General features: G+C 61.9%; 58 protein-coding genes (1 of these 58 only partly in view). 40 read left to right on the top strand and 18 right to left on the bottom strand.

The annotated features are described in order from the left end of the window. Nucleotides 1–474 carry the 3' portion of a cell cycle histidine kinase CckA gene (cckA, locus tag AC1D08_RS23920; protein WP_477424224.1) on the top strand. 2,100 nt of this gene lie to the left of the window's left edge, so the window shows 474 of its 2,574 coding nt (coding positions 2,101–2,574); its start codon lies off the left edge, out of view; it ends in the stop codon at nt 472–474. 88 nt (nt 475–562) lie between these two features. Beyond that, nucleotides 563–1,273, top strand: coding sequence for a purine-nucleoside phosphorylase (locus AC1D08_RS23915; RefSeq protein ID WP_457150759.1), 711 nt, complete (start codon nt 563–565; stop codon nt 1,271–1,273). Here AC1D08_RS23915 and AC1D08_RS23910 read toward each other — a convergent pair. Continuing rightward, nucleotides 1,270–1,575, bottom strand: a complete 306-nt coding sequence (locus tag AC1D08_RS23910) for a ribbon-helix-helix domain-containing protein (protein WP_457150773.1) — start codon at nt 1,573–1,575, stop codon at nt 1,270–1,272. The two genes, AC1D08_RS23915 and AC1D08_RS23910, sit on opposite strands and share 4 nt — an antisense overlap. A 230-nt stretch (nt 1,576–1,805) precedes the next feature. On the opposite strand from AC1D08_RS23910, the gene AC1D08_RS23905 reads away from it, so the two are divergent. The 3 genes from AC1D08_RS23905 (at nt 1,806) to AC1D08_RS23895 (ending at nt 4,518) form a co-directional block, all read left to right on the top strand. After that, nucleotides 1,806–2,201, top strand: coding sequence for a VOC family protein (locus AC1D08_RS23905; protein ID WP_095085077.1), 396 nt, complete (start codon nt 1,806–1,808; stop codon nt 2,199–2,201). A gap of 169 nt (nt 2,202–2,370) precedes the next feature. Beyond that, nucleotides 2,371–2,901, top strand: coding sequence for a Twin-arginine translocation pathway signal (locus AC1D08_RS23900; RefSeq protein WP_095085076.1), 531 nt, complete (start codon nt 2,371–2,373; stop codon nt 2,899–2,901). 45 nt (nt 2,902–2,946) lie between these two features. Beyond that, the gene (locus tag AC1D08_RS23895; RefSeq protein ID WP_457150758.1) at nt 2,947–4,518 is read left to right on the top strand and encodes a GMC family oxidoreductase; all 1,572 of its coding nucleotides are present in this window, start codon (nt 2,947–2,949) and stop codon (nt 4,516–4,518) included. 109 nt (nt 4,519–4,627) lie between these two features. On the opposite strand, the gene AC1D08_RS23890 is transcribed toward AC1D08_RS23895, so the two are convergent. Beyond that, complete coding sequence (locus AC1D08_RS23890) at nt 4,628–6,538, bottom strand: PhoX family protein (RefSeq protein WP_477424222.1); 1,911 nt, start codon at nt 6,536–6,538, stop codon at nt 4,628–4,630. Between the two features lie 121 nt (nt 6,539–6,659). Then, nucleotides 6,660–7,067, bottom strand: coding sequence for a hypothetical protein (locus AC1D08_RS23885; RefSeq protein ID WP_095085151.1), 408 nt, complete (start codon nt 7,065–7,067; stop codon nt 6,660–6,662). 300 nt (nt 7,068–7,367) lie between these two features. On the opposite strand from AC1D08_RS23885, the gene urtA reads away from it, so the two are divergent. The 6 genes from urtA (at nt 7,368) to AC1D08_RS23855 (ending at nt 13,712) form a co-directional block, all read left to right on the top strand. Further along, entirely contained in the window at nt 7,368–8,678 is a 1,311-nt protein-coding gene (urtA, locus tag AC1D08_RS23880) for an urea ABC transporter substrate-binding protein (RefSeq protein ID WP_184874024.1), read from the top strand. Between the two features lie 117 nt (nt 8,679–8,795). Further along, nucleotides 8,796–10,412: an urea ABC transporter permease subunit UrtB gene (gene urtB, locus AC1D08_RS23875; RefSeq protein WP_457154076.1), complete on the top strand. Its 1,617-nt coding sequence runs from the start codon at nt 8,796–8,798 to the stop codon at nt 10,410–10,412. Continuing rightward, nucleotides 10,409–11,641 carry an urea ABC transporter permease subunit UrtC gene (gene urtC / locus AC1D08_RS23870; RefSeq protein WP_457154077.1) on the top strand — a complete coding sequence of 411 codons (1,233 nt, stop codon included), beginning with the start codon at nt 10,409–10,411 and terminating at the stop codon, nt 11,639–11,641. The genes urtB and urtC overlap by 4 nt, the downstream gene beginning before the upstream one ends. 6 nt (nt 11,642–11,647) lie before the next feature. Continuing rightward, nucleotides 11,648–12,394 carry an urea ABC transporter ATP-binding protein UrtD gene (gene urtD / locus AC1D08_RS23865; protein ID WP_457154078.1) on the top strand — a complete coding sequence of 249 codons (747 nt, stop codon included), beginning with the start codon at nt 11,648–11,650 and terminating at the stop codon, nt 12,392–12,394. A 69-nt stretch (nt 12,395–12,463) separates the two neighbouring features. Next, a complete protein-coding gene (urtE, locus tag AC1D08_RS23860; protein ID WP_095085070.1) occupies nt 12,464–13,159 on the top strand; it encodes an urea ABC transporter ATP-binding subunit UrtE in 696 nt (231 codons plus the stop codon). Nucleotides 13,160–13,535: 376 nt separating this feature from the next. Further along, nucleotides 13,536–13,712 carry a hypothetical protein gene (locus AC1D08_RS23855; RefSeq protein WP_111546440.1) on the top strand — a complete coding sequence of 59 codons (177 nt, stop codon included), beginning with the start codon at nt 13,536–13,538 and terminating at the stop codon, nt 13,710–13,712. 78 nt (nt 13,713–13,790) lie between these two features. On the opposite strand, the gene AC1D08_RS23850 is transcribed toward AC1D08_RS23855, so the two are convergent. The 8 genes from AC1D08_RS23850 to AC1D08_RS23815 all read right to left on the bottom strand — a co-directional run bounded on the left by AC1D08_RS23850 (nt 13,791) and on the right by AC1D08_RS23815 (nt 21,941). After that, a complete protein-coding gene (locus AC1D08_RS23850) occupies nt 13,791–14,939 on the bottom strand; it encodes a GGDEF domain-containing protein (RefSeq protein ID WP_457153916.1) in 1,149 nt (382 codons plus the stop codon). A gap of 176 nt (nt 14,940–15,115) precedes the next feature. Beyond that, nucleotides 15,116–15,922: a DUF72 domain-containing protein gene (locus tag AC1D08_RS23845; RefSeq protein ID WP_477424220.1), complete on the bottom strand. Its 807-nt coding sequence runs from the start codon at nt 15,920–15,922 to the stop codon at nt 15,116–15,118. Nucleotides 15,923–15,947: 25 nt separating this feature from the next. Then, complete coding sequence (locus AC1D08_RS23840) at nt 15,948–16,418, bottom strand: GNAT family N-acetyltransferase (protein WP_457153914.1); 471 nt, start codon at nt 16,416–16,418, stop codon at nt 15,948–15,950. Between the two features lie 33 nt (nt 16,419–16,451). Further along, nucleotides 16,452–19,373: an excinuclease ABC subunit UvrA gene (gene uvrA, locus AC1D08_RS23835; protein WP_477424218.1), complete on the bottom strand. Its 2,922-nt coding sequence runs from the start codon at nt 19,371–19,373 to the stop codon at nt 16,452–16,454. A 723-nt stretch (nt 19,374–20,096) separates the two neighbouring features. Then, nucleotides 20,097–20,399: a hypothetical protein gene (locus tag AC1D08_RS23830; RefSeq protein ID WP_457154747.1), complete on the bottom strand. Its 303-nt coding sequence runs from the start codon at nt 20,397–20,399 to the stop codon at nt 20,097–20,099. Between the two features lie 80 nt (nt 20,400–20,479). After that, nucleotides 20,480–21,085: an ATP-dependent Clp protease proteolytic subunit gene (locus AC1D08_RS23825; RefSeq protein WP_457154744.1), complete on the bottom strand. Its 606-nt coding sequence runs from the start codon at nt 21,083–21,085 to the stop codon at nt 20,480–20,482. A 26-nt stretch (nt 21,086–21,111) separates the two neighbouring features. Further along, complete coding sequence (locus AC1D08_RS23820) at nt 21,112–21,612, bottom strand: SRPBCC family protein (protein WP_457154745.1); 501 nt, start codon at nt 21,610–21,612, stop codon at nt 21,112–21,114. 14 nt (nt 21,613–21,626) lie between these two features. Beyond that, a complete protein-coding gene (locus AC1D08_RS23815) occupies nt 21,627–21,941 on the bottom strand; it encodes an ArsR/SmtB family transcription factor (RefSeq protein ID WP_457154746.1) in 315 nt (104 codons plus the stop codon). 645 nt (nt 21,942–22,586) lie between these two features. Here AC1D08_RS23815 and AC1D08_RS23810 point away from each other — a divergent pair. The 3 genes from AC1D08_RS23810 to AC1D08_RS23800 are packed head-to-tail and all read left to right on the top strand — an operon-like array spanning nt 22,587 to nt 24,020. Next, nucleotides 22,587–23,105: a single-stranded DNA-binding protein gene (locus AC1D08_RS23810; protein ID WP_095085060.1), complete on the top strand. Its 519-nt coding sequence runs from the start codon at nt 22,587–22,589 to the stop codon at nt 23,103–23,105. Between the two features lie 27 nt (nt 23,106–23,132). Beyond that, a complete protein-coding gene (locus AC1D08_RS23805) occupies nt 23,133–23,546 on the top strand; it encodes a DUF2306 domain-containing protein (protein WP_477227307.1) in 414 nt (137 codons plus the stop codon). Between the two features lie 48 nt (nt 23,547–23,594). Further along, a complete protein-coding gene (locus AC1D08_RS23800; protein WP_457152553.1) occupies nt 23,595–24,020 on the top strand; it encodes an OsmC family protein in 426 nt (141 codons plus the stop codon). A gap of 26 nt (nt 24,021–24,046) precedes the next feature. Here the strand turns inward: AC1D08_RS23800 and AC1D08_RS23795 are convergent, their stop codons facing one another. The 3 genes from AC1D08_RS23795 to AC1D08_RS23785 all read right to left on the bottom strand — a co-directional run bounded on the left by AC1D08_RS23795 (nt 24,047) and on the right by AC1D08_RS23785 (nt 25,786). After that, nucleotides 24,047–24,676, bottom strand: a complete 630-nt coding sequence (locus AC1D08_RS23795) for a MarC family protein (protein ID WP_023736559.1) — start codon at nt 24,674–24,676, stop codon at nt 24,047–24,049. Between the two features lie 163 nt (nt 24,677–24,839). Further along, entirely contained in the window at nt 24,840–25,217 is a 378-nt protein-coding gene (locus tag AC1D08_RS23790) for a VOC family protein (protein ID WP_457152552.1), read from the bottom strand. A gap of 32 nt (nt 25,218–25,249) precedes the next feature. Next, complete coding sequence (locus tag AC1D08_RS23785) at nt 25,250–25,786, bottom strand: hypothetical protein (protein WP_457152551.1); 537 nt, start codon at nt 25,784–25,786, stop codon at nt 25,250–25,252. Between the two features lie 85 nt (nt 25,787–25,871). Between AC1D08_RS23785 and AC1D08_RS23780 the strand changes: the two genes are divergently transcribed. After that, nucleotides 25,872–26,771 carry a helix-turn-helix transcriptional regulator gene (locus AC1D08_RS23780; protein WP_477424216.1) on the top strand — a complete coding sequence of 300 codons (900 nt, stop codon included), beginning with the start codon at nt 25,872–25,874 and terminating at the stop codon, nt 26,769–26,771. Here AC1D08_RS23780 and AC1D08_RS23775 read toward each other — a convergent pair. Together AC1D08_RS23775 and AC1D08_RS23770 are read right to left on the bottom strand one after the other, a co-directional pair. Further along, nucleotides 26,735–27,355 carry a ParB-like protein gene (locus AC1D08_RS23775; RefSeq protein ID WP_457152549.1) on the bottom strand — a complete coding sequence of 207 codons (621 nt, stop codon included), beginning with the start codon at nt 27,353–27,355 and terminating at the stop codon, nt 26,735–26,737. The two genes, AC1D08_RS23780 and AC1D08_RS23775, sit on opposite strands and share 37 nt — an antisense overlap. Then, nucleotides 27,352–29,052, bottom strand: coding sequence for a SulP family inorganic anion transporter (locus AC1D08_RS23770; RefSeq protein WP_477227304.1), 1,701 nt, complete (start codon nt 29,050–29,052; stop codon nt 27,352–27,354). Before AC1D08_RS23770 ends, AC1D08_RS23775 begins: the two co-directional genes overlap by 4 nt. 210 nt (nt 29,053–29,262) lie before the next feature. Between AC1D08_RS23770 and gyrA the strand changes: the two genes are divergently transcribed. Next, the gene (gene gyrA, locus AC1D08_RS23765) at nt 29,263–32,061 is read left to right on the top strand and encodes a DNA gyrase subunit A (protein ID WP_095085055.1); all 2,799 of its coding nucleotides are present in this window, start codon (nt 29,263–29,265) and stop codon (nt 32,059–32,061) included. Nucleotides 32,062–32,130: 69 nt separating this feature from the next. Here the strand turns inward: gyrA and AC1D08_RS23760 are convergent, their stop codons facing one another. Beyond that, nucleotides 32,131–32,283 (bottom strand): hypothetical protein, encoded by a 153-nt coding sequence (locus AC1D08_RS23760; protein ID WP_095085054.1) that lies wholly within the window; start codon nt 32,281–32,283, stop codon nt 32,131–32,133. Nucleotides 32,284–32,477: 194 nt separating this feature from the next. Here AC1D08_RS23760 and coaD point away from each other — a divergent pair, with 194 nt between their 5' ends. From coaD to AC1D08_RS23720, 8 genes are all read left to right on the top strand, one after another. Then, nucleotides 32,478–32,978 (top strand): pantetheine-phosphate adenylyltransferase, encoded by a 501-nt coding sequence (coaD, locus tag AC1D08_RS23755; protein ID WP_457152547.1) that lies wholly within the window; start codon nt 32,478–32,480, stop codon nt 32,976–32,978. A gap of 16 nt (nt 32,979–32,994) precedes the next feature. Beyond that, nucleotides 32,995–33,582: a peptidylprolyl isomerase gene (locus tag AC1D08_RS23750; RefSeq protein ID WP_095085052.1), complete on the top strand. Its 588-nt coding sequence runs from the start codon at nt 32,995–32,997 to the stop codon at nt 33,580–33,582. A 40-nt stretch (nt 33,583–33,622) separates the two neighbouring features. Further along, on the top strand, nt 33,623–34,135 hold the full coding sequence (locus AC1D08_RS23745; RefSeq protein WP_095085051.1) for a peptidylprolyl isomerase: 513 nt from the start codon (nt 33,623–33,625) through the stop codon (nt 34,133–34,135). A gap of 12 nt (nt 34,136–34,147) precedes the next feature. Beyond that, nucleotides 34,148–34,597 carry a DMT family transporter gene (locus tag AC1D08_RS23740; RefSeq protein WP_457154553.1) on the top strand — a complete coding sequence of 150 codons (450 nt, stop codon included), beginning with the start codon at nt 34,148–34,150 and terminating at the stop codon, nt 34,595–34,597. Then, nucleotides 34,597–35,685, top strand: a complete 1,089-nt coding sequence (gene queA / locus AC1D08_RS23735) for a tRNA preQ1(34) S-adenosylmethionine ribosyltransferase-isomerase QueA (protein ID WP_457154552.1) — start codon at nt 34,597–34,599, stop codon at nt 35,683–35,685. Before AC1D08_RS23740 ends, queA begins: the two co-directional genes overlap by 1 nt. Beyond that, complete coding sequence (locus AC1D08_RS23730; RefSeq protein WP_457154551.1) at nt 35,675–35,944, top strand: hypothetical protein; 270 nt, start codon at nt 35,675–35,677, stop codon at nt 35,942–35,944. The genes queA and AC1D08_RS23730 overlap by 11 nt, the downstream gene beginning before the upstream one ends. Continuing rightward, complete coding sequence (tgt, locus tag AC1D08_RS23725; RefSeq protein WP_477424214.1) at nt 35,937–37,067, top strand: tRNA guanosine(34) transglycosylase Tgt; 1,131 nt, start codon at nt 35,937–35,939, stop codon at nt 37,065–37,067. Before AC1D08_RS23730 ends, tgt begins: the two co-directional genes overlap by 8 nt. Nucleotides 37,068–37,132: 65 nt before the next feature. Beyond that, nucleotides 37,133–37,858: an SDR family NAD(P)-dependent oxidoreductase gene (locus tag AC1D08_RS23720; RefSeq protein WP_477424212.1), complete on the top strand. Its 726-nt coding sequence runs from the start codon at nt 37,133–37,135 to the stop codon at nt 37,856–37,858. A gap of 11 nt (nt 37,859–37,869) precedes the next feature. On the opposite strand, the gene AC1D08_RS23715 is transcribed toward AC1D08_RS23720, so the two are convergent. Beyond that, a complete protein-coding gene (locus AC1D08_RS23715) occupies nt 37,870–38,289 on the bottom strand; it encodes a DUF4864 domain-containing protein (protein WP_457155045.1) in 420 nt (139 codons plus the stop codon). 242 nt (nt 38,290–38,531) lie between these two features. Here AC1D08_RS23715 and AC1D08_RS23710 point away from each other — a divergent pair, with 242 nt between their 5' ends. The 16 genes from AC1D08_RS23710 to AC1D08_RS23635 all read left to right on the top strand — a co-directional run bounded on the left by AC1D08_RS23710 (nt 38,532) and on the right by AC1D08_RS23635 (nt 55,386). Then, complete coding sequence (locus tag AC1D08_RS23710; RefSeq protein ID WP_095085044.1) at nt 38,532–38,768, top strand: Lrp/AsnC family transcriptional regulator; 237 nt, start codon at nt 38,532–38,534, stop codon at nt 38,766–38,768. A gap of 272 nt (nt 38,769–39,040) precedes the next feature. Beyond that, the gene (locus tag AC1D08_RS23705; RefSeq protein ID WP_167392123.1) at nt 39,041–40,453 is read left to right on the top strand and encodes a circularly permuted type 2 ATP-grasp protein; all 1,413 of its coding nucleotides are present in this window, start codon (nt 39,041–39,043) and stop codon (nt 40,451–40,453) included. 21 nt (nt 40,454–40,474) lie between these two features. After that, a complete protein-coding gene (locus AC1D08_RS23700; RefSeq protein ID WP_095085042.1) occupies nt 40,475–41,416 on the top strand; it encodes an alpha-E domain-containing protein in 942 nt (313 codons plus the stop codon). 52 nt (nt 41,417–41,468) lie between these two features. Beyond that, a complete protein-coding gene (locus tag AC1D08_RS23695; RefSeq protein WP_457154542.1) occupies nt 41,469–42,263 on the top strand; it encodes a transglutaminase family protein in 795 nt (264 codons plus the stop codon). 155 nt (nt 42,264–42,418) lie between these two features. Further along, nucleotides 42,419–43,150 (top strand): proteasome-type protease, encoded by a 732-nt coding sequence (locus AC1D08_RS23690; RefSeq protein WP_095085040.1) that lies wholly within the window; start codon nt 42,419–42,421, stop codon nt 43,148–43,150. A gap of 109 nt (nt 43,151–43,259) precedes the next feature. After that, complete coding sequence (locus AC1D08_RS23685) at nt 43,260–44,672, top strand: pyridoxal phosphate-dependent decarboxylase family protein (RefSeq protein ID WP_457154541.1); 1,413 nt, start codon at nt 43,260–43,262, stop codon at nt 44,670–44,672. Nucleotides 44,673–44,799: 127 nt separating this feature from the next. Beyond that, nucleotides 44,800–45,567, top strand: a complete 768-nt coding sequence (locus AC1D08_RS23680) for a DeoR/GlpR family DNA-binding transcription regulator (RefSeq protein WP_095085039.1) — start codon at nt 44,800–44,802, stop codon at nt 45,565–45,567. A 126-nt stretch (nt 45,568–45,693) separates the two neighbouring features. After that, nucleotides 45,694–47,214: a glycerol-3-phosphate dehydrogenase gene (gene glpD / locus AC1D08_RS23675; RefSeq protein WP_477424210.1), complete on the top strand. Its 1,521-nt coding sequence runs from the start codon at nt 45,694–45,696 to the stop codon at nt 47,212–47,214. Nucleotides 47,215–47,256: 42 nt separating this feature from the next. After that, nucleotides 47,257–48,336, top strand: a complete 1,080-nt coding sequence (locus tag AC1D08_RS23670; protein ID WP_095085037.1) for an ABC transporter ATP-binding protein — start codon at nt 47,257–47,259, stop codon at nt 48,334–48,336. Nucleotides 48,337–48,345: 9 nt separating this feature from the next. Further along, entirely contained in the window at nt 48,346–49,413 is a 1,068-nt protein-coding gene (locus AC1D08_RS23665) for an ABC transporter ATP-binding protein (RefSeq protein WP_457154115.1), read from the top strand. After that, a complete protein-coding gene (locus AC1D08_RS23660) occupies nt 49,414–50,280 on the top strand; it encodes a carbohydrate ABC transporter permease (protein WP_477227293.1) in 867 nt (288 codons plus the stop codon). 1 nt (nt 50,281) lies between these two features. Beyond that, nucleotides 50,282–51,196 carry a carbohydrate ABC transporter permease gene (locus tag AC1D08_RS23655; RefSeq protein ID WP_477303648.1) on the top strand — a complete coding sequence of 305 codons (915 nt, stop codon included), beginning with the start codon at nt 50,282–50,284 and terminating at the stop codon, nt 51,194–51,196. Between the two features lie 2 nt (nt 51,197–51,198). Beyond that, complete coding sequence (locus AC1D08_RS23650) at nt 51,199–51,486, top strand: DUF2160 domain-containing protein (RefSeq protein ID WP_095085033.1); 288 nt, start codon at nt 51,199–51,201, stop codon at nt 51,484–51,486. Nucleotides 51,487–51,565: 79 nt separating this feature from the next. After that, nucleotides 51,566–53,293, top strand: coding sequence for an ABC transporter substrate-binding protein (locus AC1D08_RS23645; RefSeq protein WP_095085032.1), 1,728 nt, complete (start codon nt 51,566–51,568; stop codon nt 53,291–53,293). A gap of 93 nt (nt 53,294–53,386) precedes the next feature. Continuing rightward, on the top strand, nt 53,387–54,880 hold the full coding sequence (gene glpK, locus AC1D08_RS23640) for a glycerol kinase GlpK (RefSeq protein ID WP_477303646.1): 1,494 nt from the start codon (nt 53,387–53,389) through the stop codon (nt 54,878–54,880). Between the two features lie 29 nt (nt 54,881–54,909). Further along, complete coding sequence (locus AC1D08_RS23635; RefSeq protein ID WP_457154335.1) at nt 54,910–55,386, top strand: DUF6882 domain-containing protein; 477 nt, start codon at nt 54,910–54,912, stop codon at nt 55,384–55,386. Nucleotides 55,387–55,656: the final 270 nt, after the last annotated feature.

Genomic DNA, 55,656 nt, shown 5'->3' with positions numbered 1-55,656 from the left:
CGCATTTTCCTGCCGCGTCATATAGCGGAAGCGAAAAAAGCAGGCCAGCCCGACGATCTGCCGGCGGCACCGGTGAAGGTTGCCGATGCGGCCAAGGATCTGTCCGGCTCGGCCACGGTGCTGCTCGTCGAGGACGAGGACGCCGTGCGCATGGGCGGGATGCGGGCGCTGGTGTCACGCGGCTATACCGTGCACGAGGCCTCCTCGGGCGTCGAGGCGCTGGAAGTGTTCGAGGCGCTGGGCGGCAAGGTCGACATCGTCGTTTCGGACGTGGTGATGCCTGAAATGGATGGGCCGACGTTGCTCGGTGAACTGCGCAAGCGCCAGCCGGACATCAAATTCGTCTTCGTGTCCGGCTATGCCGAGGATGCATTCGCCAGAAACCTGCCGGCGGACGCGCATTTCGGCTTCCTGCCAAAGCCGTTTTCGCTCAAGCAACTGGCGACGATCGTCAAGGATGTGCTGGAGAATTAGAATCTCCTGATGTTCTTTTCCTTGCAAGACGCCGTGACAACGCCATGATTGAGGGCTGAAACGGCAGGCGGGCTTGGGGGAGCAGCGGTTGACGCCACACAACGAAGCAGACAAGGGTGCCTACGCCGACACGGTGTTGTTGCCGGGTGACCCGCAGCGCGCCGAATGGATGGCGCAAACTTTTCTGGAAGCGCCGCGCTGCATCAATCGCCGACGCGGCGCCCTTGGCTTTACCGGACTGTTTCGCGGCAGACCCATCAGCATTCAAGCGACCGGCATCGGCGTCTCGTCGTTTCTGATCTATGTGCATGAATTACTTGACTATTATGGCGCTCGGACGTTGATCCGCACGGGCACCTGCGGCAGCCTGACGGCCAAGGCCAAGCTGCGCAGCCTGGTCATCTCGCAATCGGCACAGGCGGAAAGCGCTCAAAGCGGCCAGGTTTTCGGCCTCTACAAGGCTGTCGCCGGTCCGGATCCAGCACTTCTCAGCTGCGCGCTGACCAAGGCAGCCGAACTTGGCATCGACCATTGTGCCGGCCTGACGGTTTGCAGCGACATCTTCTATCATCCTGAAGGACGCGGCCGCTTTGCCGATGCGCAGGCAGCCGGTGCTCTGGCCGTGGATATGGAAACCAGCGCGCTTTATCGCATCGCGGCCCATTTCGGGGCTCGGGCACTGTCGATGTGCACGGTGGTCGACAACATCGAGACCGATGAACTGACCGACTACTCCGAGCGCCAGGAGCTGTTCAGCGATATGAGCCGGCTGGCTCTTGCTGTCGCGGTCGACAGCTAGGCAGCTTGCCGCTTCGGCATCGCCTGTTCATCCATGCCTGGCCGATGGCCGCGCAAATAGAGCGCGCAGGTGGTGCGCAGCATGGAGGCAAAGTTTGGAATGGCGCCGTTGATCTCGATGGCTTCGTCGTAAAGCTTGGAGATGAATTTCGGCGTCGTCAGGCCTTGGTTTTCGGCGATTTCATCGAGCAACGCCCAGAAGGTCGCCTCAAGCTGGATGCTGGTGGAGTGGCCGTCAATGCGAATCGACCGATTGATCTGGCGATAGCCTTCGGGGTCCTGGCCCGCAAATACCCTGCACATCCGACAAACCTCCCATGCTTGTTGGTCTTGGGCGGGCAGGCGTACGGTCTGATACTGCTCGACCTGTCCCCGTGCGCATTCTCTGGCAAAATTGCCGGAACGGCAATCGGACTTTCGTCCCTGTCCCCTAAAGCGCGTCGCCAGTTCACGGTTTTGGGCGTGGTAACCGGCTGCCACCACCTTTTCCCCGCTCTGCCCATAATTGGCTCCACACAAGGGCGGAGACTGATTTGGCCAAAGCAATTCATTCCATGATCCGGGTTCTCGACGAGGCCCGATCCGTCGATTTCTACAGGAATGCCTTCGGGCTCGATGTTGCCGACAGGCTGGACTTCGAGACGTTCACGCTCATTTACCTCAGCAACGCCGAAACCGGGTTCGAGCTCGAACTGACCGTGAACAAGGGTAGGGTCGAGCCCTACGTGCTCGGCGATGGTTACGGCCACCTCGCGGTCTCGATCGCCGACCTCGACAGCGAACATGATCGCCTCGGCGCGCTCGGCCTCAACCCGAAGAAGATCGTCGAGTTCAACCATGACGGTTCGCCGATCGCCCGCTTCTTTTTCATCGAGGATCCGGACGGCTACAAGATCGAGGTTCTGCAACGAGGAGGCCGCTTCCAATAGGAGACAATGCGGCCGCACCGGCGCGTGCGGCGCCAGCAACGGCGCGCTCAAGCATTTCGCCCAAAAGTGCGCAGCGGTTTTGGGACAACGAGATGCACAAACAAGGTCTTGAAGCACGTCGATTGTGGCGCGCTTCAAGGGGCGCAAATAGCAAGCAGGGAGGAATATTATGGTCACGATCTATGACGGGAAGCCTGGACTTTCACGTCGTGAGCTTCTCAAACGCGGTGGCATTGGTGCGCTGCTCGTCATTTCCGGCAGCGCGGTCATCAGCCCCGAACATGCCTGGGGGCTCGAGACATCCGCGCTCAAGCCCGAAACCATGGCGACGCTGATCCAGATGGCGCGCGACATCTATCCGCATGATCAGGTTCCCGACAAATATTACGCCATCGCCGTGAAAGGCCATGACGAGCAGGCCGGCAAGGACGCCGCCTACAAGACGATGATCGAAGACGGTATCGCCGACCTTGACAAGAAGTCTGGGGACGGAGGCTACCGGGGCCTTGGCTGGGAGGAGCAGCGCGTCGCGGTGCTGAAGCAGATCGAGGCGACGCCGTTCTTCCAGGCCATCCGTGGCGGCCTCGTCGTCAGCCTCTACAACCAGAAAGAGGTCTGGCCGATCTTCGGCTACGAGGGCGAGTCCTTTTCCAAGGGCGGCTACATCGCGCGCGGTTTCAACGACATCGAGTGGCTCTGAGCCCCGTCGTTTTGAACCCGCAAACAGAAATCATGGGAGGAAACCATGGCAACAGCATTTGACCTGAACAACGACGGCGTGGTCGTCATCATCGGCTCGGGCGCCGGCGGCGGTACGCTCGGGAACGAACTTGCCCAGAAGGGTGTCGACGTCGTCATCCTGGAGGCCGGCGCGCGCCACGAATATGAGGAGTTTGTCAACGACGAGTGGGATTCGTTCACCCAGCTCGCCTGGAAGGACAAGCGCACCACCTCCGGTGACTGGCGTGTGGCCAAGGATTTTCCGAACCTGCCGGCCTGGATCGTCAAGTCGGTCGGGGGTTCGACGACCCACTGGGCCGGAGCGTCGCTGCGTTTCCAGGAGCATGAGTTCAAGACGCTGTCGACGTATGGCAAAGTGGAAGGTGCCACCCTGCTCGACTGGCCGATCACGTTGGCCGAGATGGAGCCCTACTATGCCAAGGCCGAAGCCAAGATGGGCGTCACCGGGACCAATGACTGGCCGAGATTGCCGGGCAACAACAATTTCAAGGTGTTGAAGGCTGGCGCCGACAAGCTTGGCTATAAGGAATGCCACACCGGCAACATGGCCATCAACTCGGTCGAGCGCGACGACCGCTTGTCCTGCCAGCAAACCGGATTTTGCTTCCAGGGCTGCAAATGGGGCGCCAAATGGTCGACGCTCTACACCGAGATCCCCAAGGGCGAGGCAACAGGCCATCTCGAGGTCAGGCCGAACGCCATGGCGATCAAGATCAACCATGACGCCTCGGGCAAGGTGACCGGCGTGGTCTACGCCGACAAGGATGGCAAGCTGCAAGAGCAGAAAGCCCGTATCGTCGCAGTCGCCGGCAACTCAATCGAAAGCCCGCGGCTGCTGCTCAATTCGTCGTCGGGCAAATTCCCCGACGGCCTTGCCAACTCATCGGGGCAGGTGGGCAAGAACTACATGCGCCACACCACGGGCTCGGTCTATGCCATCTTCGACAAACCGGTGCACATGTATCGCGGCACCACCATGGCCGGCATCATCCGCGACGAGGCGCGCCATGATCCGTCACGCGGCTTCGTCGGCGGCTACGAGTTCGAGACGCTGTCGCTCGGCCTGCCGTTCATGGCGGCCTTCCTCGATCCAGGGGCCTGGGGCCGCTCGTTCACCACGGCGCTCGACCACTACGACCACATGGCCGGGCTGTGGATCGTCGGCGAGGACATGCCACGCGCGGAGAACCGCATCACGCTGCATGCCGACATGAAGGACGAGCACGGCATGCCGATCGCCGACGTGCATTTCGACGATCACCCGAACGATACCGCGATGCGCAACCATGCCTACAAGCAGGCCTCGGCGCTTTATGCCGCGGTCGGCGCCACGCGCACCTTCCCGACGCCGCCCTATCCGTCGACCCACAATCTCGGCACCAACCGGATGAGCGAGAAGGCGGCAGACGGCGTCGTCAACAAGCATGGCCAGACGCACGACATCAAGAACCTGTTCGTGTCGGACGGCAGCCAGTTCACGACGGGTGCCGCCGAAAACCCGACCTTGACGATCGTGTCGCTGGCGATCCGCCAGGCCGATTACATCGCCGCGCAGATGTCGGCCAAGACGATCTGAGCCGGCAAGACATCGCCCCGTAACCGGGGCGGTGCCAATTTCAGTGTCCTCCCGGGCCGCAAGGCGGAACGCGCAACGCGCGTTCCGCCTTTTTGTGTGACCAGACTGATTAGGCGCCGACCGGCTGCCCGTCCTTGCGGCGGATGGCGACCACGGACGGGCGGGGCAACTGGCCGTCCTTGAAGTCGGGCCACAGTGTCTGCACTTTGTCGAGCGTCTCGGCGTCCTCGGCCGGGTGCTGGACCGACAGGAACAAGGTCGTGCCGTCGGGGGTAAAGCAAGGGCCGGTCGCTTCGGCGCCATGCGGGCAAGTGAACAGCAGCTTCGGCAGGCCACGCGCCGGGCCTTCGGTGTCGACGCCGTAGACGCCGTCCGGCAGGTCGAAATCATTGGCACCGTCGGTCGCCACCCAGAGCCGGCCGGCCGGATCGAAGGTGATGTTGTCGGGGCAGACGAACCAGCCATTGTCCGATGTTTCCGGATGGAAGGTGGCGCCGACCGCGGCGTCCTTCGGGTTGCCGCACAGCACGAACAGATCCCAGGCATATTTGTCGGCGGTATGGTCGGCGTCCACGCCGCGGCCGCCTGGCGGGATCAGTTCGACGATGTGGCCCCAGAGGTTTTCCGGACGCGTGTTGGCCGGATTGACCTTCGACTGGTCGCGCTTCTTGTTCTTGGTCATCACCGCATAGACGCGGCCGGTCACAGGATTGGTCTCAATGTCCTCGGGGCGGTCCATCGGCGTGGCACCCAGCGCGTCCGCCGCCAGCCGTGTTTTCAGCAGCACTTCGGCCTGATCGGCAAAGCCGTTTTCAGCCGTAAGCTTGCCTTGGCCGTGAACCAGCGGCAGCCAGGTCATGGAGCCGTCGGCGTCGTAGCGCGCGACCGAAAGCACGCCATCGTCCAGCAGGTCGTTGCCGGAGGCCGGTTTGGCCGGATCGTAAGCCTTGTTCGAGACGAAGCGGTACATGTATTCGAAATAATCGTCGTCGCCCATGTAGACGACGACGCGGCCGTCCTTGTTGAGGACGACGGTGGACGCCTCATGCGACATGCGGCCAAGTGCCGTGCGCTTCACCGGCTTGGACTGGGGATCATAGGGATCGATCTCGACCACCCAGTCGAAACGGTTGGCCTCGTTCGGTTCGTTGTCGAGATTGAAGCGGTCGTGGAAGCGGCCACGGCCATAGATGTCGGAACCGTCGAAGCCATAACGATCGAGGATTTCCGCGCTCGGCGCCTTCTTCGGATCGCCGCCGAACAGGTCGGAAACACCTTCCTCGCAGGTCAGCACGGTGCCCCACGGAGTGAAGCCGCCGCTGCAATTGTAACTGGTGCCGAGCACCTTCTTGCCGGTAGCATCGGCCGAGGTCTGCATCAAGGCATGGCCGGCAACCGGACCGGAAACGGTCATTTCGGTGTTGGCGGTGATGCGGCGGTTGAGCGGGCTGTCCTCGACCAACGACCACTTGCCATCCTTCAACAGCACTTCGACGATCGAGTGCCCCATGGCGGCCATGCCGAGATCGACCTGTTCCTTGCTCATCGTCTTGCCGGCGTCATCCTCGGTCGTGCCGGGAAACATGACATTGGGCGAGATGTATTCGTTGTTGACGCAGAGCAGGCCGTGGTCGGAATTGACCGTGCCTTTTGGCAGCGGCAGGAAGGCGATGTAGTCACAGTTGTAACCAAAGCGCTTCTCTTGCTCGTCGGCAGCGACCTTGTTGCCGTCGAAATCCGGCAGACCCGCGACGAGCGGGTCGCCCCAGCGTGCCACGATCGTGGTCTCATAGCCCTCGGCGGCGGCGTGGGTCTTGTCGTAGACGCGCTTCAACTCGGGAAAGCCAAGTGTGGAAAGCGCCGCGGCATGTGTTTCTCCGGCAAACAACGAACCGACGAAGCTGCCGCCGGCAATCAAAGCACCAGATGCGAGGCTGCCTTTCAGGAGAGTACGGCGCGAGACGCGCTCGGCTATGACGTCGCGAATGACAGGGGAGGATGAAGACGGTGAATTGGCCATTGTGTCTGCCTCTCAAGGTGGATGGTGACGGCGCACCGCTGCCTATCCAGTTTCGGCAACATCCAGATGACATGAGAGAGAGGCAGGCCCGCCGAGGCGGCGGCCATTGCCAGGGAATAACTTACTGGCCGCTTCCTTTGGTGCAGGTCGAGGCGGTGAAGGCGCCGTCGGGCTGTCTCATGATGATGTCGAAGGAGGGCGCACTTTGACCGTCGAGCGTGGCCTGGGTCAGCGACAGCGAGTTGCCGCCAGCCGTATATCCGCCGAGCGGTCCCAGCCAGGAGATCACACCGTTTGCATCCATCTGGTAATTGTAGCCCTGCTGGGCGGTCCCGAAGGTGACTGGGCCGCTGTAGACGTTGCCCTTGATGGTGATGTCACCGAGGTCGAGGAACATGCCAAGCAGGTACACTTCGCAGTGGTAGATGCCGTCGGGCATCTTACCGTCGCTGAAGTCGGCTCGGGCAGTGCCGGTCGCTGCCGCCAGAAGCAATATGCCGATAAAAATGCGTGAAATGCCGGATGCCATGACGTCGCTCGTTTGATGGGGCGAGCTTGCCCTATTTCTGCGCCGAGCCGCAACATCCGCCGGCGAAGGCCAAAAACTAGGCACATTGCCAATTTGGGCGAAAATTAGGCAGGCGCCTTGTGCGCTGCGCAAATTTCTCTCAATCAATTTTTAACCGGTCTTCTTTGTTTTCATAAAGCTAATATACCAAGCGCCTGATAATGTTTAACTATCACCCATTATTCGGCATCTCCTGAGCGATTGGCACGGGGGTTGCATTGCATTGTTGCGGTGCAATCAACCAGCCTGGGAGTGTTAGGCATGAGGGGTAATTTCTCGACAATAACAAAAATGTTTTCGGCGAGCGTCGTTGCCGCCGGCCTGTTGATGTCCGCGCCTGCCAGGGCGGCCGACGACACGATCAAGGTCGGCATTCTCCATTCACTGTCCGGGACCATGGCGATCTCTGAGACGACGCTCAAGGACGCCATGCTGATGCTCATCGATGAGCAGAACGCCAAAGGTGGCCTGCTTGGCAAGAAGCTCGAAGCTGTGGTCGTCGATCCGGCCTCCAACTGGCCGCTGTTCGCCGAAAAGGCGCGCGAGCTGATCTCCAAGGACAAGGTCGCCGCGGTGTTCGGCTGCTGGACCTCGGTGTCGCGCAAATCAGTGCTGCCGGTGTTCAGCGAGCTCGACAACATCCTGTTCTATCCCGTCCAGTATGAGGGCGAGGAAAGCGAGCGCAACGTGTTCTACACGGGTGCGGCGCCGAACCAGCAGGCCATTCCGGCCGTCGACTATTTGATGAGCGAGGATGGCGGTTCGGTGAAGCGCTGGGTGCTTGAAGGCACCGACTACGTTTATCCGCGCACAACCAACAAGATCCTCGAGGCCTATCTGAAGGCCAAGGGCGTCGCGGCGGAAGACATCATGGTCAACTACACGCCGTTCGGCTTCTCCGACTGGCAGACCGAAGTTTCAGCAATCAAGAAGTTTGGTTCGGCCGGCAAGAAGACCGCCGTCGTCTCGACCGTCAACGGCGACGCCAATGTGCCGTTCTACAAGGAACTCGGCAACCAAGGCATCAAGGCCGAGGATATTCCGGTCATGGCCTTCTCGGTCGGCGAAGAAGAGCTTGCCGGTCTCGACACGGCGCCGTTGGTTGGCCATCTCGCCGCTTGGAATTACTTTGAAAGCGTCGATACGCCTGAGAACAAGAAGTTCATCGCCGACTGGCACAAGTTCATCAAGAACGACAAGCGCACCACCAACGACCCGATGGAAGCCCACTATATCGGCTTCAACATGTGGGTGAAGGCGGTCGAGAAGGCCGGCACCACCGATCCGGACAAGGTCATCGACGCCATGATCGGCGTTTCCGTGCCCAACCTGACCGGCGGCTATTCGACCATGATGCCGAACCACCACATCACCAAGCCGGTGCTGATCGGTGAAATCCAGGCCGACGGCCAGTTCGAGACGGTTTCGCGTACGCCGGGCCTGGTGATGGGCGATGAATGGTCCGACTACCTGCCTGACTCCAAGGACCTAATCTCCGATTGGCGCGCGCCTCTGTCCTGCGGCAACTTCAATGTCGCCACCGGCAAGTGCGGCGGCAAGGGCACAAACTGATCCTCCCGGGCTGACCAGGTCAGGACCGCAGGTCCATGACCTCAGACCGCCAGCGTCCGGACGGTTTCCTCCGCCGTCCGGACGCCCAATTCAACATTCAAGGGTCGCCTGAAGCCGATGAACCTGTTGCGCGCGATTGGCCTGACGCTTTTGTTCCTGCTGGCGACGCTGTCGTCGTCGGGTGCTGGCGAAGCCGATCTGCGTGGAATCATCGCCAAATTCGCGACGGCCAAGGGCTTTTCCGAGACAGGCACCGTCGTCCACGACCTGGCGGCCACAGGTGATCCGGCTGTCGAACGACCGCTTGCGGCACTTGCCGACGGTAACCTCTATATCCGCAAGGCGGATTCGCTGGTCTTCGTCGGCAAGGAAGCCGGCGACAGCGTTGAGCTGTTCGATCCGCTGAGCGGCGAGAAGTCGGCGGATGCCGCCAAGGACGACATCACCAAGATCAAGGTCAACAACACACTGCGCCGCGTCATCCGCGATGCGCTGGGCACGCTGACGCTCGGCGCCAAGGATCCGGCCGTGCGCATCGCCGCTGCCGACACCATGTTCAAGACACCCGATGCCGCAAACATTGGGCCGCTGGACACCGCGATCGCCAGCGAGACGGTGGCCAGCGTCAAGGCCCTGCTCGAACAGGCCCGTGCCGCATCTGTCCTGGTTTCTGACCGGCCGGATGCCGACAAGCTCGCCGCCATCGCGCTGATCGGCGCACGGGGCGACCGCGATGCGGTTTCGCTGCTCACCTCGGTCGAGGCGACCGCCTCGGGTGCGGTCAAGGAGGCGGCGACGGCCGCAATCGCCGACATCAATTCGACGCTGGCCTTCTGGGATGCCGGCCAGAACATCTGGTACGGGATTTCCCTGGGCTCGGTGCTGCTGCTGGCGGCAATCGGGCTTGCCATCACCTTCGGCGTCATGGGCGTCATCAACATGGCGCATGGCGAGATGGTCATGCTCGGCGCCTACACGACCTTTGTCGTCCAGCAGGTGATCCGCACATCCTTTCCCGGCCTGTTCGACTGGTCGCTGGTCATCGCGCTGCCGCTCGCCTTCCTCGTCGCGGCGCTTGTCGGCCTGGCCATAGAGCGTGGCGTTATCCGCTTTCTCTACGGGCGGCCGCTGGAGACATTGCTGGCGACATGGGGCGTGTCGCTGATCCTGCAGCAAGCCGTGCGCAGCATCTTCGGGCCGACCAACCAGGAAGTCGGCAATCCCTCCTGGATGTCGGGCTCGTTCAATGTCGGCCAGCTCGCGATCACCTGGAACCGCCTCTGGATCCTGGTCTTCGCGCTCTCCGTCTTTGCCGTGCTGCTCTATGTGATGAAGCGCACTCCCTGGGGGCTGCAGATGCGCGCCGTCACCGCCAACCGGCGCATGGCCGCCTCGATGGGCATCAGGACGCCATGGGTCGATGCGCTGACCTTCGCGCTGGGTTCCGGCATTGCCGGCATCGCCGGTGTTGCGCTTAGCCAGATCGACAATGTCTCGCCCAATCTCGGCCGCGGCTACATCATCGACAGCTTCATGGTCGTCGTCTTCGGCGGTGTCGGTAATCTATGGGGCACGCTGGTCGGCGCCTTCTCGCTCGGCATCGTCAACAAGTTCCTCGAGCCCTATGCCGGCGCCGTGCTCGGCAAGATCGTCGTGCTGGTGCTGATCATCCTGTTCATCCAGAAGCGCCCGCGCGGCCTGTTCGCGCTCAAGGGCAGGGCGGTGGAAGCATGATCACCGGACGCTTCTTCGCCGCGGGTGCGGACCGCCGCATCGCCATCACGATTCTCATCCTGCTGGCGGTGGCGATCATCGTGCCGCTGCTCAACCTGGCTGTGTCGCCGACCAGCGCCTTCTACGTGCCGTCCTACATCGTGGCGCTGACCGGCAAATATCTCTGCTATGCGCTGCTCGCCTTGGCGCTCGACCTTGTCTGGGGCTATTGCGGCATCCTTTCGCTCGGCCACGGCGCCTTCTTCGCGCTCGGCGGCTATGCGATGGGCATGTATCTGATGCGCCAGATCGGCGCGCGGGGCGTCTATGGCAATCCCATCCTGCCGGACTTCATGGTGTTCCTGAACTACAAGGAACTGCCCTGGTTCTGGACTGGTTTCGACCATTTCTGGTTCGCCGGCCTCATGGTGCTTGCGGTGCCCGGCCTGCTCGCTTTCGTCTTCGGCTGGTTCGCCTTCCGCAGCCGTGTCACAGGCGTCTACCTCTCCATCATCACCCAGGCGATGACCTATGCGCTGCTGCTCGCGTTCTTCCGCAACGATATGGGTTTCGGCGGCAACAACGGCCTGACCGATTTCAAGGATATTCTCGGCTTCAACGTGCAGGCCGACGAGACGCGTTCGGCACTGTTCGCCGCCAGCGCGGTGACGCTGGCGTTCGCCGTCTTCGTCACCTGGGCGATCGTCGGTTCCAAATACGGCAAGCTCCTGATGGCCGTGCGCGACGCCGAGAGCCGCACCCGCTTCCTCGGCTGGCGGGCGGAGAATGTGAAGCTGTTCGCCTTCACCGTCTCGGCGGTCATGGCCGGCATTGCCGGCGCGCTCTATGTGCCGCAAGTCGGCATCATCAATCCCGGCGAGTTCGAACCGTCCAATTCGATCGAGGTGGTGATCTGGGCGGCCGTCGGCGGGCGCGGCACCATTGTCGGGCCGATCATCGGCGCGCTGCTGGTCAATGCCGGCAAATCCTGGTTCACCGGCGTGTTGCCGGAATTCTGGCTGTTTGCGCTCGGCGGCCTGTTTGTCGCAGTCACGCTTTTGCTGCCCAAAGGCATCGTCGGCATGTGGGATTCCTGGCGCGGCAACGCCAAAGCGCTGCGGGCGGCCTCGCTGGCCGAGGAGGCCGGCATCGACCCCGTCGTCCCGCCGCCGCAGAAGATCGTTCGCAGCGCGGCGACAAGGCCTGGCGACTGGTCCTCATCCAGCCCCGAACCACAGCCGGCGGAGTGAGCGATCATGAGCAAGTCGCACACGATCCTCTATCTCGACGGCGTCTCGGTTTCCTTCGACGGCTTCCGCGCCATCAACAATTTGTCGCTGGTGCTCGACAAGGGCGAGATGCGCGCCATCATCGGCCCCAACGGGGCCGGCAAGACGACGATGATGGACATTGTCACCGGCAAGACGCGGCCCGACGAGGGAGAGGTTTTCTTCGACGGCCAGATCGACCTGACCAGGCATGATGAAGCCGAGATCGCCATGATGGGCATCGGCCGCAAGTTCCAGAAGCCGACGGTCTTCGAAAGCCACACGATCGAAGAAAATCTGATGTTGGCGTTGAAGGGGCCGCGCTCGATCTTCCCGGCGCTGTTCCATCGACGCTCGGCCGCCGAAGCGCGGCAGATCGACGACATTCTCGGCATTATCCGACTTGGTGACAAACGCGATCAATTGGCTGCAAATTTGAGCCATGGACAAAAGCAGTGGCTGGAGATCGGCATGCTGCTCGCGCAGGACCCGAAGCTGCTGCTGGTCGACGAGCCAGTCGCCGGCATGACCGATGCAGAGACCGAGGAAACCGCGCGACTGCTCAAGGAGATCGCGCGCGACCATTCGGTCATCGTCGTCGAGCACGACATGCATTTCGTGCGCGAGTTGGGCGTCAAGGTCACCTGCCTGCACGAAGGCTCGGTGCTGTCCGAGGGCACGCTCGATTTCGTGTCTGCCGACGAGCGCGTCGTCGAAGTCTATTTGGGGAGATGAGCATGGTCTGGCGGGTACAATTCCATCGCTTCGATCTGTCCTTCCTGCGGTTCTGGAGAAGGCGCTGACATGCTCGAAGTTTCCGATGCCACGCTGCACTACGGCGCCGCCCAGGCGCTGCGTGGCGTGTCGCTGAAGGCCGGCGCCGGCAAGATCACCTGCGTGCTCGGCCGCAACGGCGTCGGCAAGACCAGTTTGATGAGATCGATCGTCGGCCACCATCGGCTGACGAGCGGAAGCGTTGCCTTCGAGGGGAAGGCGCTCGACCGGAGCGCGGCGTATGACCGCGCCCGGTCGGGCATCGCATTCGTACCGCAGGGCAGGGAGATCTTTCCGCTGCTCACGGTGCGGGAAAACCTGGAATCGGGCTTTGCGCCGCTGAAGCGTGGCGACCGCAACGTGCCCGCCCATGTCTTCGAGTTGTTCCCGGTGCTGAAGCAGATGCTGGGTCGCCGTGGCGGCGACCTTTCCGGTGGCCAGCAGCAGCAGTTGGCCATCGGCAGGGCGCTGGTGATGCGGCCGAAGCTGCTGGTGCTCGACGAACCGACGGAAGGCATCCAGCCGTCGATCATCAAGGATATCGGCCGCGCCATCCGCTATCTGCGCGACCAGGCGGGCATCGCCGTGCTTTTGGTCGAACAATATCTCGATTTCTGCCGCGAGCTTGCCGACGAGGTCAACATCATGGACCGCGGCCTGATCGTCCACACCGGCCCGGCGGAAGATCTCGACAGGGCGGATGTCCGCAAATTCCTGACCGTCTAAGCGCGTCGCATCCAGACGGATTCAAACGACGCGCTTTAGATCTGTGGTTTTGTCCATGTCGTTGTCCCAAAACCGCTGCGCACTTTTAGGGGACATGCACTAGAATCGGCAATGGACTTCAGGTGACGGTCCGAAGTCTTTCGCAAGTCCAATATTTCTTCGATCCAGTCATCCGTGTCTCTGGCGCGGCGGCGGCTGCGTGCTAGTCTTTTCTTGGCTTTTGTGAGTCGGCCGTTTCCGTATCAGTCTGGTGTTATCGCAGATCGAGGGGCGCGGCGATGGCCGGGCAAGTTCCACGCAAGCATGCATTCCTAGCTTCCCTCCTGCGATCTGATTGTCGTTCAACGCGTTTGGGCACACAGGCTAAGGGACTGCCATGGAACGTTACGTCGAGGACTATCAGAAGCGGCGGCTAACCGAACGCGTCGATATCATCACCGCGATCAACATATTGAGGTCCCAGGGGTACGATCGCGATGAACTGATCGAGGAAATCACCAAGGTCTTCTATGTCGATCTCGATGCTTTCAACGAAATCGTCATGGCGGCATAGGGCTGCCTTCACTCACGATCGTCTTGCCGAAACAGGCAAGGCTGTCCCGACGATACGGTCGACATATCAGGATTGCAGTTAACCCACGCGCCGGAGTGGCGAGGCGGTGACGCGGTTGCGGCCGCCGCGCTTGGCAGCGTAGAGCGCCTTGTCGGCGGCGCTGAGCACCTTGTCGAAGCTGAGGCCCTCCTTTGTGCCGAAAGCAAATCCGGCACTGACCGTGCATGTCAGCGAACCCGTCTCGGTTTCGATGCGGCATGCGGCGAAGCCGGACCGTATGGCCTCGGCCGTGGCCTCCGCCGTTTCGGGCAAGGTCCGCTTCAGCACCAGAGCGAATTCCTCGCCGCCCATGCGCGCGGCGACGTCGGTCGGGCGAAGATTGCCGGCGAGTTCCCTGGCGAACACCCTCAGCACCTCGTCGCCAGCGGCGTGGCCGAATTCGTCGTTGATGGACTTGAAGCCGTCGAGGTCGAACACAACCACAGCGGTGAAGGCTCCGACCGGGGCACTGCCATGCAGGTCGAACAGCGCGCGCCGGTTGAGTAGGCCCGTCAGCGGGTCGGTCAGGGCGTTGTGGCGGTGATGCCTGGCCAAGCGCCCTTGATTGAGCGCCAGCGACAGGGCGCCAATGCCGGTCATGCTGGCGATGACGATGATGAGGCTCAACTCCTCGGCCCAATTGCTTGGTGCATGCCCAAGGATCAGCTTTCCGTCCCAGGCGAGAACCATGGCGCAGAGGGCGAAGGACGTGGCCGTGGCCGAATAGAGCGCCGTGATGCCGATTGTCAGGGCAGGCGCTTCGTTGCGACCCTTCCAGTATTCGAGCGCCGTTGCGAACAGAAGCAAGGCAGCAAACATGTTCTCCAGCATGAAGCCGAGACCGTCATAGCCGAGAGCCATGGCAGGCAGCACGACGGCCAGCGAAATGCTGCCAACCACCGTTCGCGGGATCGGCGAGCCGCCGGTTCGGAACTGGTAGGCCGCGCCCAGCATGGCTGAAAAACCAAGCAGGAGCAGGGCAACGGTCGCGATGCCGAGCAGGCGCCCGGGCATGTCGATATAGGCGTCATAGGCAAAAATGTCGGCGACTACCAACAGCAGGCTGACCGCCCATGTCAGCAGGAATTTCTCCGAGCGAGCAGTCAACCACATGCCAAACAGTGTCAGGCTCAGGCAGGTGGCGGAAAAACCAACAGCCAGCAGAAGTGAAGTGTAGTCGAGCGACATGCCCTCGTTCCTTGCCGGCGGCGATCCCAGCTCTGCGGCTTGGCCAGCCTGGATTCATGCAGCAAGGAGGTATCGATAAGGTTACGAATGTGCCGAAATTGCCTCGATTGGACGCCTTCCTGCCCCAAAAACGCATAGGAGAGGCGCTTGGCGTGAAAGTCCTTATGCCGATGTCCTTAGTCGGCCACCCGCTTCAACAGCGCCATGGCGCCGAACGGCGCCCGCACCTTGCCCTCGGTGATGAAGTAGACGAACACGTCGCGCGGTTTGACGGGTGCTTCGGTCGAGAGATCGGTGCGCGGCAGGTCGGCCGGCACATTGCCTTCGGCCCAGGTCCTGGCGCGCGCGGCCCATTCATCCAGGCCTGCCGGCGTGTAGCAATCGGGATTGTCGTCGCTGCCGGTCTGCAGCCGGGCATAGATGAAATCGCCGGTGACGTCGGCGATGGCCGGATATTTAGCGTGGTCGGCATAGACGATCGCCGCCTTGTATTTGCGCACCAGCGCCGCGAATTCCGGCACCATGAAACTGTCGTTGCGCACCTCGACCGCGTGGCGCAGCGCAACGCCGTCCTGCTTTTCCGGGAGCAGCTTGAGGAAGGCTTCGAAATCGTCCGGGTCGAACTTTTTCGTCGGCGCGAACTGCCACAGGATCGGTCCGAGCTTTTCACCGAGCGCCGCCACGCCCGAACCGAGGAAACGCATCATCGATTCACCGGCCTCGCCGAGCACGCGCCTGTTGGTGACGAAGCGGTTGCCCTTGAGCGAATAGACGAAACCGTCTGGCGCTTCGCTCGCCCATTTGACGAAGGTCGGTTCCTTGAAGCTGGAATAATAGGTGCCGTTGACCTCTATGCTCGAGACCTGCCGGCTGGCATATTGCAGCTGCTTGGCCTTGGAGAGCTTTTCGGGATAAAAGGACGTATCCCAGGGTTCGAACGTCCAGCCGCCCATGCCGGAGCGGATTGTTCCCGATTTGCTCATTGCCATCCTCCCGAATTCAGAAAAGTCAGCCCGTCGTGATCTTGTCGACCGGCTTCGCCATGTCGACGAGCACCCATCCTGGCCGGTATGGATGGGGCCGGCGACCCGTTTCGTGGAAACCATAGGCCAGATAGAGCGCGATGTTCCGCTCCATTTTGGCGTTGGTGTAGAGCCGCACCTCGGGCAGGCCCCACGCCAGCGTCTGGTCGTCCGCTTGTTTGAGCAGGGCAATGCCAAAGCCCTTGCCCTGAAATCCTGGCGCGACGGCGACTGAGAAGATCATCGCGTGGTCGTCGTGACGTTCCAGAGTGAGGAGACCGGCAAGTTCGCCGTCACGCTCCAGGAGCCAGACCTCGCCACGCGCGATGCGCGGTGCATAGTCCTCAGTGACGGGGATCGGTGGCGCGCCGAACAGTGCGGAATAGGGCGCGTAGGCGGCTTCCGTCAGCGAGACGACAGTTTCGAGATCACCGGGAAGCGCTCTTCGGATTGTCATTCAAATGCTCTCCAAGCGCCGACTGGTTCGCCATCACTCCGCCGCTTCGCGCTTGCCTCCGGGGCGCCGCTCCAGCAGCTCCTTGAGGAACTGGCCGGTGTAGCTGCGCTTTTCGCCCACGATCGCTTCCGGCGTGCCGGACGCCACCAGTTCGCCGCCGCCGTCGCCGCCTTCGGGGCCGAGGTCGAGCACCCAGTCGGCGGTTTTTATCACCTCGAGATTGTGCTCGATGACCACTACCGTGTTGCCCTGGTCGACCAGTTCGTGCAGCACTTCCAGCAGCTTGGCGACATCGTGGAAATGCAGACCGGTGGTCGGCTCGTCCAGAATGTAGAGTGTCTTGCCGGTTGCCTTGCGCGACAGTTCCTTGGCGAGCTTGATGCGCTGCGCCTCGCCGCCCGACAGGGTCGTCGCCTGCTGGCCGATATGGATGTAGCCGAGGCCGACCTGCTTCAGCGTGTCGAGCTTGTCGCGCACGCCTGGCACGGCGGCGAAGAAATCGACGCCTTCCTCGACCGTCATGTCGAGCACGTCGGCGATCGACTTGCCCTTGAACAGCACGTCGAGCGTCTCGCGGTTGTAGCGCTTGCCGTGGCAGACGTCGCAGGTGACGTAGACGTCGGGCAAAAAGTGCATCTCGATCTTGATGACGCCGTCGCCCTGGCAAGCCTCGCAGCGGCCGCCCTTGACGTTGAAGGAGAAGCGGCCGGGCTGGTAGCCGCGCGCCTTGGCTTCCGGCAGGCCGGCGAACCAGTCGCGGATCGGCGTGAAGGCGCCGGTATAGGTGGCGGGGTTGGAACGCGGCGTGCGCCCAATCGGCGACTGGTCGATGTCGATGACCTTGTCGAGGAATTCGAGGCCCTCGATGCGGTCGTGGTCGGCCGGATGCTCGCGCGAGCCCATGATGCGGCGCGACGCCGCCTTGAACAGCGTCTCGATCAGGAAGGTCGACTTGCCGCCGCCTGACACGCCGGTGACGGCGGTGAAGGTGCCGAGCGGGATTTCGGCGGTGACGTTCTTCAGATTGTTGCCGCGCGCGCCGACGACCTTCAGCCGCCGGTTCTTCTTCGCCTCGCGCCGCACGCCGGGCGTCGCCACTTCGAGCGCGCCCGACAAATATTTGCCGGTGATCGAATTCGGATTGGCCATCACCTGCTGCGGCGTGCCCTGGGCGATGATCTCGCCGCCATGGATGCCGGCGGCAGGGCCCATGTCGACGACATAGTCAGCATGCAGGATGGCGTCCTCGTCATGCTCGACGACAATCACCGTGTTGCCGATGTCGCGCAGGTGCTTCAGCGTGTCGAGCAGGCGTGCGTTGTCGCGCTGGTGCAGGCCGATCGACGGCTCGTCCAGAACATAGAGCACGCCGGTGAGACCGGAACCGATCTGCGAAGCCAGGCGAATACGCTGGCTCTCGCCGCCCGACAGAGTGCCGGAATTGCGCGACAGCGTCAGATAGTCGAGCCCGACATCGTTGAGGAAGCGCAGCCGCTCGCGGATCTCCTTCAAGACGCGCACGGCGATCTCGTTCTGCTTGTCGTTGAGCGAAGCTGGCAGGTCGGTGAACCACTTGTCGGCGTTACGGATCGACTGTTCGGTGACTTCGCCGATGTGCTTGCCGGCGATCTTCACGGCCAGTGACTCGGGCTTGAGCCGATAGCCCTTGCAGACCGGGCAAGGCGTCGCCGACATGAAGCGCTCGATCTCCTCGCGCATCCAGGCGGATTCGGTTTCTTTCCAGCGGCGCTCGAGATTGGGGATGACGCCTTCAAAGGTCTTGGTGGTCTTGTAGGAGCGCAGGCCGTCATCATACTGGAAGGTGATTTCGCGCTCGCCGGTGCCGCGCAGGATGGCCTCCTGGGCTTCCGCGCTCAAATCCCTGAACTTGTCGCCGAGCTTGAAATTGTAGGCCTTGCCCAGCGCTTCCAGCGTCTGCGCGTAATAGGGCGAGGTCGATTTCGCCCACGGGCTGACCGCACCGTCGCGCAGTGAGACGTTCTCGTCGGGCACGACGAGGTTGGGGTCGATGGCGCGCTGGCTGCCGAGACCGTCGCAGGTCGGGCAGGCGCCAAACGGATTGTTGAAGGAGAAAAGACGTGGCTCGATTTCCGGAATGGTGAAGCCGGAGACCGGACAGGCGAACTTTTCCGAGAACAGGATTCGCTCGTGCGTCTCGTTCTTGGACTTGTTGACCGAATCCTCGCCCGTCTGGCTGGCGTCGAGCGGCTTGTCGGCGAATTCGGCGACCGCCAGCCCATCGGCGAGCCTCAGTGCCGTCTCGATGGAATCTGCTAGCCGGGTGGCGAGATCGCCACGCACGACGATGCGGTCGACGACGACGTCGAGGTCATGCTTGTACTTCTTGTCCAGCGCCGGCACGTCGGCGATTTCATAGAAGACGCCGTCGACCTTGACGCGCTGAAAGCCCTTCTTCTGCAGTTCCAGCAATTCCTTGCGGTACTCGCCTTTGCGGCCGCGCACCATCGGCGCCAGGATGAACAGGCGGGTGCCTTCCTCGACCGCCAGCACACGGTCGACCATCTGGGACACCGTCTGGCTTTCGATCGGCAGGCCGGTGGCCGGCGAATAGGGGATGCCGACGCGCGCGAAGAGAAGCCGCATGTAGTCGTAGATTTCGGTGACGGTACCGACGGTCGAACGCGGGTTCTTCGAGGTCGTCTTCTGCTCGATCGAAATGGCCGGCGACAGGCCGTCGATCTGGTCGACGTCCGGCTTCTGCATCATTTCGAGGAATTGCCGCGCATAGGCCGACAGGCTCTCGACATAGCGGCGCTGGCCTTCGGCATAGATGGTGTCGAAGGCAAGCGACGATTTGCCGGACCCGGACAGGCCGGTCATGACGATCAGGCTGTCACGCGGCAGGTCGAGATCGACATTCTTCAAATTGTGTTCGCGCGCCCCGCGAATGGAAAGATATTTATGGTCGGCCATGGCCGGTCGCCGCCTCAGAAGCTGGAATTTCCTGGAATGGCGGGTTTTCCCGGCCATCCCCTATGTAGGTAATTTTGCCGCCACGTCGAGAGACGCCACAATTCCCGACAAAAGCGTTTAACCGTCTTTCTCGTGAACCGGCAAGCGGAAAGAACAAAGGCCGAACACGCTCCTGACAAAGCTGTGCAAAAACTGACTTGTACGTAACCTCCCGGTGATCACGTTTTTCGGTAACCGGCTATTGATGGTTGACGTCCCCGACTCAGGGGAGCAGTGTCCAGAAGTCAACTGAAGCCGGCCGTCTTTCGATGGCCTCGCCGCCAGAGGCGGCCTGCGAGACGCCGCAGGCATCTGCGATTTGTGCTTCGGGACGACACGTCGCAACGGACAAGGGAGTGGAGCCATGACGCCACCGGATCGTCCCCTAGGGTTCCAGTTGTCACTGGAGCCGCGGCAGGCATAAGTGCCAGGGTTTAGCGTTTGCGCCACCCGGCAAACCGTGACCTGCCATATCCCACAAAAATCAGAGACTGCTAGTCGGATCGACGGCTGAATGCCGCGAAGCATCCGAAATCAAACGCCGGCAGTACACTCCCGGCAAAAATTGGATTTGAGATCCAAAAAAGGCCCCGTCCGTTTGCGCAAAGCACGGCGGGGCCGTTTTCATGCGCGGCTTGTTTTGTCGACCATGGCGCGGCGCACGAGGCTGGACAGATCATGCAATCAGTGGCGCGGCAGCCCGGTGGCGCCAGCGCCTACGTCAACAGTGATGCTGCCTGAAATCCTGACATCCGTGTTGCCGATCTTGAACTGGCCGTTCCCATTGCCAGGGGATGCGTCGTCGGGTTCTGGCTGCGGAGCCGGCTTGGCGATGCGATAGTCGCTGGTCACGCCGGGCAGGGCGCCTTTGGGCGCCGCTGGCGAGCTGTCGTCGGCAAGGGCGGTGCCGCTCATGGAGCCGGCAATAGCGACCACGACAACAGCGATGACGCGATGCAACGTTCTGGACGGATGAGTGTCGGTCATCGCCCAGTTATAGTGGCGTGTCGACGAGGCGACCAGACCGGCGTCGTCAAATCTTCGACAGCCGGCGACGCGCTTCAGCCTCACGCGGCCTGTTTGCGCGTATCGAAAACATGGTCGACAAGACCCCAGGCCTGAGCCTCGCGGGCCGTCATGAAGTGGTCGCGGTCCAGCGTGCGCTCGACCTCTTCATAGGTGCGGCCGCAATGCTGCGCATAGAGTTCGGCCATATGCCGCTTTGTCTGGCCGATGCGCTCGGCATGGCGCTGGATGTCGGAGGCCTGACCCTGGAATCCACCCAGCGGCTGATGCAGCAGGATGGTGGCGTTCGGTAGCGAGATGCGACGCCCGGCCGTGCCTGCCATCAACAGGAACGAGGCCATCGACGCGGCAAAGCCCATGCACACCGTCGACACCGGGCAGCTGATGTATTGCATGGTGTCGTAGATGGCGAAGCCGCTGGTCACCACGCCGCCAGGCGAGTTGATGTAGAGCGATATCTCCTTGTCGGGATTGTCCGATTCCAGCGACAGCAGCTGCGCGCAGACCAAGGCCGAAATGTCGTCGTTGATTTCACCGTTGATGAAGATGATGCGCTCGCGCAGCAGGCGCGAGAAAATGTCGAAGGCGCGTTCGCCGCGGCTCGATTGCTCGATCACCATCGGAACCAGACTGGCAAGGCCGCTCATTGTTTTGTCTCCGTCCGTTTCGTTGTTCAGGCCGCGCGCAGCAACAGCAAAGGCGTGTTCGCTGCGGCCGGCCGTCTTGAATTGCGGAACCCCAACGAAAGCCTGCAGCCGGCGCCGGCCATGGCAACAGCGGGCATTGCCGTTCGGGCAAAACCGTCATGGACGATGCGCAGATGCGTGCCGCCGGAGACGGTGCGGGCGAGTGTGAAGGTGACAATGCTGTCGAGCGGGCTGTCGAGCCGAGCCTGCGGCCCGGCATCGCCTGGCTGCGGCCGCTCGCGCCAGGAATAGCGCAGCAGCCGTTCGGGCTCGGCGTCGATGATCTCGCATTCGATCGCCGCCTCTGGCCCGGCGAAGGCAAAACGGCTGCCGGTCTCAGGGCTGATGTCGTTCGGCATCATCCATGCGGCGAGCAGCTCGGGCACGGTCAGCGCGCGCCACACCTTTTCCGGTGGCTCCGGCAGGTCGCACTCAAACTCGATCGCGTCAGGCGCGGTGTTGGTGTCCGCGTGGCTTTGGTCTGTCATTGATCCCATGCTCTTCATTGATCCATGTCCTTCAAAACCGCCTTCAGCCTTTCGATGCGCTCCGGCCAGAAGGTCCGGTAGCGTTCGATCCAGGAGAGCAAGGGGGCAAGCCCTTGCGGATCGGCGCGGTAGTAGGCGTTGCGGCCCGCTCTCCGCTCGACCACCAAGCCAGCGCTGCGCAACACCGCCAGATGCTGGGAGACGGCGGGTTGCGACACCGTCATGCCGTTGCGCAATTCCGAGACGCTCATTTCGCCAGCGGCAAGCTGCTCAAAGACGGCGCGGCGCGTCGGGTCGGCAAGGGCGCGGAAAATCTCTGCCTCGATCATGGCAAAAGCATAAGTCGATACTTATTGATTTGGCAAGCGCTGTTTTTACGAGCTGGTCGGAAGCCAGCGCCTCACCACCCCGGCAGGTCCATCAAACGTCGCCTCGAAGATTGGCGACGCAAGCACAGCGTGGATGTGAAGCGTTCCGGTGCCGACGTTCTTGAACCCGTGTTTCCTGTTCGCGGGAACAACGAGAGACTGGCCCGAAGTCGGACGTTGTGCTCATCGTCGATCCACATCTCGGCCCTGCCGGCGATAACGGTCAGCACTTCCTCGACGGGATGCCAATGCGTTGGGGCGCCGACCGTGGGCTCGACCCATTGCTCGAATATGCAAAGTTGCGATGCACCGTTGCTGGCCGACACATGCATACGCGTTCCCACACCTGCTCGCCATTGCTCGCGCGGCTGGTCCTCATGTCTGACGGAGTTCATTTGATTGCCCCGACCCATTCCCGATTTCATGGAAATTTCGGACCGGAACACTACATCTTGCTGACAAACATTGACAGAACGCCACCGGCATCATAGAACGAAAAGGGAACAAAAACCTTGTGGGAAAAGCCAGCCATAGCAGGCGGTGATGGTCTGCAGCCTGTAAGGTGCTGCGACAAAAATTTGTTTCGGATGAGCGCGGAGAAATATCATGGCGGGTAGCGTCAACAAGGTCATTCTGGTCGGCAACCTCGGTGCAGATCCGGAAATCCGTCGCCTGAACTCGGGCGAGCCGGTCGTCAACATCCGCATTGCGACGTCGGAAAGCTGGCGCGACAAGAATTCCGGCGAGCGCAAGGAAAAGACCGAGTGGCACAACGTCGTCATCTTCAACGATCAGCTTGCCAAGGTGGCCGAGCAGTATCTGAAGAAGGGCATGAAGGTCTATGTCGAGGGCCAGTTGCAGACGCGCAAATGGCAGGACCAGACCGGCAACGACAAGTACACGACGGAAGTCGTGCTGCAGAAATTCCGCGGCGAGCTACAGATGCTCGACGCACGCGGTCAGGGTGAGGGCGGTCAGGTCGGCGGCTATGCCGGTGGCGGCAGCAGCCGTGGTTCCGATTTCGGCCAGTCCAGCCCGAGCGAAAGCTTCAATCGTGGCGGCGGCGCCAAGAGCGGCGGTGGCGGCGGTTCGTCGCGCGAACTGGACGACGAAATCCCGTTCTGAGGACAATCAGCCACCGGAGAGGCGGCAATGTCGCTGCAACCGCTGCTTGCCGCCCCTTCTCCGGTTCCCTGGCATGCCTTAGCGGCTTTCGCCGCACTGGCGATAGGGGCCACGCAGCTGGCGCTGCCGAAGGGAACGCGGCGCCATCGCATCGCGGGCTATGTCTGGGCCGCGCTGATGCTGGTCATCGCCGTCTCGAGTTTCTGGATTCATCAGATCCGCCTCGTCGGCCCTTTCAGTCCCATCCATCTCCTGTCGATCCTGGTGCTGGTCACCGTACCGCTGGCGGTGTGGCACGCGCACAATCATCGCGTCGCCAAGCATCGCAAGTCGATGATTGCGCTGTATGTCTTTGCGCTGGTCGGGGCCGGCATCTTCACGCTGTTGCCGGGTAGGGTCATGCACGATGTCGTCTTTGGCGTCGCGCAGGCCGGACCATGATCCTATTTAATCCTTGAGGCAGATGACCCCAAGTGGAAGGAATATCAGGTGAAAGCACGTGTAAAGTGGGTGGAGGAGCGCACCTTCGTCGGCGAATCCGGCAGCGGCCACAAGGTGGTGCTGGGAACCGCGCTCGGACCGGAAGGCAAGACGCCAGGACCTAGCCCGATGGAACTGGTGCTGATCGGCACCGGCGGCTGTTCGGCCTATGATGTCGTGCATATCCTCGAAAAGGGGCGCGAGGCGATCGAGGATTGCGTGGTCGAGCTCGACGCCGACCGGGCCGAAACCGAGCCCAGGGTGTTCACCCGCATCCACATGCATTTCGTCGTCAAGGGCCGGTCGCTCTCCAGCGACAAGGTTAAACGGGCGATCGATCTTTCGATCGAAAAATACTGCTCAGCCTCCGCGATGCTGGCCAAGACCGCCACGATCACCCACGATTTCGAAGTCATCGATACAACGGCGAAGTAGGGCCGGCTTCGGCGGCTCGTCGCGAGCTATCCCGCCATCAGCGCCTTGATGCCGTCGGCGACGAACTGCACGGCAAGTGCGGCCAGGATGACGCCGAGCAGCCGGGTCAGGATCGAACGCCCGGTCTGGCCGAGGATGCGGTCGATACGTTCCGACAGCACGAACACCAAATAGGTGATGGCAAGGCAGACGAAGATGATGCCGACCAGCGCAGCCTGCGCGGCGAAGCCCTGGAATGAACTGGACAAAAGCACCGTCGCCGAAATGGCGCCGGGGCCGGCGATCAGCGGGATCGCCAGCGGGAAGGCGGCGATGTTGTGGATCATGTCCTTGGTGATGGCGACGTCGCCGATCTTCTCCTTGCGGTCCTGCCGTCGCTCGAACACCATTTCGAAAGCGATGAAGAACAACAGGAAGCCACCGGCGACGCGGAAGGCCGGCAGCGTGATGCCGAAGACCGACAGGATCGAGGCGCCGGCAACCGCAAACAGCGCCATCACCAGAAAACCGATGATCGAGGCGCGGACGGAAACCTGCTGGCGCTCCTCGCGGTTCATGCCGCGTGTCACGGCGAGGAACAGCGGCGCCAGGCCAGGCGGATCGATGGTCACGAGAATGGTGACGAAGGCGTTGAACAGGCTGTCGAAGCTCGGCATCTCTGACCCCTCCCGCCGGGCCGTGCCCGCACCATGACATTGGTAGAGCAAAGCCCGGTCGGTGGGAACCGTCAGAGGGACGAAACCGAAACTTCGACACGCCTTCGTCGTGACGCGGCTACGGACGGAAAGCCCGTTGCACGCTTTCCTGGAATTGTTTGCTTCAGCCGGCAGCGCCGCAATAGGCCTCGATACGATAGCCGTCCGGATCGACGACGAAGGCGGCATAGTAGTTTTCGCCATAGTCGGCGCGCAGGCCCGGTGCGCCATTGTCGCTGCCGCCTTCGCACAAGCCGCCGGCATGGAAGGCGTCGACGCTGCTCCGCGTCGGTGCCGCGAAGCAGAAATGCAGGCCGGATTTTGCGTCTGGTGGCACCGGCCGCGCGGCCTCGTTGACCCATAGCACGACGCCTTGCGCGCCATAACCCAACGAGCCCGGCGACTGGCTGAGACAGTTATAGCCGAGCGGCTTCAGAGCAGCATCGTAGAAGCGCTTGGAAGCAGCGGCGTCGCGAACGCCGATCGAGATATGATCGAACATATTTTTCTCCATTGTTACAATGGCTTGTAGCGTCAGGTTGTTGCTGTTCGGCGCGCCAGGAATTCGACTTCCAGCCGCCAGGTCGCGCCATTGTCGTGGGAGCGCTCGCCAAGCCAGCGGAAGGAATTCTCAGTGATGCGCGAAAAGCTCCAGCGCACCGAGGAGCCGGCGCCATCGGCGCCCACTTGCACGATCGTGTCGCCTTCGGCATTGCCGAGCTGCCGGCTGTAATACTGGTTGCGCGGGTCGCTCCAGAAGATGTGCCAGGCGTCGGCGGCGGGGTCGTAGACGCGCAATGTCGTGCCATAGAACGTCCATTTGCCGAGCGAAGGCGAGGGGCCGGCGTCCCGCGCGGGCAGAATCCACACGTCCTGGATTGCGCGGCCTTCCAGCACCCAGCCGAAATGCACTTCGCCACTCCCGGTCAGCACCGTGCCGTCCTCGAGATGGCGGGAGGCGTCAAAAGTCCAGGCGCCGACGAAACGGCCATAGAGGTTCAGTTTTTCAGCAAGTCCGTCGATTGGTCCGGCACTGTGCAAGGCTTCGGCAAAGGAGGATTGGTCGTACATGGTTCCGGTCTCTTCTTGTCAGGAGACCGGGAGGAGTAGGCTGCGATGGGGTTCTGGGCTTGGGAAAAATTGCTATATTTCGGTCATGACAGCGACCACGCGTACTCTCGCATCCGGGGCCGGCTGGTACGTGGCGGATGTGATCTGCACGGCCAGCGCCGGTGAGCGGCCGTTCGAGGAAGCCCATCGGGATTTCTGCGTCGCCGCTGTCACCGGCGGCACGTTCCGCTATCGCGCGCAACAAGGCACGGCGATGCTGGCGCCCGGCGCGCTCCTGCTCGGTAATCCCGGCACATGCTACGAATGCGGGCATGAACATGGCAGTGGCGACCGTTGCCTCTCGTTCCATTTCGGGCCGGCCTACATGGAGCGGATCGTGGCTGGCGTGCCGGGCGCGAAAAAGCTGACCTTCGAGGCCCCACGCCTGCCGCCGTTGCCGGCCCTGGCATCCTTGCTCGCCGACGCGGAAACCGCTCGCGAGATGGCCGACGTCGACGCCTTCGAGGAACTCGGGCTGCGCATTGCGGGTGCCGCGGTGGCAGCAGTCTCCAGCCCCGCGTATGTCAGGCGCACGCCAAGCCGACGCGATCAGAAACGGGTTGCCGAAGCGGTGCGGCGGATCGAACTCGATGCCGACAGGCCGGTCTCGCTTTCAGCGCTTGCCGACGAGACCGCGACCAGCCCCTATCATTTCCTGCGCATCTTCCGGCAGGTCGCGGGCATGACGCCCTACCAGTTCCTGCTCAAGACCCGGCTGCACCGCGCGGCGGTGCGGCTGCGGCTGTCCGACGATGCGGTCACGGTGATCGCCTTCGACGCAGGCTTCAACGATTTGTCGACGTTCAATCGCCGGTTTCGGCGCGTCATGGGCGAGACGCCGGGCCAGTATCGCGCCCGCCGCGCGAGCGGCGCTGTGGAAGCTTTGTCCGTCGCTGCGGCCTTGCGGCGTCAGTCGGACGTCGGGCCGCACCAACCCGGCAGGTAGTCGGCGTCCTTGGCCTTGGCCAGGTTCAGGGCCTCCTTCATCGCCTTGTCGAAATTCTTCGCCACCGCATCCCGGTCGATGCGCCTGCGCAAAAAGTCCGCCCACAGGAATTCGCTGAACGGAGTAGTGTCCTTGGCGAAACCACCTTGCCGGCGCAGTTCACCGGCCATGCTCCTGTAGGGGTCGTCGACGAGTTCGGCCATGGTCTTGGGAATGGCGTCGTAGCCCCGGCGCCTGCCGTTCTCATCGAACGGATGCATCCAGCCGCGATTGTCGAGCACGAAGAAGAAGGCGTCCTTGTCTAGGTCCGACAGGTCGCTGATCACCGTGACCAGAACATCCCCGATGCCTTCCTCGAGCAGGGCGCGGGCGAGATGGTGGTGATCGGTGACATAGTTGCGCTTCTTCGGCCCCAGCACGACGGGGACCATATGGGTGCCGAGAAAAGTGCCAGTCCTCTTGGGGCTTTGCGAGCGGATCATCTGGCGCTTCAAGGCGACTTCCCGCATGCCGACGGTGATCTGCGTCGGCCGTAAATCTCTGACTGCGACGGGGGTCAACAAGGGTTCCCGTGTGGTCGTCATTTGGCTTTGTCCTGTTGTTGCGGCTGCTGGTCCGGAGCGAGCGTCCTGATGGCGGCATCGACACTGTGAAAAATCCGCTGCGGGCCGATCAGGTCGGCGATGCCAAATCGTGCCAGCGCCGCCTGGGCGCGCAGCGATTCCATCCGCGCGATGGCAAAGATCGCGCCCGCCTTGCGGCAATGGGTGATGGTGTCGATCAGGGCTTGCGCGGCCGTGTAGTCGATCTCCACGATGTTGCTGGCCTCCAGCACGACCAGCTTCACGCTCTCACGCCTGGCATCGACAAGATCGACAAAGCCGCGCTTGAAGCCGTCGGCATTGACGAAGGACAGCGGCGCCTGGAATGCCGCGACGAGCACGCCGGGAAGCTGTTCGCCTGCAACTGGTTCGCTGGGCGGCCACCACACCGAAGTCCCCGGCACCTGTTCCAGTTCGATCAGCTGTGTGCGCGTTGCGGTCCAGATTCCATGCAGGAGCGACAGGCCGATGCCGATCGCAACGCCGGTCTCGATGGGCAGCACGACGATGGCTGCCATCGTGATGAGGATCAATGCGAATTCGACCGGCGCCTGCCGGTAGACATTGGCGAACACCTTCCAGCGCAGAATGTGCTGGGCGACGAAAAGCAGAACACCGGCAAGGGCGGCCTGTGGAACATCGGCGAGCAGGCCGCCACCGAAAGCACCCAGCGCCAGCACGATGGCCGCGGCAATGAGGCCCACGACCTGTGAGCGGCCACCCGACTGGGAGACGATTGCCGTGCGCGGCGGGCTGGCATTGACCGCAAAGGCGCCGAACAGGCCCGATGCGATGCTGCCGGCACCGACGCCGACGAAATCGCGATTGACGTCAGGAGCGTCACCCTGTTGCGGCGCGAAGGAACGGGAGGTGGCCGCTGTCTGCACCATGACGACGATGGCGATCAGCAATGCCAGCGGGACCAGCGCCTGCACATCGCCAAGGCTGGCAAGCGGCAGGCCGGCCCGTGGCAGGCCATTGGGCAAGGCGCCGAGCACCTCGACGCCGCGATCCTCGAGGCCGAAGACGGCAACCGCAGAGGTGGCGAGCACCATGCCGATCAATGCGCCGGGGATGCGGGCGCTGATGCGTTCGGCGCAGAATACGGTTCCGAACACGCCGAGGCCGAGGCCGAGGCTCCAGGGATTGGTGAGGTGCAGGCTGCCGGCGATCTCACCGATGCGTCGCAAGGTTTGACCGTTCTGGGCGGGCAGGCCGAGCAGTCCGGGCAATTGCGAAACGATGATATGGACGGCGATGCCGGCCAGAAAACCCGTCGTGACCGGCACCGACAGGAGGTCGGCGACCCAACCAAGGCGAAAGACACCGCTCAGAATCACGATCAGCCCGACCATCAGCGCCAGCATGGAAGCCAGCGCCAGATAGTGCGGCGACCCGGCTGCGGCGAGCACGGCGAGACTGCCGGCAAAGAGAGGCGTGATGGTCGAATCCGCACCGGCCGACAGGTGCCGGTTGGCACCGAACAGGGCGAACGCCACCGAACCGGCAACAAAGGCGAAGAAGCCGACCTCGGGAGCAAAGCCGCCGAGGCGGGCGGTCGCCATCTGTTCGGGAATGGCGATCGCGGCCAGTGTGAGGCCCGCGACCAGATCGCCGTTCAGATCCCTCGGCGTCCAACCACTCAGGGCTCGCAACGGCAGCCAAGAGGTCCAATTCATCGCGCTCGTGGCTTTCGCTGGGGGAAAACGGTCCATCGCAGGCTTTTGCCTTGGTGGCGGCGAAACCGCCTTGGCCATATCGTCGCAATCAGTGGTATCCTTTTGAAATTACCACTAAAATTGACACTGGAAAAGTGTCGCAGATATTGGAGTTTCGGGCTTGCTTCCTATATAAGCAGCGAGTGATTCCTGATTAGATTGTGATCCGATTTGACCGACCAAAAGACACCGCGCGGCGCCGACGGCGGCCCCACCGGCATCGAGCCGATCTCCATCGTCGAGGAGATGCAGCGCTCCTATCTCGATTACGCAATGAGCGTGATCGTCAGCCGTGCGCTGCCGGACGTGCGCGACGGCCTGAAGCCGGTGCATCGCCGCATTCTCTTCGCCTCGCATGAGAGCGGTTACCACTGGAACCGCAAATATGTGAAGTCGGCGCGCCCGGTCGCCGACGTGATGGGTAAATACCATCCGCATGGCGACGCCTCGATCTACGACGCTTTGGTGCGTATGGCGCAGGACTGGTCGCTGCGCGTGCCGCTTATCGACGGACAGGGCAATTTCGGCTCCATCGACGGCGATCCGCCGGCGGCGATGCGCTATACCGAATCGCGGCTGACCAAGGTCGCGCATGAGCTGCTGGAGGATATCGACAAGGACACCGTCGATTTCCAGGACACCTATGATGCGTCCGGCAGCGAGCCCAAGGTTCTGCCGGCACGGTTCCCCAATCTGCTGGTCAACGGCTCCGGCGGCATTGCCGTCGGCATGGCGACCAACATCCCGCCGCACAATCTCAGCGAAGTCTGCAACGGCGCCATCGCCATCATCGACAATCCGGCGATCGACCTGCCGGCACTGATGGAGATCATCCCGGGGCCGGATTTCCCGACCGGCGGCATCGTGCTTGGCCGTTCCGGCATCTACAGCGCCTATTCAACCGGCCGCGGCTCCATCGTCATGCGCGGCAAAGTCAACATCGAGGCGCGCGGCAACGACCGCGAGTCGATCATCATCACCGAGGTTCCCTACCAGGTGAACAAGTCGTCGATGATCGAGAAGATGGCCGAACTGGTGCGCGACAAGCGCATCGAGGGCATTTCCGACATCCGCGACGAGAGCGACCGCCAGGGCTACCGCGTCGTCATCGAACTGAAGCGCGACGCCGTCGCCGACGTCATCCTTAACCAGCTTTACCGCTTCACGCCGCTGCAGACATCCTTCGGCGCCAACATGGTGGCGCTCAACGGCGGCAAGCCGGAACTGCTGACGTTGACCGACATGCTGAGGGCGTTCGTCGCCTTCCGCGAGGAAGTGATCACCCGGCGCACGAAATTCCTGCTGCGCAAGGCGCGCGACCGCGCCCATGTCCTGGTCGGTCTCGCTATCGCCGTCGCCAACATCGACGAAGTGATCAAGCTCATCCGCACCGCGCCGGATCCGCAGACGGCGCGTGAGCAGTTGATGGAGCGGCGCTGGCCGTCCGGCGATGTCGAATCGCTGATCCTGTTGATCGACGATCCGCGCCATCGCATCAACGAGGACGGCACCTACAATCTGTCCGAGGAGCAGGCGCGCGCCATACTCGAACTGCGCCTGCAGCGCCTGACCGCGCTCGGCCGCGACGAGATCGCCGACGAGTTGAACACGATCGGCGCCGAAATCATTGATTACCTGGACATTTTGTCTTCCCGCGCGCGGGTCCAGCAGATCGTCAAGGATGAGCTTGCCGCCGTGCGCGACGAGTTTGGCACGCCACGCCGCACCGAGCTCACCGATGGTGGCGCGGACATGGAAGACGAGGACCTGATCCAGCGCGAGGACATGGTCGTGACGGTGAGCCATTCTGGCTACATCAAGCGCGTGCCGCTGTCGCTCTACCGGGCGCAGCGCCGCGGCGGCAAGGGCCGCTCCGGCATGTCGACCAAGGAAGAGGATTTCGTCACCCGGCTGTTCGTTGCCAACACGCACACGCCGGTGCTGTTCTTCTCCTCGCGCGGCATCGTCTACAAGGAGAAGGTCTGGCGGCTGCCGATCGGCAACCCGCAATCGCGCGGCAAGGCGCTGATCAACATGCTGCCGCTGGAGCAGGGCGAGCGCATCACCACCATCATGCCGCTGCCCGAGGACGAGACAAGCTGGGGCGAGCTCGATGTGATGTTCGCCACCACGCGTGGCACCGTTCGACGCAACAAACTTTCCGACTTCGTCCAGGTCAACCGCAACGGCAAGATTGCCATGAAGCTGGAGGAGGAGGGCGACGAGATTCTAGGCGTCGAGACCTGCACCGACAATGACGATGTGCTGCTCACCGCCAGCTCCGGCCAGTGCATACGCTTTTCGGTCGGCGACGTGCGCGTGTTCCAGAGCCGCAATTCGGTCGGCGTGCGCGGCATAACCATGGCCGAGACCGACCGCATCATCTCGATGTCGGTGATCGAGAATGTCGATGCGCCGCCGGCAGAGCGCGCCGCCTATCTCAAGCGGGCGGCGGCCGAACGGCGGCTTGCCGCCGGCATCGCGGCCGGCGAAGAGGAAGAGATCGCGCTGACCAACGAAGAGGTCGGCGAGGAGACGGAGCTTTCCGACGAGCGCTACGAATTCCTCAAGCAGCACGAGCAGTACGTGCTGACGGTAACCGAATATGGCTACGGCAAGCGCTCGTCGTCCTATGATTTCCGGCTGACCGGACGCGGCGGCAAGGGCATTCGTGCCACCGACGTTTCGAAGGTAGCCGAGATCGGCAGGCTGGTGGCGACCTTCCCGGTCGGCAATGACGACCAGATCATGCTGGTGTCGGACGGCGGTACCGTCATTCGGGTGCCGGTGAACGGCATCCGTTTCGCCAGCCGCGCCACCAAGGGCGTGACCATCTTCAACACTGCTGAAGGTGAAAAGGTGGTTTCGGTCGAGCGGATATCCGAACCGCAGGCGGACGAGGAAATCGAAGAAAGCGCCGGCTCTGAGATTGATCCAACGGCGGACGCCGGCCCGGACAGCGCTGAATAAGTCCAGCGCCAGGTTTTGACATAGCAACGCCGGCCCATTGGCCGGCGTGGTGGCACGTTCAGGCGAAACTTAGTAGTGGCGATATGGCTTGCGGGGCCCAAAACCTTCGAAGCGCTTGGTATTGGCCTTGATGCGGATGCGCTGAGCCTCCTGATGCAAGCCGAAAACGGTGGCGATCAGCATGGCGACGGTCATTGCGGTGGCGAGCATGTAGATCAGCATGTGTGTGTTCTCCTGCGCCTAACAACGGATAGATGGGATTTTGGTTTCATCTTATTAAGGTGCAACCTAGTGAACGCTGCGTGAAGGCTTCGTGATCGGCGTGTTCATCTGTCGTTCACGTGGCGGAAAAGGTTCACGACCGGCTCGCCAATCGGATTTGCCTTTGCGAGAGAGGCTCGTTAGAAGCACCAGCCATGACTGAACGCATCGCCCTCTATGCCGGCTCCTTCGACCCGTTGACCAACGGCCATCTCGATGTGCTGAAAGCGTCGCTGGCGGTGGCCGACGTCGTCTATGCGGCCATCGGTATCCACCCGGGCAAGCAGCCGCTGTTTTCCTTCGAGGAACGGGTGGCGCTGATCGAGAGTGCGACGAAGGCTTTATTTGGCCGCGACGGTGCGCGCATCAAGGTTGTCGCCTTCGACGGGCTGGTCATCGACGCGGCCAGGAAGCAGGGCGCCTCGATCATGATCCGAGGCCTGCGCGACGGCACCGACCTCGACTACGAGATGCAGATGGCCGGCATGAACGAGACCATGGCGCCTGAACTGCAGACGGTTTTTCTGCCCGCCAGCCCGTCCGTGCGCACCATTACCGCCACACTTGTCCGCCAGATTGCCTCGATGGGAGGCGACATCCGCCCCTTCGTGCCGGCGGCGGTTGCCGGTGCGCTCACCGCCAAATTCGCGAAATAAGATCCCGGAGATAGATATGCAGCTGAAAAAGCTTGCCTCGTTCCTCATTGTGCTTGCCGGTCTTGTGACCTCGTCTGTCTCGGCCTTCGCCGCCGACCCGGAAAACACCATGATCATCACTCTGAAGGACGGCGACGTCACCATCGCGCTTCGGCCCGATCTGGCACCCAAGAACGTCGCGCAGATCAAGAAGCTGGTGCGCCAGGGCGCCTATGACAACGTCGCCTTCCACCGCGTCATCGACGGCTTCATGGCGCAGACCGGCGACGTCAAGTTCGGTAACATGAAGAAGGGTTTTAGCGCCGAGGCCGTCGGCACCGGCGGTTCCGATCAACCCGACCTGCCGGCCGAATTCTCGCAGACCGAACACTACAAGCGCGGCGTGGTTGGCATGGCCCGCTCGCAGGACCCCAACTCCGCCAATTCGCAGTTCTTCATCATGTTCGCGCCGGCGCCGCCCCTCGATGGCCAATACACCATCGTCGGCACCGTCGTCAGCGGCATGGAACTGGTGGACCACATCAAGAAGGGCGACGAAGCGGACAATGGCACGGTCACCGACCCTGACCGGATGCTCAAGGTGCGCATCGCCGCAGACAAGTAAAGTTGTCGAATAACTCTGTTTTCTGAAAAGGATATCTGACATGGCCGAGATCAAGGACCGCGAAAACGCGCTCATCATGGAGACGACCAAGGGCAACGTCGTCATCGAACTTTTCCCCGACCTGGCGCCCGGCCATGTCGCCCGTATCAAGGAACTGGCACGCGAAGGCGCCTATGACGGCGTGGTCTTCCACCGCGTCATCGACGGCTTCATGGCGCAGACCGGCGACGTCAAGTTCGGCAATTCCAGCAAGCCCTCCTTTGCTCCGTCGCGTGCCGGCATGGGCGGCTCCGACAAGCCCGACCTCAAGGCTGAATTCTCCAATGCCAACCATGGGCGCGGCACCTGTTCGATGGCCCGTTCGCAAAACCCGAACTCGGCCAATTCGCAGTTCTTCATCTGCTTCGACGATGCCGCCTTCCTCAACCGCCAGTACACGGTCTGGGGCCAGGTCATCGAAGGCATGGACAATGTCGACAAGATCAAGCGCGGCGAGCCGGTGCCGGATCCCGACAAGATCGTGTCGCTGAAGGTCGCGGCCGACGTCAAGTAAGGCAAAACGTCAATGATGGGCGTCGTCTGGTCGCTTCTCGGCATCCTGTCCGGCGCCTTCATTGCCATTCAGGCGCCGATCAATTCGCAGTTGGCGCGCGGGCTGGGGCTCCCGGTCGCGGCGGCTGCGTTTTCGTTCCTGTCGGGCGCGGTGGTGCTCGGCATCATTTCCGTCGCGGTGGTGAAGCTGCAAGGCATCACGCTCGACTGGAAGGCGCCGGCACCGTGGCTGTTCATCGCCGGCGGCATGCTTGGCGGCTTCTATGTGACGCTGTCGACGATCCTGACGCCGCGCATCGGCGCCGCCGCCCTGATGGCCTTTCTGGTGGCAGGACAGTTGCTGGCCGGCATGCTTATCGACCGCGTTGGCTTCCTCGGCGTCGCGGTGCGTGAAATCTCGCTCGGCCGCGTCGCCGGCGCGGTGCTGCTGCTGGCCGGAGCGCTGCTCGTCCGGCTCTACTGATGCGCGTCGATCTGTTTGACTTCGACCTACCGGAGGAGCGTATCGCGCTTCGCCCGGCAGAGCCGCGCGACAGCGCCAAGATGCTGGTGATCAAGCCCGGTGAAGGGCTCGAAGACCGGGCGGTTGGCGACCTGCCGTCCCTGCTCAGGGCTAACGACGTTCTGGTCTTCAACGACACCAAGGTCATTCCGGCGCAACTGAAGGGCATCCGACGACGCGGCGAGGCACAGGCTCAGGTCGAAGCCACGCTGCATATGCGCATGGCGCCAGACCGCTGGCTGGCCTTCATGCGGCCGGGCAAGCGCATTGCCGCCGGTGACCGTATCCATTTCGGCCATGATGGCAATTCCTGTTTCCTCGGCCAGCTCGACGCCACCGTGATCGAGAAAGGCGAGGGCGGCGAGGCGCTGCTTGGCTTCGACCTGTCGGGGCCCTTCCTGGACGAAGCGCTGCATGCGGTCGGCCATATTCCGCTGCCGCCTTATATCGCCTCGAAGCGCGACGACGACGAACGCGACCGGGCCGACTACCAGACCATCTATGCCCGGGAAGAAGGCGCCGTTGCCGCACCCACGGCAGGCCTGCATTTCACGCCGGAGCTTTTTGCGGCGCTCGACGCCAAGGGGGTCGAGCGCCGCTTCGTCACCTTGCATGTCGGCGCCGGCACGTTCCTGCCGGTGAAGGCGGATGACACCGCCGACCACAAGATGCACGCCGAGACCGGCTCGGTCAGCGAGGCGACCGCCGACGCGCTCAACGCGGTCAAGGCGAGGGGCGGCCGCATCGTCGCTGTCGGCACGACCTCGCTGCGCCTGCTGGAAAGCGCGGCGCGGGCTGACGGTACCTTGGTTGCATGGTCCGGTCCGACCGACATTTTCATCACGCCCGGCTACCGCTTTCGCACCGCTGACATGTTGATGACCAATTTTCATCTGCCGCGCTCGACCCTGTTCATGCTGGTCTCGGCCTTCAGTGGTCTCGATACGATGCGTGCGGCCTATGCGCATGCCATCGAGAACCGCTACAGGTTCTACTCCTATGGAGACGCAAGCCTGCTTTATCGAGCGGAGATGAGCGATGGACGATGATCTCGTGAGCCTGGACCGCGATGCACTGATCGCGGAAGTGAAGAAATTGCGCACCGGCATTCGCCAGCATCGCGACGCCACCGGCCATGATTTGTGCTGGCATCACCCGGATCTGTGGGACCTGCTGCCGGAGAAGACCGAGCCGTCGATCGCCGTGCCGCCCTGGCCCAGATTCATGCGTGGCTGCATCCAATACCGCCAGTCGCTCGACAAGCAGGCACCTGGCGCCCCGGTTCATGACAAGGAATTCAATGGCTAAGCCGTTCAGCTTCAAGGTTCTGGCGACGGACGGCAAGGCGCGGCGCGGTGTGATCGACATGCCGCGCGGCGAAATCCGCACGCCTGCCTTCATGCCGGTCGGCACCGGCGGTACGGTCAAGACGATGTATATGGACCAGGTGCGCGGCCTTGGCGCCGACATCATCCTGGGCAACACCTACCATTTGATGCTGCGGCCTGGCGCCGAGCGTGTGGCGCGGCTGGGGGGCTTGCACGAATTCGCCCGCTGGCCGCATCCGATCCTGACTGACAGCGGCGGTTTCCAGGTGATGTCGCTGTCCAAGCTGAGGAAGCTGACCGAAAAAGGCGTCACCTTCCGCTCGCACATTGACGGCGCCGCCTACGAGATGTCGCCGGAGCGCTCGATCGAAATCCAGGGTTTGCTCGATTCCGATATCCAGATGCAGCTCGACGAATGCACGGCGCTACCGGCCGAGTTGAAGGAGATCGAGCGCGCCATGGAGCTGTCGCTGCGCTGGGCAGAGCGCTGCAAGACGGCGTTCGGCGACCAGACGGGCAAGGCGATGTTCGGCATCGTGCAAGGCGGTGACAACGCTGCTCTCAGGGTGCGTTCGGCTCAGGCATTGAGCGCGATGGAGTTGAAGGGTTATGCGGTCGGCGGCCTGGCCGTCGGCGAGCCGCAAGCGGTGATGCTCGAGATGCTCGAGATCACCTGTCCGGAACTGCCTGAAAACAAGCCGCGCTATCTGATGGGCGTCGGCACCCCTGACGATATCCTGAAATCGGTGGCGCGCGGCATCGACATGTTCGATTGCGTGATGCCGACGCGGGCCGGCCGGCACGGCCTTGCCTACACCAGGCGCGGCAAGGTCAATCTGCGCAACGCCCGCCATGCCGACGATCCGCGTCCGCTCGACGAGGAAAGCGACTGCCCGGCGGCGAGGGACTACTCACGCGCCTATCTGCACCATCTGGTGCGCTCGCAGGAGGCACTTGGCGCGATGCTTCTGACCTGGAACAATCTCTCGTATTATCAGAAGCTTATGCAGGACATCCGTGCGGCAATCGAGGCACATGCCTTCGAAGCACGCGCGGCGGAGATTTCGGAAGGTTGGGCTCGGGGCGATATCCCGGCCATATAGTCCAGCGTCTCCAGCGATTGACGGATCGGCTGCCCAAGAGCAGATTTGTAATCGAGGGATTGGCTATGGCCGTGACATACGACTTTGCCGGCAAGACGGCGATCGTAACCGGTGGCTCCCGGGGCATCGGCAGAGCCGTGGCCACACAGTTGGCAGGGTCTGGCGCCGACGTCTGGGTATGGGACGCCGATCCAGTGCCGACTGCCGGAATTCACAGCCAGACGGTCGACGCCACCAAGGCGGGCGACATAAGGGAAGCCTTGGCTGACATCGTCGCCCGAGCGGGGCGGATCGACATCCTCGTCAACAACTCTGGCTATCTCGGTCCCTACCTCGGCTTTGAGGCCTTCGAGCCGGTTGAGTGGCAGCGCATTATCGGTGTCAATCTCCTCGGAACGTTCGAGGTCACGCATCAGGTCCTGCCGATAATGCGCAAGGTCGGCAACGGCCGCATCGTCAACATGGGATCGCTTGCAGGCAAGGAGGGATTGCCGAACCTTGCCGCCTACTCGGCGGCAAGCGCAGGCATTATCGCTTTCACCAAGGCATTGTCGCGGGAGGTTTGCGACACCGGCATTCGGGTGAATTGCGTAGCGCCCGGTCCGATCGATACCGACCTTATCAGGCGCCTTGGCAATGAAGTTGTCAGCGACATGATCGGCGCCAGCCCGCTGAAACGGCTCGGCTCCGCCGACGAAGTCGCTGCGTTGGTGCTCTGGCTGTGTTCCGATTCGAGCAGCTTCAACACTGGTGCCGTATTCGATATGTCGGGCGGCAGGGCGCGCTACTGATGTCGGCTGTCTCAGGTGCTTAGCGAATTCGACGCGCGCAGGCTGCAGCCGGTGATCTGGAATGTGCCGTCGGGCTGTTGCTGCAGCGTGTAGACAGCCTCATAATCCTTGCCGTCGGGGCCGACGATCAGCACCTGCTGGATGATCGAGGTCGGGCTCGTCTCCTCGACCTTGCCAAAAGAATAGGTCTGTGGGTTGCGCACCGGCGCGTAGCCGTTGGTCACCATGTTCATGAAGGTGTCGACGGTCGGGAAGATCTGCTTCACGTTGGGTGCGGCGAAGCTATAGGCGGCGGCGCCGTCATTGGCGATGAAGGCTTTCAACTGGCCGTCGATGGCGGCTTGCGCCGCCTTGACCTCGGCATCGCCGGCAAGCGCAGACGACGCCAGGACGAGTGGAACGAACGCGAATGCGAAAAACATGCGGCGCATGGCCTGTCTCCGTTGCCCACTTGAGAAAGCTGCCTCTCCCCAAAACTATTCCAAGAGGCATTTTAACATACGCATGGCGGCGCTTCACGGTTTCATCGGTGGCGAACATTCGTGTCGCCCCCCGCGCGTTGCGGGAAGTCTTAGCCCGGTCCCGAGCCGGCTGAGCATTTATCCGGCGCTTGAAAGCACGCCTCCAGTCTGTCAGAAGGGCCGCTTGGACTTGGACGTTTAGGGACGAAGCCATGAGGGCGTTTTTCGTGCAGATCAAATGCGAGCTGGGCAAATCCTATGAGGTTGCCAGCGCGCTTGCCGATGCCGAGATCGCCTCGGAAATCTACTCGACTGCCGGCAACTACGATCTGCTCGCCAAATTCTACGTCGACGACGAGGAAGATGTCGGCCATTTCGTCAACGAGAAGGTGCAGATACTCCCCGGTATCAAGGACACTTTCACCGTCGTCACGTTCCGCGCCTTCTAGAGCCCGTTCCATCCCCGATAGAATCGGGATGGGGTTCTATCTCAGTGTTTGAGCATGACCTTCTCCTAAGCTGGGTTCCACTTTTTGGGACCGTGCTTCAGCTGCTGAACGCGCCTGCCTGACCACGAGGCAAAGCCTGACCAAGGGCATATTTCAGCTGCCTTAATTTTGGGCAGCCGCCACATACTGGTCGTCCGTATCCCTCAAATCACCGATTGCGCTTGATTTTCTCCGGCGACGCCAGTGAAATGGTGTCACAGGGGAGTATGCGATTGGCAGCGTTCGATGAAATGCTTCCGGAAGTCTCCGGATTGAGAAGACCGTATTCGGCTTATGATCGCTGGCTGAAGGAGCAGGATCCGGCCAGGCTTACCGAGAAGATGCAGGACGCCGAACGCGTCTTCCGCAAGACCGGCATCACCTTCGCCGTCTATGGCGAGCAGGAAGCTTCCGAGCGGCTGATCCCGTTCGACATCGTTCCGCGCATCATCTCGGGCAATGAGTGGCGCCGCCTGACGCAAGGCATCGAGCAGCGTGTGCAGGCGCTGAACGCTTTCCTCGACGATATCTACCATCGCCAGGAGATCCTGCGGGCAGGGCGCGTTCCCAGAGAATTGATCGCCAAGAACGAGGCGTTCTTGCCGGAAATGATCGGGGTCAGGCCACCTGCCGGCGTCTACACCCACATCATCGGCGTCGATATCGTCCGCATCAGCGAGGACGAATTCTACGTGCTGGAGGACAATGCGCGCACGCCGTCGGGTGTCTCCTACATGCTGGAGAACCGCGAGACGATGATGCAGCTGTTCCCCGAGCTGTTCCAGAAGATCAAGGTGCGGCCGGTGGAAAACTATCCGCAGCTCCTGCGGCAGTCGCTGGCGGCGGTGCGGCCGCAGAGCACCAAGGGCACGCCGACGATCGCCGTGCTGACGCCCGGCAGCTTCAACTCCGCCTATTTCGAACACGCCTTCCTTGCCGACCAGATGGGCGTGCAGCTTGTCGAAGGTCAGGATCTGCGCGTTGTCGACGGCCATGTCGCGATGCGCACCACCGAAGGCTACAAGCAGATCGATGTGCTTTACCGCCGCGTCGACGATTCTTTCCTCGATCCACTGACCTTTCGGCCGGACTCCGCACTTGGCATACCCGGCATCATGGACGTCTACCGTGCCGGAAACATCACCATTGCCAATGCGCCGGGAACCGGCATTGCCGACGACAAGGCGATCTACTCCTACATGCCCGAGATCGTGGAATTCTACACCGGCCGCAAGGCGATACTCGGCAACATTCCGACCTGGCGGTGCTCGGAGCCGGACAGCCTGAAATACGTGCTCGAGCACATCGACGAACTGGTGATCAAGGAGGTCCACGGCTCCGGCGGCTACGGCATGCTGGTCGGGCCGGCGGCGACCAAGAAGGAGTGCGAGGATTTTTCCAAGAAACTCGCGGCAAAACCGTCGAACTACATCGCCCAGCCGACGCTGGCGCTGTCGACGTGTCCGATCCTGACCGACAAGGGCCTGGCGCCGCGTCACGTCGATCTCAGACCCTATGTGCTGGTTTCCGACCGCATCCAGATCGTGCCCGGAGGGTTGACGCGCGTCGCGCTGAAGGAAGGGTCGCTGGTCGTCAATTCCTCGCAAGGCGGCGGCACCAAGGATACGTGGGTGCTGGATGATTGATTTTCACTTGAAGGGTTTTTGATGCTTTTAGGCCGCACCGCCAACGGGCTCTATTGGATGAACCGCTATATCGAGCGGGCCGAAAACATGGCGCGGTTGGTGGATGCCGGCTTGCGCATGGCGCTGACCCGGACCCAGAGCGCCTCGGAGGAATGGAATTCGGTGCTGCTCAGCGCCGGCTCCGACGTCGCCTTCACGCAGAAATATCAGGATTATACTGCCGCCAATGTGGCCGACTTCCTGTTGCGCGACACGTCGAACCCGTCGAGCACGATGGCGGCGATCGAGACGGCCCGCAACAACGCCCGCATGGTGCGCACCGCGCTGACGCGCGAGACGTGGGAAAGCATCAACGAAGCCTGGATGTCGTTGAAGCGGATGCTGGCAAGGCCGATCGACGAGCGCGACCTGCCGAGCGTGCTCGATGCGATCAAGCGCGAGACGGCGCTGATCCGCGGCTCGTTCTACGGCACCATGCTGCGCAACGAGATCTTCGATTTCTCGCAGCTCGGCACCTATGTCGAGCGCGCCGACAACACTGCGCGCATCCTCGACGTGAAATACTACGTGCTGTTGCCCTCGATCTCGTGGGTCGGCTCGACACTCGACAACTACCAATGGGAATCGATCCTGCGCTCGGTGTCGGCGCACCGCTCCTACCGCTGGGTCTATGACGCAGACTACAAGCCGACCAACATTGCCGACTATCTGATCCTCAATGTCCGCATGCCGCGTTCGCTGACCTTCTGCTACCGCTTCCTGGCCGAACATCTGAAATTCCTCGGCGACGACTACGGCGAGCGTCATGCCTGCCATGCGACCGCCGACAAGACGCAGGCCATGCTGAGAGCCGGGTCGATCAAGGACATATTCGACGCCGGCCTGCATGAATTCCTGGCCAATTTCATTCGCGACAATACCAGGCTCGGCGACGAGATCGCGCAGGACTACCGGTTCAATTGAGCATGATCGCGAAAAGTGGGACAAGAGCATGCTCACAAGCGGGACATAGTGCATGCGGCTGAAGATCACCCACAGGACCGAATACCGCTACGATGCACCGGTGCACTATCTGCTGCAGCGGCTGCGACTGCTTCCGGTCAGCGGATCGACGCAGACCGTTTTGTCCTGGGCACTGGCCATCGAGGGTGCGCGCGAGGAGGTTCGCTTTGTCGACCATTTCGGCAACGACACCAGGCTGTTGAGCGTCGAGGGCGAGCGCGACTTCATCACCGTGGAAGCGGCCGGCGAAGTGGTGACGCGCGACACTGCAGGCGTCTCCGGACCACACCAGGGTTTTACGCCGCTCTGGCTGTACAGCCATGAAACGCCCTTGACGGCGATCGGCAGCGGTGTTCGCGAGCTCGCCGCATCCGTCGGTAAGGGCACCGACATCGAAAGGCTGCACCGATTGATGGCTGTCATCGGCGATCGCGTCACCTACACCCCCGGCACCACCAATGCGGCGACGCCGGCAGAAGAAGCCTTGGCGCTCAAGACCGGTGTCTGCCAGGATCACACCCATATCTTTGCCGCCGCTGCGCGTACCATGGGCTTTCCTGCCCGCTATATCAGCGGCTATCTGATGCTGGATGCCGCTGTCGAGCAGGCCGCAAGCCATGCTTGGGCCGAAGCGCATGTTGCGGGTCTGGGCTGGGTCGCCTTCGATGCCGCAAACGGCATCTCTCCAGACGAGCGCTATGTAAAAGTGGCAACCGGCCGCGACTATCGCGACGCCACGCCGGTGTCGGGAATTCGGCTGGGACAGGCGGAAGAACAGCTTGCGGTCACCGTCACGGTGGAGCAGTAATCCGCCAAGATTGCTGCCGGAGCAATTCAGGAAAAGCGTGAAACGGTTTTCCCGGGAAAAGCGGATAGCGCTTTCCCTTGGGAATTGCGTCGAAACAAGGAGATAGAGCGGTTCTGCGTTTCCGTGAAACGATGAATCGCTCTAGAAGAGATTCCATGACCTATTGCGTCGGCCTGAAGATTGATCGCGGGCTCGTGTTCATGTCGGACACGCGCACCAATGCCGGTATGGATTCGATTTCCACCTTCCGCAAGATGCATGTCTGGGAGCAGCCGGGAGAGCGCGTCATCGTGCTGATGTCAGCCGGCAACCTGGCGACGACCCAGGCAGTGGTCAGCCTGCTCGACGAACGCACCAAGGCAATCGCCGATCGTCACGCCACGCTTTTGGAGACGCCGTCGATGTATCAGACGGTGCGGCTGGTCGGCGATACGGTGAAGGAGGTCATCGCCAGCTCGTCACCCGCGGGCGAGAAGGCGGATTCCTACTTCAATGCCTCGTTCATCCTCGGCGGCCAGATCAAGGGCAGCGAACCGCGCCTGTTCATGATCTATCCCGAAGGCAATTTCATCGAATCGACCGACGACACGCCGTTCTTCCAGATCGGCGAGACCAAATATGGCAAGCCGATCATTATCCGCGCCTACGAAAAGACGATGAGCCTTGCAGAGACGGTGAAGCTGCTTCTGGTGTCGTTCGATTCGACACTGAAGTCGAACCTGTCTGTCGGCTTGCCGCTCGACCTGCTTTTCCTGGAGAAGGACACTTTCAAGGTGGGGCTGAAGAAACGGATCGGGCAGGACGACCAGTATTACCGCACGATCTCGGATGGCTGGTCGAATGCGCTGAAGACAGCTTTTGCCAGCCTGCCCGATTTCCCGGGGTAGGCGCGCGGCGCCAGATGGCGGTTGCATATATTTCACATGTTAAATAATATCGAGCCTTGAAGAGCCAGCCGTGATGGGCGGCGGCGAGGAATCTTGTCGGGAGGACACGATGAACAATGATGATTTCCGGCAATGGTCGCGGCGCGCCGCCGACTGGGGCGCCGACTACCGCAACACGCTGCGCGAGCAGCCGGTGCGGCCGCTGGTCGAGCCGGGCGATATTTTCAGGAGCATAGAGGCTTCGCCGCCCGAAGACGCCGAACCGATGGACAGGATTTTCGCCGACTTCGAAGAGAAGATCCTGCCGGGGATGACGCATTGGCAGCATCCGCGCTTCTTCGCCTATTTCCCGGCCAATGCGGCGCCGGTCTCGGTGGTGGCGGAATATCTGGTCTCTGCGATGGCCGCGCAATGTATGCTTTGGCAGACCTCGCCGGCGGCGACCGAGCTCGAAACGCGCACCGTCGACTGGATGCGCCAGGCGCTTGGCCTGCCGGAAGGTTTCTCAGGCGTGATCCAGGATTCGGCCTCATCCGCGACGCTGGCCGCGGTGCTGACCATGCGCGAGCGCGCGCTCGACTGGCAAGGCAACAAAAAGGGACTGGCGGGGCAGGCGCGGTTGCGCATCTATTCCTCCGACCAGGTGCACACCTCGATCGACCGGGCGATCTGGGTGTCTGGTATCGGCGAGGACAATCTCGTGCGCGTCCCCGTCGGTGGCCGCTTTCGCGCAATGGACACGGCAGCGCTCGAGGCGGCAATCATTGCCGACCGGGAAGCCGGCATGCTGCCGGCGGGCATTATCGCCTGCGTCGGCGGCACCAGCACTGGTGGCACCGACGACATCGCGGCGGTTGCGGAGGTGGCGCGGCGCCATGGCCTTTACCTTCATGTCGACGCGGCCTGGGCCGGCTCGGCAATGATCTGCCCGGAATACCGGCATTTCTGGAGCGGTGTCGAAGCGGCGGATTCCGTTGTCTTCAATCCCCACAAATGGCTCGGTGCGCAGTTCGATTGCTCGATCCAGTTCCTGCGCGATCCCGAAAGCCATGTGCGGACGCTGGCCATCAAGCCGGATTACCTGAAGACCCATGGCCATGACGGCATCATCAATTATTCCGAGTGGTCGGTGCCTCTCGGCCGGCGGTTCCGCGCACTGAAATTGTGGTTCCTGCTGCGCGCGCATGGGCTGGAAAGCCTGCGAACGATGATCCGCAACCATGTCGCCTGGAGCGAAGGCCTTGCCGCGCGGCTGGCAAAGGAGCCGGATTTCGAGATCGTCAGCGAACCGATGCTGTCGCTGTTTTCGTTCCGGCACAAGGCTGGAACCGGCGCCGACGCGGACGAGCACAATCTGCGGCTGGTCAATGCGATCAACGATGATGGCCGCATCTACCTGACGCAGACGAAAGTCGACGGACGAGTGGCGATCCGGTTCCAGGTCGGACAGTTCGAGGCGACTGCCGGCGATGTCGATGCCGCCTTCGTCGTCATCGCCGAAATCGCGCGCGGCATGGGCTGAATCTGCCTTGACGAGGTTGCGTACTGCTTTGGCTTTGCGATCAGGTAAATTCTATTAGCCGGCTTATGCCTTTTCATTGCTTTCGTTTTCGACTATAGACAAGAAAAACGAAAACGGGAGGTTGCCCATGTATCTGTCGCCGCGCCATGCCGAAATCATCCAGATGGCCAAGGATCATGGTCGCGTGCTGGTCGACGATCTAGCCACCCACTTCAATGTGACGCCGCAGACCATACGCAAGGATCTCAACGACCTGTGCGATCAGCGGCTGCTTTCGCGCATCCATGGTGGTGCGTTGTTCCCCTCCGGCATCGAGAACATGGAGTATGAGGCGAGGCGCAAGATCGCCGCCGACGAGAAGGAAGCGATCGGCCGCGCGGCAGCCAGACTGATCCCCGACAATGCCTCGCTGTTCATCAACATCGGCACGACTACGGAGTCGGTCAGCAAGGCGCTACTCGATCACAATGGGCTGATGGTCATCACCAATAACATCAATGTTGCCAACAGGATGCGCATATATCCCTCGATCGAGGTGGTGATCGCCGGTGGGGTTGTGCGCGGTTCCGATGGCGGCGTGGTCGGCGAAGCCGCGGTCGATTTCATCCGGCAGTTCAAGGTCGATTATGCGGTGATCGGCGCTTCGGCCATCGACCATGACGGCGCCTTGCTCGATTTCGATTTCCGTGAGGTCAAGGTGGCGCAGGCGATCATCGCCAATGCGCGTCATGTCATCCTGGTTTCCGACCAGACCAAATTCGAGCGCACCGCGCCTGTCCGCATCGGCCATCTGTCGCAAGTCAACACCTTCATCACCGACCGTTGCGACATTCCGTCGGTGCGCAAGATTTGCCAGGAGGCCGAGGTTCAACTGATCGAGACGTCGCTCGGCTAAGCGGCGTCGGCATATCATCACGCGCCTGTGATATTTCGTTTGACATTCGTTCTTATTTCGAAATAATCCCGATACGGTTTCGTAAAAACCTAAAAATGCTGCAATGCGAAATCGCGGGAGGGCTTTTTGGACGCAATCCGGGACATCTTCGTCATCGGTGGCGGCATCAATGGTTGCGGCATTGCCCGCGATGCCGTCGGGCGTGGCTTTTCCGTGTTTCTCGCCGAGATGAGCGACCTCGCCAGCGGGACCTCCTCAGGATCGACCAAGTTGATCCATGGCGGCCTGCGCTACCTCGAATTCTATGAATTCCGCCTGGTGCGCGAGGCGCTGATGGAGCGCGAGGTTCTGTGGAAGAACGCGCCGCATATCATCTGGCCGATGCGCTTCGTGCTGCCCTATGCCAAGGGCTTGCGTCCGGCCTGGTTGATAAGGCTCGGCCTCTTTCTCTACGATCACATTGGCGGGCGCAAATTGCTGCCGGCGACCAGGACGCTGGACATGACCAGGGATACGGCCGGCAAACCTCTGAAGCCGCTGTTCAAAAGGGCCTTCGAGTATTCGGATGGCTGGGTCAACGATGCGCGGCTGGTGGCGCTGAACGCGCGTGATGCCGCTGATCGCGGCGCAACCATCCGCACCCGTACGAAAGTGGTCGAAGCACGCCGCGAAAATGGGTTGTGGACGATCAAGATCGAGAACCTGCAAACCGGCGAGACCGAGGAGATCAAGGCAAGGCTGCTGGTCAATGCCGCCGGACCCTGGGTCGATCATGTGCTGTCCGGCGTGGTCGGCCTCAACGATGTGCACAATGTCCGCCTCGTGCAGGGCAGCCACATCGTCATCGCCAAGAAATTCGACGATCCGCGCGCCTATTTCTTCCAGAACAAGGATGGCCGCATCATCTTCGCCATTCCCTACGAGGAAGAGTTCACCTTGATCGGCACCACCGACCAGGACTATCCCGGCGACCCGCATGACGTGAAAATCAGCGACACCGAGATCGACTACCTCTGTGCCGCGGCAAGCGAATATTTCGCGCAACCGGTCAAGCGCCAGGACATCGTCTGGACCTATTCGGCCGTCCGTCCTCTCTACGATGACGGCGCTTCGAAGGCGCAGGAGGCGACGCGCGACTATGTGATCAAGGCCGATGGTGGCGAGGGCGCTGCGCCGGTCGTCAATGCGTTTGGCGGCAAGATCACCACCTATCGCCGGTTGTCGGAATCGATGCTGGAAAAGATCGAGGGCTTCCTCGGCAAGCGCGGCAAGCCATGGACGGCAAACGCGCCACTGCCGGGTGGAGATTTCCCGGCCACCGGCTTCGACGCGCAAGTGGCGAAGCTGAAGTCGGCCTATCCCTTCCTCGACGCACGCCTGGCCCGCAGGCTGACCCGGCTTTACGGGACGCGGGCGCAGGTTCTGCTGGGTCTGGCCAAATCGAATGCCGATCTCGGCCGCAATTTCGGTGCCGATCTCTACGAGGCCGAGATACGCTACCTCGTTGAGAACGAATGGGCGGTCACCGCCGAGGATGTGCTATGGCGCAGGACCAAGCGCGGCCTGCACCTTAGCCGCGAGCAGGTGGCATCGCTCGATGAATTCATGCGCGGCATAAGCCGGCGGCATGTCGCGGCTGCCGAATGAAGAGGGGTTTAAGCTGATGCGGAAAGCCTGGGAGGAGGCGTCATGCTGGAACTGAGAAACGTCACCAAGACGGTCGGTGCGGCCGAGCATATCCGCGACGTGTCGCTGACGCTTCAGCATGGCTCGCTCAACGTCCTGCTTGGGCCCACGCTTTCGGGCAAGACCAGCCTGATGCGGCTGATGGCGGGTCTCGATGTGCCGACCTCCGGCTCGGTCTGGTTCGACGGCCAGAACGTCACCGGCGTGCCGGTGCAAAAGCGCAAGATTGCCATGGTCTACCAGCAGTTCATCAACTATCCGGCGATGACCGTCTATGAGAACATCGCCTCGCCGCTGCGGGTGGCCGGGACCGAGCAGGCCAAGATCGACAAGGAAGTGCGCAATGCCGCGGCCCTGCTCAAGCTGACGCCCTATCTCGACCGCACGCCGCTCAGCTTGTCGGGCGGGCAGCAGCAGCGCACCGCGCTGGCGCGCGCCATCGTCAAGAATGCCAGCCTGGTGCTGCTCGATGAGCCGCTTGCCAATCTCGACTACAAATTGCGCGAGGAATTGCGCGCTGAACTGCCGAAGATCTTCGCCGCCGCCGGCACCATCTTCGTCTATGCCACGACCGAGCCGCATGAAGCGCTGCTGCTCGGCGGCAATACGGCGACACTTTCCGAAGGACGCATCACCCAGTTCGGCCCGACCATCGAGGTGTTCCGCAAGCCGGCCGATCTGGTGACGGCAAGGACCTTCGCCGATCCGCCGCTCAACACCATCGTGCTCGCCAAGAAGGGCCCGGATTTCCTGCTCGACGGCGGCGTGAAGCTGCCGGTGCCGGCCGAGCTCTCGGGCATTGCCGATGCGAACTATACGATCGGCTTCCAGCCGCATCATCTGTCGCTCGAACGGCCCAATGCCTTGGCCGTGCCGGTGCGTGCAAAGGTCACGATCACTGAAATCACCGGGTCGGAGAGCTTCATCCATCTCGATTTCGCCGATGTGCGTTGGGTGATGCTGACCCACGGCATCCGCCATTTCGAGCCCGACGAGGTGGTCGAGGTGTTCATCGATCCGCGCCACATCATGGTTTTCGACGAGCACGGCCGCGCCGTCAGCGCGCCGAAGCTGGCGGCATAGGAGGGCGATATGGCGCGCATCGACGTCAATCATGTCAGGCATTCCTATCTGCCGAACCCGCGGACGGATGCCGATTTCGCACTGCGCGAAGTGCATCACACCTTTGAGGATGGCGGCGCCTATGCGCTGCTCGGTCCTTCCGGTTGCGGCAAGACCACGCTGCTCAACATCATTTCGGGCCTGCTTCATCCCTCGCATGGCCAGTTGCTGTTCGACGGCAAGGACGTGACCAACCTGTCGACACAGGAGCGCAACATCGCGCAGGTGTTCCAGTTCCCGGTCATCTACGACACCATGACCGTCTACGACAATCTGGCCTTTCCCCTGCGCAATCGCGGCGTGCCGGAAGCCGATGTCGACCGCAAGGTGCGCGAGACGCTGGAGATGATCGATCTGGCGTCCTGGGCAAAGAAGAAGGCGAGGGGCCTGACCGCCGACCAGAAGCAGAAGATTTCGCTTGGTCGCGGACTGGTGCGCTCCGACGTCAACGCCATCCTGTTCGATGAGCCGCTGACCGTCATCGACCCGCACATGAAATGGGTGCTGCGTTCGCAATTGAAGCAACTGCACCGCCGCTTCGGCTACACCATGGTCTACGTCACCCACGACCAGACCGAGGCGCTGACCTTCGCCGACCAGGTCGTGGTGATGTATGACGGCGGCATCGTCCAGATCGGCACGCCGGCGGAACTGTTCGAGCGGCCGCGCCACACTTTTGTCGGGTATTTTATCGGCTCGCCCGGCATGAACGTCATGCCGGTGGCAATCGACGGCAAGACGGCAACGCTCGGCTCGCAGCGGATCGAACTGCCGGGCACGCCGAAGGCAGGCAGCGGTGCCATCGAGCTTGGCATCCGTCCCGAATATGTGCGGCTCGGCCGCGACGGCATGGCCGTCTCGATCAGCAAGGTCGAGGATGTCGGACGCCACAAGGTGGTTCGCGCCAAGCTGGAAGGCCGCGACATCGCGGCGGTCATCGGCGAGGACGAGAGCGTACCCGCCGAACCGAAAGTCCGGTTCGATCCGGCCGGTATCAACATCTATGCCGATTCCTGGCGCGTCGAGATGGGGGCATAGATGGAAAAGACCTGGAACAACAAGGCCTGGTTCCTGGTGCTGCCGGTGCTGGTGCTGGTGGCGTTCTCGGCCGTCATTCCGCTGATGACGGTCGTCAACTATTCGGTACAGGACACGTTCGGCAACAATGTCTTCTTCTGGGCCGGCACCGAATGGTTCGAGGAATTGCTGTCCTCCAGCCGCTTCTGGGAAGCGATGGTCCGCAATCTGATCTTCTCCTTCATAATTCTGACCATCCAAGTGCCGCTCGGCATCTTCATCGCGCTCAACATGCCGAAAAAGGGCTGGGGCGTGCCGGTCTGCCTGGTGCTGATGGCGCTGCCGCTGCTGATCCCGTGGAACGTGGTCGGCACCATCTGGCAGGTCTTCGGCCGCAATGACATCGGCCTACTCGGCTACTACGTCAACGCGCTCGGCATCGACTACAACTACGTCCAGGATCCGTTCGACGCCTGGGTCACCATCATCATCATGGATGTCTGGCACTGGACGAGCCTGGTCGTGCTGCTCTGCTATGCCGGCCTGGTCTCCATTCCCGATGCCTTCTACCAGGCGGCCAAGATCGACGGCGCTTCGCGCTGGGCGGTGTTCCGCTACATCCAGCTGCCGAAGATGCAGCGTGTGCTTTTGATCGCCGTGCTGCTGCGTTTCATGGACAGTTTCATGATCTACACCGAGCCTTTTGTCGTCACCGGCGGCGGTCCCGGCAATTCGACGACGTTCCTGTCGATCGACCTCGTCAAGACCGCGCTCGGCCAGTTCGACCTTGGTCCGGCCGCAGCGATGTCGCTGGTCTACTTCCTCATCATCCTGTTGTTGTCGTGGGTGTTCTACACCGTGATGACCAATTACGACGCGGAGCGCTGAGATGAGCGGCGCCAACGAAAGAGCGAACAGAGTGGGCGAGACGACAGCTTCGGGAGAACTGGCCAGCACGCTGTCGCAGGATGAGGTCGCCCGGCTGATGCGGCGTCGCGGCGAGGAATCGCGCTGGTGGTGGCTCGTGCCGACGATCTACATCATCGTTCTCCTGCTGCCGATCTACTGGCTCATCAACATGAGCTTCAAGACCAATGCCGAGATCGTCTCCTCGCTGACGCTCTATCCACACGCGCCGACAATCGCCAACTACGTCACCATCTTCACCGATGCATCCTGGTATTCGGGCTACATCAATTCGATCACCTATGTGGTGATGAACATGGTGATTTCGGTGACCGCGGCCTTGCCGGCGGCCTACGCGTTCTCTCGCTACCGCTTCCTCGGCGACAAGCATCTGTTCTTCTGGCTTTTGACCAACCGCATGGCGCCGCCGGCGGTGTTCGCGCTGCCGTTCTTCCAGCTCTACTCGGCCTTCGGCCTGATCGACACCCATATCGCGGTGGCGCTTGCACACTGCCTGTTCAACGTGCCTTTGGCGGTGTGGATCCTCGAAGGCTTCATGTCGGGCGTGCCGAAGGAAATCGACGAGACCGCCTATATCGACGGCTATTCGTTCCCGCGTTTCTTCATCAAGATATTCATGCCGCTGATCGCCAGCGGCATCGGTGTGGCCTGCTTCTTCTGCTTCATGTTCTCATGGGTGGAACTGCTGATCGCCCGCACCCTGACGACCACCTATGCCAAGCCGATCGCCGCCACCATGACCCGCACGGTTTCGGCCGCCGGCATGGATTGGGGTCTGCTCGCCGCAGCCGGCGTGCTGACGTTGATCCCCGGAGCGCTCGTCATCTGGTTCGTGCGCAACTATATCGCCAAGGGCTTCGCCCTGGGGAGGGTATGACAATGAACTTCGACCTCTCCTGGATGGCGTGGACGTGGCCGACGGCGGCCTTCTTCGCAACCATTCTGCTGCTGCTGTGCGGCATGGCGGTGTGGGAATACGCTTCGCCGGGTGGCAATCCGCGCGTTGGCATCCTGCGCTTCGAGACGACGCGCGGCGACCGTCTCTTTCTATCGCTGCTTGGCAGCGCCTTTATCCATCTCGCTTGGCTGGGTCTTGTCGGACCCAGCCTCTGGTGGGCTCTCGCTCTCTCCGTGGTCTACGCCATCGGCGTGTTCCGCTACGTATAGAGGGGGAAACTGTTGGAGCGACCGCGTGCCGGCGGCCGCTCCAGATCGCACTTGAAACCTGAAACAGTGGAGGAAACTTATGCGACGGCAATTTTTAACATCAACGACTGCCCTTGTCCTATTGCTCGGCGTGGGCAACGCCTACGCCGGGATGGACGAGGCAAAAGCTTTTCTGGACAAGGAGATAGGTCCGCTCTCGACGCTTTCGCGCGCCGACCAGGAAGCCGAAATGCAGTGGTTTATTGACGCAGCCAAGCCATTCGCCGGCATGGACATCAAGGTCGTCTCCGAAACCATCGCCACGCACCAGTATGAATCGCAGGTGCTGGCGCCGGCCTTTACCGCCATCACCGGCATCAAGATCACGCATGACGTCATCCAGGAAGGCGACGTCGTCGAGAAGATCCAGACCCAGATGCAGACTGGCCAGAACCTCTATGACGGCTGGGTCAACGATTCCGATCTGATCGGCACCCATTGGCGCTACCAGCAGGTGCGCAACCTGACCGACTGGATGGCGGGCGACGGCAAGGATGTCACCAACCCGAACCTCGACCTGAAGGACTTCATCGGCACCTCGTTCACGACGGCGCCCGACAAGAAGCTCTACCAGCTTCCCGACCAGCAGTTCGCCAACCTCTACTGGTTCCGTTACGACTGGTTCAACGACGAGAAGAACAAGGCCGACTTCAAGGCCAAGTACGGCTACGACCTCGGCGTGCCGGTCAACTGGTCGGCCTATGAGGACATCGCCGAATTCTTCACCGGCCGCGAGATCGACGGCAAGAAGGTCTATGGCCACATGGACTACGGCAAGAAGGACCCGTCGCTCGGCTGGCGGTTCACCGACGCCTGGCTGTCGATGGCCGGCAATGGCGACAAGGGCATTCCGAACGGTCTGCCGGTCGACGAATGGGGCATCAAGGTCGACGCGAATTCGCGGCCCGTCGGCTCCTGCACGGCACGCGGTGGTGACACCAACGGCCCGGCCGCTGTCTACTCGATTCAGAAATACCTCGACTGGCTGAAGGCCTACGCCCCGGCGGAAGCCCAGGGCATGACCTTCTCTGAATCCGGACCGGTGCCGGCACAAGGTGCGGTTGCCCAGCAGATCTTCTGGTACACCGCCTTCACCGCGTCGATGGTCGACGCCAGCGCCAAGGCGGTGCTGAACGACGACGGCACGCCGAAATGGCGCATGGCACCGTCGCCGCACGGCGTCTACTGGAAGGACGGCATGAAGCTCGGCTATCAGGACGTCGGTTCCTGGACGTTGATGAAGTCGACGCCGACCGACCGCGCCAAGGCCGCCTGGCTCTATGCGCAGTTCGTCACCTCGAAGACCGTGGACGTGAAGAAGAGCCATGTCGGCCTGACCTTCATCCGCGAGAGCACGATCCACGACAAGAGCTTCACCGAGCGTGCGCCGAAACTCGGCGGCTTGATCGAGTTCTATCGCTCGCCGGCCCGCGTCCAGTGGTCGCCGACCGGCACCAACGTGCCTGACTATCCGAAGCTGGCACAGCTCTGGTGGCAGGCGATCGGCGATGCGTCGTCGGGTGCCAAGACCGCGCAGGAAGCGATGGACTCGCTGTGCGGCGAGCAGGAAAAGGTCATGAGCCGCATCGAGAAGTCGGGCGTCCAGGGCGATATCGGCCCGAAGATGGCCGAAGAGCACGACCTCGCCTACTGGAACGCCGACGCGGTCAAGAACGGCAATCTCGCGCCTCAGCTCAAGATCGAGAACGAGAAGGAAAAGCCGATCACCATCAACTACGACGAACTGGTGAAGAGCTGGCAGAAGTAGGACTGTCCTATGCGGGCGCTCGCGCCCGTGTGACATTGGGGGAGGCGGCATGTTGCCGTCTCCCCTGTTTGTATCAAGGCGGAGGACATCTGAATGAGCGGTTTTGTGCTGGCAATCGACCAGGGAACGACATCGACCCGGGCGATCCTGTTCGATGGTCAGATGAAAGTCGTCGGCAGCGGGCAGAAGGAATTCGCCCAGCATTATCCCGCGTCCGGCTGGGTCGAGCACGATCCCGAGGAAATCTGGGCGAGCGTCGTGACGACGGTAAAGGCTGCTTTGAAGAAAGCCGGCCTGGCCGCTTCGGATGTCGCTGCCATCGGCATCACCAATCAGCGCGAGACCGTCGTCATCTGGGACAGGGCGACCGGCAAGCCGATCCACAATGCCATCGTCTGGCAGGACCGGCGCACCGCGCCGCTCTGCCAGAAGCTCAAGAAGCAGGGGCTTGAGAAGAAATTCACCAGGAAGACCGGCCTGCTGCTCGATCCCTATTTCTCAGGCACCAAGATCGCCTGGATGCTCGACAAGGTGAAAGGTGCGAGAAAACGCGCCGAGAAGGGCGAATTGTTGGCCGGCACCATCGACAGCTTCCTGATCTGGCGGCTGACCGGCGGCAAGGTTCATGCCACGGACGCCACCAACGCCTCGCGCACGCTGGTTTACAACATCGAGAAAAACGCCTGGGACGACGAGCTGCTGTCGGTTCTCAACATTCCGGCAAAAATGCTTCCCGAGGTAAAAGACTGCGCCGATGACTATGGAATCACGGAGAAAAATCTCTTCGGTGCCGAGATAAGAATCCTCGGCGTTGCCGGCGACCAGCATGCCGCGACCATCGGCCAGGCCTGCTTCGAGCCGGGGATGATGAAATCAACCTATGGCACCGGCTGTTTTGCGCTGCTCAACACCGGCAGCGATCTGGTGCGTTCGAAGAACCGGCTGCTAACCACCATTGCCTACCGGCTGAACGGCAAGACGACCTATGCGCTGGAAGGTTCGATCTTCATTGCCGGGGCTGCCGTGCAATGGCTGCGCGATGGCATCAAGGTGATCGGCAAGGCCGAGCACAGCGGCAAGCTGGCGGCCGAGGCTGACCCGACCCAGAACGTCTATCTGGTGCCGGCCTTTGTCGGGCTCGGCGCACCGCATTGGGATGCCGAGGCTCGAGGCGCCATTTTCGGGCTCACGCGCAATTCCGGTCCGGCGGAGTTTGCACGTGCTGCCCTGGAATCCGTCGCCTACCAGACGCGGGACCTGCTCGATGCCATGCACAAGGACTGGAAAGGTGCGTCGGTCGAGACAGTGCTTCGCGTCGACGGCGGCATGGTGGCGTCGGACTGGACCATGCAGCGCCTGGCCGATATCCTCGATGCGCCGGTCGATCGCCCGACCATTCTGGAGACGACGGCACTCGGTGCCGCCTGGCTGGCCGGCTCGAGGGCCGGCGTCTGGCCGGATGCCAGGAAGTTTGCGAAAAGCTGGGCACTCGAACGGCGCTTCCAGCCGGACATGGACCCGCCGACGCGCTCCACCAAGCTGGCTGGTTGGCGCGATGCTGTGCACAGGACACTGAGTGTGCCATAAGCAAATCATCAGGGTCTTGGGGCGAGAGAATGAAGCCTGACTGGTATCCAGCTTGGCGCGACGAAGCCATCGAACAGCTGAAGGTCAAGAATGACCGTTTGGAGAAAGACTTCCGCATCGGCCACTGGTCTCGCTACGACTATGACATAGCAACCAGAAGGCTTCTGTTTTCCAAAGACGGGGACGTTAGAGTGACTGCGGAGGTCCAGATTGCCGGTCACACGACCGCTAAGTCACAGAGTTGGCTCTGGGCTTGGGCAGTTTCAAATTGGCCCGACGATGTCATGATCGACGCAAAGCTGGTTCGAACGTTCGGCGAGACGAACAGCATCGACGAACTGACCCAGCTTTACGTCACGGATGCGGATGGTGACCTGGAAGTGCTTGGGTGGGAACTTAGCGCTGTGGCGGTTCGAATTTGCGACGCCCTCGGAGCATATCGCTCACCGCATGGGGAACCAGATGCGCGTTATTACATAATCAAGAGCATCAGCTGGGCAGGCTGATGCTACTTCGATAGATCGAATTAAAAAGATCGGATGATTGGGGCTCCGGCGGCCTCCCTGCATGGGAGTAGCGGGAGGTCGGTCTTCCGGGCAGGCTCCAACAGTTCAACCGGTCAGGAGGTCTGCCATGGAACTGTTCGTCGGTCTTGATGTTTCCGTTCGCACCACCAGCGTCTGCGTAATGGACACGGGTGGCAAACTCATTCGAGAGAGCAAGGTGGAGACCGAGCTGGAGGCGATCGGCGCCCTGCTTCACGCGATTGGCGGCCC

The organism is Mesorhizobium sp. P2_E6, from assembly GCF_056403835.1.
This window is presented reverse-complemented; position numbering and strand designations above follow the sequence as displayed.

What these genes read in the sequence shown, in the direction of transcription:
- AC1D08_RS23815 (WP_457154746.1), bottom strand. Translation starts at nt 21,941, where the DNA reads ATGATCGAGGCAGAGATTTTCCGCGCCCTTGCCGACCCGACGCGCCGC.
- AC1D08_RS23645 (WP_095085032.1), top strand. Translation starts at nt 51,566, where the DNA reads ATGCGACGGCAATTTTTAACATCAACGACTGCCCTTGTCCTATTGCTC.
- AC1D08_RS23910 (WP_457150773.1), bottom strand. Translation starts at nt 1,575, where the DNA reads ATGTGCAGGGTATTTGCGGGCCAGGACCCCGAAGGCTATCGCCAGATC.
- AC1D08_RS23770 (WP_477227304.1), bottom strand. Translation starts at nt 29,052, where the DNA reads ATGAATTGGACCTCTTGGCTGCCGTTGCGAGCCCTGAGTGGTTGGACG.
- AC1D08_RS23695 (WP_457154542.1), top strand. Translation starts at nt 41,469, where the DNA reads ATGCGGCTGAAGATCACCCACAGGACCGAATACCGCTACGATGCACCG.
- AC1D08_RS23855 (WP_111546440.1), top strand. Translation starts at nt 13,536, where the DNA reads ATGGAACGTTACGTCGAGGACTATCAGAAGCGGCGGCTAACCGAACGC.
- AC1D08_RS23635 (WP_457154335.1), top strand. Translation starts at nt 54,910, where the DNA reads ATGAAGCCTGACTGGTATCCAGCTTGGCGCGACGAAGCCATCGAACAG.
- urtA (WP_184874024.1), top strand. Translation starts at nt 7,368, where the DNA reads ATGAGGGGTAATTTCTCGACAATAACAAAAATGTTTTCGGCGAGCGTC.
- AC1D08_RS23845 (WP_477424220.1), bottom strand. Translation starts at nt 15,922, where the DNA reads ATGAGCAAATCGGGAACAATCCGCTCCGGCATGGGCGGCTGGACGTTC.
- AC1D08_RS23790 (WP_457152552.1), bottom strand. Translation starts at nt 25,217, where the DNA reads ATGTTCGATCATATCTCGATCGGCGTTCGCGACGCCGCTGCTTCCAAG.
- AC1D08_RS23775 (WP_457152549.1), bottom strand. Translation starts at nt 27,355, where the DNA reads ATGACGACCACACGGGAACCCTTGTTGACCCCCGTCGCAGTCAGAGAT.
- AC1D08_RS23700 (WP_095085042.1), top strand. Translation starts at nt 40,475, where the DNA reads ATGCTTTTAGGCCGCACCGCCAACGGGCTCTATTGGATGAACCGCTAT.
- AC1D08_RS23740 (WP_457154553.1), top strand. Translation starts at nt 34,148, where the DNA reads ATGATGGGCGTCGTCTGGTCGCTTCTCGGCATCCTGTCCGGCGCCTTC.
- AC1D08_RS23715 (WP_457155045.1), bottom strand. Translation starts at nt 38,289, where the DNA reads ATGCGCCGCATGTTTTTCGCATTCGCGTTCGTTCCACTCGTCCTGGCG.
- AC1D08_RS23900 (WP_095085076.1), top strand. Translation starts at nt 2,371, where the DNA reads ATGGTCACGATCTATGACGGGAAGCCTGGACTTTCACGTCGTGAGCTT.
- glpK (WP_477303646.1), top strand. Translation starts at nt 53,387, where the DNA reads ATGAGCGGTTTTGTGCTGGCAATCGACCAGGGAACGACATCGACCCGG.
- urtC (WP_457154077.1), top strand. Translation starts at nt 10,409, where the DNA reads ATGATCACCGGACGCTTCTTCGCCGCGGGTGCGGACCGCCGCATCGCC.
- AC1D08_RS23665 (WP_457154115.1), top strand. Translation starts at nt 48,346, where the DNA reads ATGGCGCGCATCGACGTCAATCATGTCAGGCATTCCTATCTGCCGAAC.
- uvrA (WP_477424218.1), bottom strand. Translation starts at nt 19,373, where the DNA reads ATGGCCGACCATAAATATCTTTCCATTCGCGGGGCGCGCGAACACAAT.
- AC1D08_RS23720 (WP_477424212.1), top strand. Translation starts at nt 37,133, where the DNA reads ATGGCCGTGACATACGACTTTGCCGGCAAGACGGCGATCGTAACCGGT.
- queA (WP_457154552.1), top strand. Translation starts at nt 34,597, where the DNA reads ATGCGCGTCGATCTGTTTGACTTCGACCTACCGGAGGAGCGTATCGCG.
- AC1D08_RS23780 (WP_477424216.1), top strand. Translation starts at nt 25,872, where the DNA reads ATGACAGCGACCACGCGTACTCTCGCATCCGGGGCCGGCTGGTACGTG.
- AC1D08_RS23895 (WP_457150758.1), top strand. Translation starts at nt 2,947, where the DNA reads ATGGCAACAGCATTTGACCTGAACAACGACGGCGTGGTCGTCATCATC.
- AC1D08_RS23670 (WP_095085037.1), top strand. Translation starts at nt 47,257, where the DNA reads ATGCTGGAACTGAGAAACGTCACCAAGACGGTCGGTGCGGCCGAGCAT.
- AC1D08_RS23785 (WP_457152551.1), bottom strand. Translation starts at nt 25,786, where the DNA reads ATGTACGACCAATCCTCCTTTGCCGAAGCCTTGCACAGTGCCGGACCA.
- AC1D08_RS23840 (WP_457153914.1), bottom strand. Translation starts at nt 16,418, where the DNA reads ATGACAATCCGAAGAGCGCTTCCCGGTGATCTCGAAACTGTCGTCTCG.
- AC1D08_RS23820 (WP_457154745.1), bottom strand. Translation starts at nt 21,612, where the DNA reads ATGACAGACCAAAGCCACGCGGACACCAACACCGCGCCTGACGCGATC.
- urtD (WP_457154078.1), top strand. Translation starts at nt 11,648, where the DNA reads ATGAGCAAGTCGCACACGATCCTCTATCTCGACGGCGTCTCGGTTTCC.
- AC1D08_RS23760 (WP_095085054.1), bottom strand. Translation starts at nt 32,283, where the DNA reads ATGCTGATCTACATGCTCGCCACCGCAATGACCGTCGCCATGCTGATC.
- AC1D08_RS23825 (WP_457154744.1), bottom strand. Translation starts at nt 21,085, where the DNA reads ATGAGCGGCCTTGCCAGTCTGGTTCCGATGGTGATCGAGCAATCGAGC.
- AC1D08_RS23810 (WP_095085060.1), top strand. Translation starts at nt 22,587, where the DNA reads ATGGCGGGTAGCGTCAACAAGGTCATTCTGGTCGGCAACCTCGGTGCA.
- AC1D08_RS23650 (WP_095085033.1), top strand. Translation starts at nt 51,199, where the DNA reads ATGAACTTCGACCTCTCCTGGATGGCGTGGACGTGGCCGACGGCGGCC.
- AC1D08_RS23750 (WP_095085052.1), top strand. Translation starts at nt 32,995, where the DNA reads ATGCAGCTGAAAAAGCTTGCCTCGTTCCTCATTGTGCTTGCCGGTCTT.
- AC1D08_RS23850 (WP_457153916.1), bottom strand. Translation starts at nt 14,939, where the DNA reads ATGTCGCTCGACTACACTTCACTTCTGCTGGCTGTTGGTTTTTCCGCC.
- tgt (WP_477424214.1), top strand. Translation starts at nt 35,937, where the DNA reads ATGGCTAAGCCGTTCAGCTTCAAGGTTCTGGCGACGGACGGCAAGGCG.
- AC1D08_RS23885 (WP_095085151.1), bottom strand. Translation starts at nt 7,067, where the DNA reads ATGGCATCCGGCATTTCACGCATTTTTATCGGCATATTGCTTCTGGCG.
- AC1D08_RS23660 (WP_477227293.1), top strand. Translation starts at nt 49,414, where the DNA reads ATGGAAAAGACCTGGAACAACAAGGCCTGGTTCCTGGTGCTGCCGGTG.
- AC1D08_RS23680 (WP_095085039.1), top strand. Translation starts at nt 44,800, where the DNA reads ATGTATCTGTCGCCGCGCCATGCCGAAATCATCCAGATGGCCAAGGAT.
- AC1D08_RS23690 (WP_095085040.1), top strand. Translation starts at nt 42,419, where the DNA reads ATGACCTATTGCGTCGGCCTGAAGATTGATCGCGGGCTCGTGTTCATG.
- AC1D08_RS23795 (WP_023736559.1), bottom strand. Translation starts at nt 24,676, where the DNA reads ATGCCGAGCTTCGACAGCCTGTTCAACGCCTTCGTCACCATTCTCGTG.
- AC1D08_RS23805 (WP_477227307.1), top strand. Translation starts at nt 23,133, where the DNA reads ATGTCGCTGCAACCGCTGCTTGCCGCCCCTTCTCCGGTTCCCTGGCAT.
- AC1D08_RS23655 (WP_477303648.1), top strand. Translation starts at nt 50,282, where the DNA reads ATGAGCGGCGCCAACGAAAGAGCGAACAGAGTGGGCGAGACGACAGCT.
- urtE (WP_095085070.1), top strand. Translation starts at nt 12,464, where the DNA reads ATGCTCGAAGTTTCCGATGCCACGCTGCACTACGGCGCCGCCCAGGCG.
- AC1D08_RS23685 (WP_457154541.1), top strand. Translation starts at nt 43,260, where the DNA reads ATGAACAATGATGATTTCCGGCAATGGTCGCGGCGCGCCGCCGACTGG.
- AC1D08_RS23710 (WP_095085044.1), top strand. Translation starts at nt 38,532, where the DNA reads ATGAGGGCGTTTTTCGTGCAGATCAAATGCGAGCTGGGCAAATCCTAT.
- AC1D08_RS23830 (WP_457154747.1), bottom strand. Translation starts at nt 20,399, where the DNA reads ATGACCGACACTCATCCGTCCAGAACGTTGCATCGCGTCATCGCTGTT.
- AC1D08_RS23745 (WP_095085051.1), top strand. Translation starts at nt 33,623, where the DNA reads ATGGCCGAGATCAAGGACCGCGAAAACGCGCTCATCATGGAGACGACC.
- AC1D08_RS23730 (WP_457154551.1), top strand. Translation starts at nt 35,675, where the DNA reads ATGGACGATGATCTCGTGAGCCTGGACCGCGATGCACTGATCGCGGAA.
- AC1D08_RS23890 (WP_477424222.1), bottom strand. Translation starts at nt 6,538, where the DNA reads ATGGCCAATTCACCGTCTTCATCCTCCCCTGTCATTCGCGACGTCATA.
- urtB (WP_457154076.1), top strand. Translation starts at nt 8,796, where the DNA reads ATGAACCTGTTGCGCGCGATTGGCCTGACGCTTTTGTTCCTGCTGGCG.
- coaD (WP_457152547.1), top strand. Translation starts at nt 32,478, where the DNA reads ATGACTGAACGCATCGCCCTCTATGCCGGCTCCTTCGACCCGTTGACC.